The 50,008-nt window shown below is 61.0% G+C and carries 47 protein-coding genes (1 of these 47 cut by a window edge); 23 read left to right on the forward strand and 24 right to left on the reverse strand.

What is annotated here, in order from left to right:
* Positions 1–124, reverse strand: the 5' portion of a protein-coding gene (gene hydA / locus AC559A_RS13110; RefSeq protein WP_498818251.1) for a dihydropyrimidinase. It extends 1,286 nt beyond the left edge of the window; 124 of the gene's 1,410 nt are visible here — the first part of the coding sequence; it begins with the start codon at positions 122–124; its stop codon lies beyond the left edge, outside the window.
* Positions 125–189: 65 nt separating this feature from the next.
* Between hydA and AC559A_RS13115 the strand changes: the two genes are divergently transcribed.
* Positions 190–855: a nucleotidyltransferase family protein gene (locus AC559A_RS13115; RefSeq protein ID WP_498818252.1), complete on the forward strand. Its 666-nt coding sequence runs from the start codon at positions 190–192 to the stop codon at positions 853–855.
* On the opposite strand, the gene yqeC is transcribed toward AC559A_RS13115, so the two are convergent.
* From yqeC to AC559A_RS13175, 12 genes are all read right to left on the reverse strand, one after another.
* Complete coding sequence (yqeC, locus tag AC559A_RS13120) at positions 814–1,593, reverse strand: selenium cofactor biosynthesis protein YqeC (protein ID WP_498818253.1); 780 nt, start codon at positions 1,591–1,593, stop codon at positions 814–816. The two genes, AC559A_RS13115 and yqeC, sit on opposite strands and share 42 nt — an antisense overlap.
* Positions 1,590–2,105 (reverse strand): xanthine dehydrogenase iron sulfur-binding subunit XdhC, encoded by a 516-nt coding sequence (gene xdhC, locus AC559A_RS13125; RefSeq protein ID WP_051434806.1) that lies wholly within the window; start codon positions 2,103–2,105, stop codon positions 1,590–1,592. Before xdhC ends, yqeC begins: the two co-directional genes overlap by 4 nt.
* Positions 2,099–3,016: a xanthine dehydrogenase subunit XdhB gene (gene xdhB / locus AC559A_RS13130; protein ID WP_498818254.1), complete on the reverse strand. Its 918-nt coding sequence runs from the start codon at positions 3,014–3,016 to the stop codon at positions 2,099–2,101. The genes xdhC and xdhB overlap by 7 nt, the downstream gene beginning before the upstream one ends.
* 12 nt (positions 3,017–3,028) lie before the next feature.
* On the reverse strand, positions 3,029–5,329 hold the full coding sequence (gene xdhA, locus AC559A_RS13135; RefSeq protein ID WP_498818255.1) for a xanthine dehydrogenase subunit XdhA: 2,301 nt from the start codon (positions 5,327–5,329) through the stop codon (positions 3,029–3,031).
* A complete protein-coding gene (gene yqeB / locus AC559A_RS13140; protein WP_498818256.1) occupies positions 5,326–6,273 on the reverse strand; it encodes a selenium-dependent molybdenum cofactor biosynthesis protein YqeB in 948 nt (315 codons plus the stop codon). The genes xdhA and yqeB overlap by 4 nt, the downstream gene beginning before the upstream one ends.
* Positions 6,274–6,310: 37 nt before the next feature.
* Positions 6,311–6,559: a DUF2442 domain-containing protein gene (locus tag AC559A_RS13145; protein WP_498818257.1), complete on the reverse strand. Its 249-nt coding sequence runs from the start codon at positions 6,557–6,559 to the stop codon at positions 6,311–6,313.
* Complete coding sequence (locus AC559A_RS13150; RefSeq protein ID WP_498818258.1) at positions 6,552–9,287, reverse strand: hypothetical protein; 2,736 nt, start codon at positions 9,285–9,287, stop codon at positions 6,552–6,554. Before AC559A_RS13150 ends, AC559A_RS13145 begins: the two co-directional genes overlap by 8 nt.
* A 3-nt stretch (positions 9,288–9,290) precedes the next feature.
* Positions 9,291–10,568: an amidohydrolase family protein gene (locus tag AC559A_RS13155; protein ID WP_498818259.1), complete on the reverse strand. Its 1,278-nt coding sequence runs from the start codon at positions 10,566–10,568 to the stop codon at positions 9,291–9,293.
* Positions 10,553–13,180: a selenium-dependent xanthine dehydrogenase gene (gene xdh / locus AC559A_RS13160; RefSeq protein WP_498818260.1), complete on the reverse strand. Its 2,628-nt coding sequence runs from the start codon at positions 13,178–13,180 to the stop codon at positions 10,553–10,555. The genes AC559A_RS13155 and xdh overlap by 16 nt, the downstream gene beginning before the upstream one ends.
* A 224-nt stretch (positions 13,181–13,404) precedes the next feature.
* Positions 13,405–13,749, reverse strand: a complete 345-nt coding sequence (locus AC559A_RS13165; RefSeq protein WP_498818261.1) for a DUF2442 domain-containing protein — start codon at positions 13,747–13,749, stop codon at positions 13,405–13,407.
* Entirely contained in the window at positions 13,709–13,948 is a 240-nt protein-coding gene (locus AC559A_RS13170; RefSeq protein ID WP_498818262.1) for a DUF4160 domain-containing protein, read from the reverse strand. The genes AC559A_RS13165 and AC559A_RS13170 overlap by 41 nt, the downstream gene beginning before the upstream one ends.
* Positions 13,949–13,983: 35 nt before the next feature.
* Positions 13,984–15,465: a pyridoxal-phosphate dependent enzyme gene (locus tag AC559A_RS13175; RefSeq protein ID WP_498818263.1), complete on the reverse strand. Its 1,482-nt coding sequence runs from the start codon at positions 15,463–15,465 to the stop codon at positions 13,984–13,986.
* A gap of 393 nt (positions 15,466–15,858) precedes the next feature.
* Here AC559A_RS13175 and AC559A_RS13180 point away from each other — a divergent pair, with 393 nt between their 5' ends.
* The gene (locus tag AC559A_RS13180) at positions 15,859–16,860 is read left to right on the forward strand and encodes a Fic family protein (protein WP_498818264.1); all 1,002 of its coding nucleotides are present in this window, start codon (positions 15,859–15,861) and stop codon (positions 16,858–16,860) included.
* Positions 16,861–16,887: 27 nt separating this feature from the next.
* Here AC559A_RS13180 and AC559A_RS13185 read toward each other — a convergent pair whose 3' ends face one another.
* The 6 genes from AC559A_RS13185 to AC559A_RS13210 all read right to left on the reverse strand — a co-directional run bounded on the left by AC559A_RS13185 (position 16,888) and on the right by AC559A_RS13210 (position 23,420).
* A complete protein-coding gene (locus AC559A_RS13185; protein WP_498818265.1) occupies positions 16,888–17,181 on the reverse strand; it encodes a helix-hairpin-helix domain-containing protein in 294 nt (97 codons plus the stop codon).
* 268 nt (positions 17,182–17,449) lie between these two features.
* The gene (locus tag AC559A_RS13190) at positions 17,450–19,264 is read right to left on the reverse strand and encodes a hypothetical protein (RefSeq protein ID WP_498818266.1); all 1,815 of its coding nucleotides are present in this window, start codon (positions 19,262–19,264) and stop codon (positions 17,450–17,452) included.
* Positions 19,265–19,424: 160 nt separating this feature from the next.
* On the reverse strand, positions 19,425–20,732 hold the full coding sequence (thrC, locus tag AC559A_RS13195) for a threonine synthase (protein WP_498818267.1): 1,308 nt from the start codon (positions 20,730–20,732) through the stop codon (positions 19,425–19,427).
* Between the two features lie 23 nt (positions 20,733–20,755).
* Positions 20,756–21,517 carry an ABC transporter permease gene (locus AC559A_RS13200; RefSeq protein WP_028573441.1) on the reverse strand — a complete coding sequence of 254 codons (762 nt, stop codon included), beginning with the start codon at positions 21,515–21,517 and terminating at the stop codon, positions 20,756–20,758.
* Positions 21,501–22,367, reverse strand: a complete 867-nt coding sequence (locus tag AC559A_RS13205; protein ID WP_051434810.1) for an ABC transporter ATP-binding protein — start codon at positions 22,365–22,367, stop codon at positions 21,501–21,503. Before AC559A_RS13205 ends, AC559A_RS13200 begins: the two co-directional genes overlap by 17 nt.
* 18 nt (positions 22,368–22,385) lie before the next feature.
* Positions 22,386–23,420, reverse strand: coding sequence for an ABC transporter substrate-binding protein (locus tag AC559A_RS13210; RefSeq protein WP_498818268.1), 1,035 nt, complete (start codon positions 23,418–23,420; stop codon positions 22,386–22,388).
* 578 nt (positions 23,421–23,998) lie between these two features.
* On the opposite strand from AC559A_RS13210, the gene ffh reads away from it, so the two are divergent.
* The 19 genes from ffh to AC559A_RS13305 all read left to right on the forward strand — a co-directional run bounded on the left by ffh (position 23,999) and on the right by AC559A_RS13305 (position 42,498).
* Positions 23,999–25,468, forward strand: a complete 1,470-nt coding sequence (gene ffh / locus AC559A_RS13215; RefSeq protein ID WP_028573443.1) for a signal recognition particle protein — start codon at positions 23,999–24,001, stop codon at positions 25,466–25,468.
* A 71-nt stretch (positions 25,469–25,539) separates the two neighbouring features.
* The gene (gene rpsP / locus AC559A_RS13220; RefSeq protein ID WP_028573444.1) at positions 25,540–25,794 is read left to right on the forward strand and encodes a 30S ribosomal protein S16; all 255 of its coding nucleotides are present in this window, start codon (positions 25,540–25,542) and stop codon (positions 25,792–25,794) included.
* Positions 25,795–25,899: 105 nt separating this feature from the next.
* Entirely contained in the window at positions 25,900–26,130 is a 231-nt protein-coding gene (locus tag AC559A_RS13225; protein ID WP_028573445.1) for a KH domain-containing protein, read from the forward strand.
* A gap of 11 nt (positions 26,131–26,141) precedes the next feature.
* Positions 26,142–26,702, forward strand: coding sequence for a ribosome maturation factor RimM (gene rimM, locus AC559A_RS13230; RefSeq protein WP_498818269.1), 561 nt, complete (start codon positions 26,142–26,144; stop codon positions 26,700–26,702).
* Between the two features lie 176 nt (positions 26,703–26,878).
* The gene (gene trmD, locus AC559A_RS13235; protein WP_498818270.1) at positions 26,879–28,174 is read left to right on the forward strand and encodes a tRNA (guanosine(37)-N1)-methyltransferase TrmD; all 1,296 of its coding nucleotides are present in this window, start codon (positions 26,879–26,881) and stop codon (positions 28,172–28,174) included.
* A gap of 249 nt (positions 28,175–28,423) precedes the next feature.
* Positions 28,424–28,777: a 50S ribosomal protein L19 gene (rplS, locus tag AC559A_RS13240; protein ID WP_028573449.1), complete on the forward strand. Its 354-nt coding sequence runs from the start codon at positions 28,424–28,426 to the stop codon at positions 28,775–28,777.
* A gap of 9 nt (positions 28,778–28,786) precedes the next feature.
* Entirely contained in the window at positions 28,787–29,476 is a 690-nt protein-coding gene (rnhB, locus tag AC559A_RS13245) for a ribonuclease HII (RefSeq protein ID WP_498818271.1), read from the forward strand.
* The gene (locus tag AC559A_RS13250) at positions 29,458–29,862 is read left to right on the forward strand and encodes a YraN family protein (protein ID WP_498818272.1); all 405 of its coding nucleotides are present in this window, start codon (positions 29,458–29,460) and stop codon (positions 29,860–29,862) included. Before rnhB ends, AC559A_RS13250 begins: the two co-directional genes overlap by 19 nt.
* A complete protein-coding gene (rsmI, locus tag AC559A_RS13255) occupies positions 29,804–30,664 on the forward strand; it encodes a 16S rRNA (cytidine(1402)-2'-O)-methyltransferase (RefSeq protein ID WP_498818273.1) in 861 nt (286 codons plus the stop codon). Before AC559A_RS13250 ends, rsmI begins: the two co-directional genes overlap by 59 nt.
* Positions 30,661–31,476 carry a PTS system mannose/fructose/sorbose family transporter subunit IID gene (locus tag AC559A_RS13260; RefSeq protein ID WP_498818274.1) on the forward strand — a complete coding sequence of 272 codons (816 nt, stop codon included), beginning with the start codon at positions 30,661–30,663 and terminating at the stop codon, positions 31,474–31,476. Before rsmI ends, AC559A_RS13260 begins: the two co-directional genes overlap by 4 nt.
* 128 nt (positions 31,477–31,604) lie before the next feature.
* Complete coding sequence (locus tag AC559A_RS13265; protein WP_028573453.1) at positions 31,605–31,889, forward strand: HPr family phosphocarrier protein; 285 nt, start codon at positions 31,605–31,607, stop codon at positions 31,887–31,889.
* Positions 31,889–33,667 (forward strand): phosphoenolpyruvate--protein phosphotransferase, encoded by a 1,779-nt coding sequence (gene ptsP / locus AC559A_RS13270; protein WP_498818275.1) that lies wholly within the window; start codon positions 31,889–31,891, stop codon positions 33,665–33,667. The genes AC559A_RS13265 and ptsP overlap by 1 nt, the downstream gene beginning before the upstream one ends.
* Positions 33,667–34,122: an SsrA-binding protein SmpB gene (smpB, locus tag AC559A_RS13275; RefSeq protein WP_028573455.1), complete on the forward strand. Its 456-nt coding sequence runs from the start codon at positions 33,667–33,669 to the stop codon at positions 34,120–34,122. Before ptsP ends, smpB begins: the two co-directional genes overlap by 1 nt.
* Positions 34,123–34,332: 210 nt before the next feature.
* A complete protein-coding gene (locus AC559A_RS13280; RefSeq protein ID WP_498818276.1) occupies positions 34,333–35,706 on the forward strand; it encodes an FAD-binding oxidoreductase in 1,374 nt (457 codons plus the stop codon).
* Positions 35,707–35,920: 214 nt separating this feature from the next.
* Positions 35,921–37,051, forward strand: a complete 1,131-nt coding sequence (locus AC559A_RS13285) for a (Fe-S)-binding protein (protein WP_498818277.1) — start codon at positions 35,921–35,923, stop codon at positions 37,049–37,051.
* A 177-nt stretch (positions 37,052–37,228) separates the two neighbouring features.
* Positions 37,229–39,739: a preprotein translocase subunit SecA gene (gene secA / locus AC559A_RS13290; RefSeq protein ID WP_028573457.1), complete on the forward strand. Its 2,511-nt coding sequence runs from the start codon at positions 37,229–37,231 to the stop codon at positions 39,737–39,739.
* A 46-nt stretch (positions 39,740–39,785) separates the two neighbouring features.
* Positions 39,786–40,277 (forward strand): YajQ family cyclic di-GMP-binding protein, encoded by a 492-nt coding sequence (locus AC559A_RS13295; protein WP_498818278.1) that lies wholly within the window; start codon positions 39,786–39,788, stop codon positions 40,275–40,277.
* A 17-nt stretch (positions 40,278–40,294) separates the two neighbouring features.
* Positions 40,295–40,870 (forward strand): CDP-alcohol phosphatidyltransferase family protein, encoded by a 576-nt coding sequence (locus AC559A_RS13300; protein WP_028573459.1) that lies wholly within the window; start codon positions 40,295–40,297, stop codon positions 40,868–40,870.
* A 239-nt stretch (positions 40,871–41,109) separates the two neighbouring features.
* Positions 41,110–42,498 (forward strand): outer membrane homotrimeric porin, encoded by a 1,389-nt coding sequence (locus AC559A_RS13305; protein WP_498818279.1) that lies wholly within the window; start codon positions 41,110–41,112, stop codon positions 42,496–42,498.
* 121 nt (positions 42,499–42,619) lie between these two features.
* Here AC559A_RS13305 and AC559A_RS13310 read toward each other — a convergent pair whose 3' ends face one another.
* From AC559A_RS13310 to AC559A_RS13330, 5 genes are all read right to left on the reverse strand, one after another.
* Positions 42,620–43,219, reverse strand: a complete 600-nt coding sequence (locus AC559A_RS13310) for a Maf family protein (RefSeq protein ID WP_498818280.1) — start codon at positions 43,217–43,219, stop codon at positions 42,620–42,622.
* Between the two features lie 3 nt (positions 43,220–43,222).
* Positions 43,223–43,648: a type II toxin-antitoxin system VapC family toxin gene (locus AC559A_RS13315; RefSeq protein WP_498818281.1), complete on the reverse strand. Its 426-nt coding sequence runs from the start codon at positions 43,646–43,648 to the stop codon at positions 43,223–43,225.
* The gene (locus AC559A_RS13320) at positions 43,645–43,899 is read right to left on the reverse strand and encodes an AbrB/MazE/SpoVT family DNA-binding domain-containing protein (RefSeq protein ID WP_498818282.1); all 255 of its coding nucleotides are present in this window, start codon (positions 43,897–43,899) and stop codon (positions 43,645–43,647) included. The genes AC559A_RS13315 and AC559A_RS13320 overlap by 4 nt, the downstream gene beginning before the upstream one ends.
* An 84-nt stretch (positions 43,900–43,983) precedes the next feature.
* A complete protein-coding gene (locus AC559A_RS13325) occupies positions 43,984–45,345 on the reverse strand; it encodes a dihydrolipoyl dehydrogenase family protein (RefSeq protein ID WP_498818283.1) in 1,362 nt (453 codons plus the stop codon).
* Between the two features lie 218 nt (positions 45,346–45,563).
* The gene (locus AC559A_RS13330; RefSeq protein ID WP_498818284.1) at positions 45,564–46,616 is read right to left on the reverse strand and encodes an NAD-dependent epimerase; all 1,053 of its coding nucleotides are present in this window, start codon (positions 46,614–46,616) and stop codon (positions 45,564–45,566) included.
* A 211-nt stretch (positions 46,617–46,827) separates the two neighbouring features.
* Between AC559A_RS13330 and topA the strand changes: the two genes are divergently transcribed.
* Both topA and AC559A_RS13340 read left to right on the forward strand, forming a co-directional pair.
* Positions 46,828–49,284: a type I DNA topoisomerase gene (gene topA / locus AC559A_RS13335; protein ID WP_498818285.1), complete on the forward strand. Its 2,457-nt coding sequence runs from the start codon at positions 46,828–46,830 to the stop codon at positions 49,282–49,284.
* Positions 49,285–49,339: 55 nt separating this feature from the next.
* Positions 49,340–49,798, forward strand: a complete 459-nt coding sequence (locus tag AC559A_RS13340) for a DUF4351 domain-containing protein (protein ID WP_498818286.1) — start codon at positions 49,340–49,342, stop codon at positions 49,796–49,798.
* The last annotated feature ends 210 nt before the right edge of the window (positions 49,799–50,008 follow it).

The raw sequence follows: 50,008 nt of genomic DNA on the forward strand, positions 1-50,008 counted from the left end.
GTGTTCCGGATGGAATGTCCAAATCACGGTCCACGGCGCGTATCTTTCCGTCGGAAACGAGGATGTCCGCCTTGACGGAGTGGTCGGCGTTGACCACGGTTGCTCCTCGGATCATGAGCTGCATGCTGCCTCCGTGCAAAAAGGTGAGAGGTGTGAAATGAAATACGGTTGGGTTGGCAAGGATCACGAATGAACAAATTAGCCGGCTTGATCCTGGCGGCCGGGGCCGGTCGGCGGATGGGCGGTGGGTTCGGGGGCAAGCTGTTGCTGCCGTACCGCGGCGAGCCGCTGGTGGTTCATGTGCTCCGCAAAGCCCTGGCGGTCTGCGATCCGGTGGTGGCTGTGACCGGCTGTAACGCCGCCGAGGTGGGCTGTGCCCTGAAGGCCGTGGATAGCACCTTGCGGATCATCCAGGCAACCGACTGGAACCGCGGCCAAGTCCGGAGCCTGCGTGCTGGGCTGGCCGCACTTAACGACGTGGAAAGGAAAGAGGGTGGGGACGTGTTCGGAGCGTTGGTCTTGCTGGGCGATCAACCCTTGGTGCGCCTGGAGACGCTGGAGGCGCTGACCGCGGTTTTTCGCGATCACCCACGAGATTTCGTCGCCCCGCGACATCGGGGCAAACGGGGCAACCCGGTGTGCATTCCCCGAGCGTGGTTCGCTCGGGTCATGAGGCTGGAGGGAGATGTTGGAGCGCGTTCGCTCCTGGATCATCCGGAAGCGCGTCTGCGCTTGGTGGACGTGGCGGATTCCGGAGTGCATCGGGACGTGGACACGTTGGAAGATTACCACGCACTTTTGCGGAGCCGGGAATCAGTCCCCATCCACGGACCGCAGCCATCCCTCGTTGACTGATCCGGCATACCACTGGGCCATGGGCGACGATTCGTCCGGATGTGACGTTACGACGATCCCCCGTGCCTGGGCCAGCATTTCCAAGCCGATTTCACCGACCAGCTCCATTTTGTTCGCAAAGATGATGCGGTGACACTGTGGGGGGGCGTTCTTGAACAGGCCTTTGGGGTGCGCTGTCAGGCAGGCCAGAATATGTTCGTCTATATGCTGGCCGAGTTTTCCCCGGCAGATTTCTGCCAGCCGTTCGGGACGGAAAACATGCGCATCATCCAGAGAAGCGGCCAGGGCGTCCGCGCCCACAATCCCGATCACTAGGTCCGTGAAGTGGGGTATCACGGGTTCATGGTCTGCCGGGGCCTTGATCGATTTGCCGCGTGCGCCGTCGGCTTCCACGAAAATCCGGTCCGCCAGCCCGGAAGCGGCCAGCAGGTCCACGGCCTCGGGCGCAAGGCCGAGGAGTTTGCCTGTGGAGGGGGCCCGGTCCCGGGCCAAGGTCAGAGATCGGCTTCGGAAGATGCGGGACTGGAGCCGGGAGAGGGACGACTTCCGGCCGTCCCAGAAAACAGGGCCCGCCATATTGGCGGCCAGTTTCGTCGTGGTGGTGAGGACAACGGTCTCGCCCGCGGCCACGGCATGGGCGGCCATGGCAACCATCAGGCTGGTCTTGCCGCCCGCGCCCACCAGAGCAACGACCGTTGCGTCCGGCAGGTAGAATTCGGCCGGTACGTTTGGGATCAAGGTGGCGTGGATTCTGTGTGGTCGTGGGGCGTAGCGGGCTGGTCGAGAGATTGGCGCACGGCCTGGACAATAGTGTCGTAGCCCGTGCAACGGCAGAGGTTGCCGGCATGGGCTCGGCGGATGTCGTCCTGGGTGATGTCTTCGGGATCGCGGCCTTGGTCGCGGCAGGATTCCACAAAAGCGGTGGTGGTCATGATCAGCCCGGGGGTGCAGAATCCGCACTGCACGGCTCCGGCATCCACGTAGGCCTGCTGGACCGGGGAAAGATGGCCGTTTTTTACCTCTCCCTCCACGGTGCGGATGCGTTTGCCGTGAACCCAGGTCGCCAGATAGAGGCAGGCGTTCACGGCCACGTCGTCCACCAGTACGGTGCAGGCTCCGCACTCGCCCACGCCGCAACCCTGCTTGACGCTGGTCAGGCCCTGGTCCCGAAGCAGGTCCAGGAGCGAGGAGCGGGGATCGATGGTCAGCTCGTAGGGGCGATCATTGATGGCGCAGGAGATGGTCAGCATGTCCGGACCTCGCGGTGTTCGGCAACGTGGGTGATGAAGCGCTCCGCGGCGGTGCGGATCATTCGCCCGGCCAGGGTGCGGATGATGTGCATCCGGAAATCTCCCGCGGCCCGCCAGGAGGTCCGGGGGGAGACGTCCTGGTCCAGGGCCTCGGCCACGGCTTTGACGGCCTGGTCCAGGGGCAGGCCCTGGGCCGCGGCTTCGGCGGCCGGGCAGCGTACCGGAGTGGGCGCGGCCACGGTGAAGGCCAGGCGCAGTTCGTCCACGACTTTTTCGCTCCCTTCCGACTGTGCGCCTCGCAAGCGGACTCCCGCGCCGCAGCCGATGGTGGCGATGTCCATGGCCTGGCGCATGGAATACTTGACGTAGGCCGTGCCCAGGTTTTGATTCGGTTCAGGCTTGATCCGCACCGAGCGCAGAATTTCCCCCTGCCGCAGCTCCACCCGGCCCGGGCCGAGATGAAACCCGCGCAGGGGGATCAGCCGTTCGCCTTCCGGGCCGATGAGGTCCAGGTGGGCGTTGAGGATCAAAAGCGGGGCCGCGGAATCCGCGCAGGCTGAGCCGTTGCAGATATTCCCGCCGATGGTGGCCGTGTTGCGGATCTGCGGTCCGGCCACCCAGCCCGCGGCCTCGATGAGCACAGGGGCTAGGCGGGCCACCAGTGGTGAGGCCATCATCGTGGCGAAGGTCGTGCCCGAACCGATGCGCAGTTCGCCGTGTTCCTCGGTGATGCTGTCGAGTTCCGGCAGGCCGTGGATGTCCACGATGTCGGCGTAGTCCTTGTGCCCCTCCCGCAACCGGACCAGGATGTCCGTCCCCCCGGCCATGGGGCGGGCAAAAGGGTTCGCGGCCAGCAGTTCCACGGCCTCGGTCAGGCTTTGGGCGCGATGGTAGGATTCGAAGGCGTACATGGCGGATAGTCCTCAGCGCGGTCCCAGCAGCCCGGCGTCTCGGAACAGCGGGAACAGGGCCTTGGGGGTGAGGGGGATGAAGTCGGCCTTGACGCCGGTGGCGTCCCAGACCGCGTTGCGGATGGCCGGGCCGGGGGAGAGCAGGGGCGGTTCGCCCAGGGACTTGTTGCCGAAGCCCCCGGAGGGCTCGGCGGTCTGGACAAAGGCCACGTCCAGCTCGGGCAGGTCCGGGAAGGTGGGCATTTTATAGTCCAGGAGGTTGTTGTTGCGCACCCGGCCGGTGCGCGGGTCCACCAGCAATTCCTCGTACAGGGCCCAGCCGATGGCCATGGCCATGCCGCCCTGGGCCTGGCCCCTGGCCGTGACGGGGTTGATAACCACGCCGCAGTCGTGGACGTTGAGCATGTCCGTGACCCGGACCCGGCAGAGCGGGATATCCACCTCCACTTCCACGAAGGTGCAGCCGAAGGAAGGCGCGTTGCTCCGGGTTTTGACCGAGCGCTCCGCGGTGAGTTGGCCGCCCCGTTCCTTGTGGTAGTAGGCGTCCAGGGCCAACTCGTTCAGGCTCATGAAGACCCGCGAGGGCTGGCGGGCCGCGACCACGAAGCCAGCCTCCAGGGCCAGGGCCGGAGCAGGATACCCGGTCATCAGCGCGGCATGGTCCAGGATTTTTGCGCGCAGTTCCAGGGCCGCAGCCTTGACCGCCGGACCGACGACGTAGGTCTGGCGGGAGGCGAAAGCCCCCGGGTCAAAAGGAGTCACGTCCGTGTCCTGGGTGGAGACCACGCGCACGGAAGTCATGGGCAAGTCCAGGACCGATGCAGCCATTTGGGCAAAAACCGTGTCCGCGCCCTGGCCGATTTCCGTGGCCCCGGCCTGGAGCGTCACGCAGCCGTCCTGGGCCAAGGTCAGGCGGACCCCGGAAATCTCCACGCCCACGGGATAGACCCCGGAATTGAAACTGAAGCAGGCCACGCCCACGCCGCGTGGTTTTTCGGGATCAGCTTGCTTGGTCCGAGAGGCCTGGGCTGCGGCCCGGCGCTCGTCCCAGTTGAATCGCTCCCGACCCAGGCGCAGGCAATCGGCCAGACCGTGGGTTTCGATGGGTTTGCCGGAGCGGGGATTGACGTCCCCGGGGCGTCCGGCATTGATCAGGCGCAGGTCCAGTGGGTCCATGTCCAGAACCCTGGCCGCTTCCTCCAGCAGGCATTCGCAGGCAAAGATGATCTGGGGCGAGCCGTAGCCGCGCATGGCTCCGGCAATGGGCAGGTTGGTGTAGACCGTGGCCGCCTGGAAGCGGACTCCGGCGTGGGGATACATGCTGCACAGCTTGCCCCCGCCCGCGGAGACCACGGAATGGCCGTGGGAGGCATAGCCCCCGGTGTTGGACACGGCGTCCATGTCCATGGCCAGTAGGCGCCCATCCCGGGAAAAGCCCGCCCTGGCCCGGATGCACATGGCATGGCGGGTGCGGGTGATCATGCTTTCCTCACGGGTCAGGGCCATGCGTACCGGTCGGCCCAGCTTCCAGGCCAGGAAGGCGACCATGGGCTCCAGGAGCACATCCTGCTTGGCCCCGAATCCCCCGCCCACATAGGGCTTGACGATCCGCACCCGGCTCCAGTCCAGGCCCAGGGCCTGGCCCACCACCCGGCGGCAGATGTGCGGGATCTGGGTGGAGGTGACCACGGTGATCCGCTCCATGTCCTCCATGTAGGCGTGGGCCACCACGGGTTCCATGTGGCAGTGCTGGGTCACCGGGGTCTGGTATTCGCCCTCCACCACCACGTCGGCCTGGGCCAGGAGCGCGTCCACGTCCCCGCCCACGCTGAACCCGTCCTGCTTGACGATATTGCCGCCGGGATGGATGGCCGGAGCCCCGTGGGCCATAGCCTCCCGGGGATCGGTGAGCACCGGGAATTCTTCGTAGGACACCGCGACCAGGCTCGCGGCGCGTTGGGCCGTAAGCTCGTCCCGGGCCACCACCACGGCGATCTCGTCACCGTGAAAGCGGACATGCTCGGTGAGCAGCAGGCGGTCGGCCACGTCGGCATGGGCCGGATCAAGGGAGAAGGGATGGCCAGCCGGGGCGTAGGGCAGTCCGGGCACGTCGGCGAACGTGAACACGGCCTCCACGCCGGGCAGGGCCAGGGCCGCGGAAACGTCCATGGTCAGAACACGGCCATGGGCCACGGTGCTCCGGATATACACGGCCGAGAGTATGCCCGCGGGGAGCATATCCTCGGTGTACCGGGCCCGGCCCGTGACCTTGGCCTCGGCGTCCAGACGCTTGACGGGTTGTCCGATGCTCATCCGGTTCTCCCGAGATGGATGGGTAGGGGTGATGGTTCAGGATGGGACTTCGGCGGGGTCTGGCCCAAATCAGGCTCAAGGCGAGGCTCAAGCTCGGGAACGGTCCCGGCCCGGAGGCCGTCCAGATGGGCGCGAACAGCCCGCAACACGCCTCGGCCCACGGCCCGCGCCTTGTCCGAGACGCGGCGGCAACGCCATGTTTCGCCCCTGGGGTCCACGTCCCCCAGTTTAAGGCCTTTTTCGACCACGACGCCGGAGCGCAACAGTCCGCGAATCACCCCGGAAGTCAGAGCCGTCACCGGGGCGACGGTCCCGTGCGCTTCCACCTGGCCCACGGTCTCCCCTTCTTGGACCATGTCGCCGATAGTCCGGCAAGCTGTAAAGACGCCGTCCATGGGCGCACGCAAAAGCCGCTCCAGAGACTTGCCCAGCACTGGACCCGGAATGCCGGTGTTCGGAAAGGCCGAGCCGGTGGAGCGGATTTCCCCGAGACCGTGGCCGCGATGGGTTTCCACCACGCAATGCACATCCTCCCCAGCGGTGAAACCCGGCCCCACCCCGATGACCAGAGGAGCCATGTCTCGATCGACCCCGGTATTGCGCTTGGCTATCAGGGCGTCCACCAGGATATGGGGGAGAACCTGGGGCTGAAAATCCTTCAGGCAGGACATACGCGGGTCAACAAGGACCGGAATCTCGTCCCTGGCCCAGGCTGCTTCCGCGTGCTCCAAGGTATCGATCCGCACGGCCCCAACACCTTCCACGTCAATCCGTCCTTCATGAACCGCCTCGGAAAACGCCACCAACCGCCGCACGGCCAACGGCTGCTCCCGTTCCAGTAACAGCAGACGCTTCAGACCGGCCTCGTACAGTTCCAAGGCGACGCCCGTGGCTAAGTCGCCAGCGCCGCGGATGAGGATGAATGGGGAGATACGATTGGCCATGATTCAGAAATAATCTCAACACCCTACTTGAAACTTATCAAACCGCGATGACTTCATGACACGTTTCATGCAGTTTGGCCGGAGACAATTCCAACCCATTGGGCCAACTCAACGCACCCGCCTCGATGAAGAGTCTGCGAAAAAAGGATTCATCGTGCAGAGGTTCCAGCAAAGGACCTTTTCGTTCCAATAGTTGGCGTCCATCAAACACGCCGGATTTACCATCGGAAAAGGTCAGTTCCACCTTGAAGTTGTCCAAGTAGTGGGCTTTTGCGATTCTAATCATTGTAGCTCAACGGCGACGTCATAAACATTGTGAACAGCAAGCCCGCCTCCATGGCTGGTCCAATGTCGGCCTGATCCGTGTGCGGGGGCAGGTCGGCACCGATGGGGCTCAGGGTATCCGGGTTGAGGGTGAGGGTCAAAGCTTTGCTCTTGTAGCGCAGGCCTTCGGCGGTGCGGGTCAGGCTGGCCGGGGTGCCGTGATGCAGGATTTCCATGTGGTCCGGGGTGGCCGGGAAATAGCCGTTCTGCTCGTCCTCGAAGCCGGCCCTGGTCAGGTGAATGCGCGGCTTGTCGCTGAAGGGCGCTCCGGAAGAGGGGCAGAAGGTGGCGCAGTTGCCGCAGGTGTTGCAGACGTCGGCCAGGATCACGATCTGGGTGCAGTCGGCCAGGGGGCGGTTTTCCGTGATGCGGAGGGCGGGCTTGCCGTCCGGGTCGCGGTAAACCTCCCCTCTGGCAATGGGGCCGGGGAAGGACGGCAGGGCCACGATGGCCCGGTTTGGGCAGACCGTGACGCAGATTTCGCACAGGCTGTCGCAGCGCAGGCAGCGGGCGGCCTCCAGGGGCATGGCTTCGTCGTCGGTGACTTTACGAGACCCGGAGTCAGGGTCGGCATAAGGGCCGAAATCGCGGATGTGACGGGCCGAGCGCAACGCCGAAATGTCGGCCTCGGGGCGAGATGGCCTGTCCGCGGGTTGTGGAGGCAAGTCTTGGGATCGCAGATAGGCTTTTGCGGCCTCGCGGCCCAATGCTACGGCCCTGGGCAGGCTGCCGGGGCCGGTGGGCAGGGGATTGTCAAAGGTGAAGATGTGGTCAAATTTCTGAGCGTTCCGGGTTGTCCCTTGAATGACGACCAGGGTTCCGTATCGTATCTCGTCACGAGGAGTGTTTGATTGGCTCAAGGCAGTCAGATCGGCGATGTCCGTAAGCAGGGCTCGCTTGGCCGGAGAGGATGCCTTGTTCGGTTGGAGGGCATTCTCCGGTACGATCAGGGTCACGTCCACCCCGGCCTGGATCAGGGTCCCGGCGCAGCTTACACTCCGGGCATCCAGGCCATGCACGACCACGGAGGCGGTGTTTTCGGCGTTGCTCGTTGCTCGTGGTTGGTCAGGCGAACTGGAGTCAGGCCCTCCCAGACGGGCCGCCGCGGCCTTGGCCTCCCGGATGCGCAAGGGCGTATCCAGGTTGCCCCGTGTGCAGCGCTTGCGGCACAGGGCGTCGCAGGCCAAGCCCAGGTGGTGGGCCGGAGGATTGGTAGCCCGGATGGTGGCCAGCGCGGCCGTGGGTTTGTTTTGCGCCAGATGGCCCAGGTAAGCCGGAATGTCCTGGCCAGCGGCGCAGGCCGCCCTGCAAGGCGCGGTGAAGCAGTCCTGGCGGGGCAGGGGCCGGGGGATTTTTACGTCCGTGTGGGTAGTCGCCGTTTTGGCGTAGCGCCGGGCCGTGGCCGTGGTTTTGGCGTAGGCGGCCAGGCCTTGGCCGTGGGCCTGCCATTGGTCCAGATTTTCGGCTCGGGAAGCGGCCATCCGTTCCTTGAGGACGTCCAGGTATTGGCGCAGACGAGCGTAACCGCCGGGTTTGAGCAGGTCGCTGCACGTAGTTACCGGACCCAGTCCGGCGGCCAACAGATCCGGGGTGTTGAAGGCGTCGGCTCCGGCGCAGAAGGACATGGGTGGACAGCCTTCGGACTGCTCTGGCCCGGAGTCCTGTTGTCCCAAGTGTTCACGCAGCAGCAGGGCGACGTGTACGGCCAGGGGATGCAGGGGGCGGCCGCTGCAATAGACCTGCTGTTCCGCCTCGGGCAGGGCTGAGCGGTTCACGCAGGGCAGGGTGTTGGTCAGCTTCAGGTTGAACTCCACGCCCCGCTTGCGGGCCGCGGCGGACAGGGTGCGGATGATGGGCAGGGCCTGATCCAGGGACAGGTCATTGGCGAAAACCGCATCCGGCACGTCCAGATCCCAGCCCAGGCCCTGGAGCAGGGCGCGGACCCGTTCCGGTCCGAGCAGGGTGGGGTTGAGCTTCAAGGTGGTGTGCAGCCCCCGGTCTTTGATGAAATGCAGGGCAATGCGTTGGATCTCGTCCGGGGGGCAGCCGTGCATGGTGGAGATGGTCAGGCTGGTGCTGACCCCGTCGGGCAGGTCCACCCCGGCCAGTTCGGGGCAGACGCGGGACAAGCGCGTCGCGGCCTCGGCCATGTCCTCCGGACAGTGGGTCATGCGGTCCAAAAAACGGGTCATGGCCGGACTGGTGATCCCGGCCAGGTCGTACCCGGCGCTCATGTTCAGGATGAATCCCGGGTCGCGTCCGTCCCCGCCGGCGGGAAAATTCATTGTACGGCGCAGGGCCAGGATCAGCAGCAGGCCGTTCAGGTATTCATCAAAGGACTGCTCCAGCTTGAGTTCTTGCGACCATTCGCAGTTGTAGCCCTCGTCGCGCATGTCGATGCACGGTCTGGCCAGAGTCAGCTCGTCCAGGATCTGGACGGTCTTCAGCTCCAGATACCGCCCCCCGCAAAGCCAGGCTGCCACCAGGTTGCGGGCCAACTGGGTATGCGGTCCGGCTGCCGCGCCGATGGGCGTTTCCAGGCGCTGGCCGTAGCGGGTCGTGGTGAAGGGGTCATCCGGGCCTGGCTGGAAAAAACAGGCCTTGGGTATGCCCAGGATCTGCCCGTGTTCGAGTTCGTCGAGCAGGGAAGCCAGAAGTTTGTCGTGAGGGATGGGGTGAAAGCGGTCCATGTGTTAAGCCCTCCTCAATCGTTCCCACAACCGTTGGGCCTGTTCCCGTGCATAGCCCAGAATTTCAGACTCGTCATGGCTGACCAGGCGGCGGTTTTCGACCACGATTCGGCCCTGGGCGATGACCGTGTGGACGTGGACGGCTTCCAGGCCGAAGAGGAAATGGCCGAGCATGTTGTCCGGGGTCATTGGGGTGGGCGTGTCGTAGTCCAGGATGACCAGGTTGTTGGGGCCGTCGCCCGGCGCGTTGACGCGGCGGATCAGTTCGTGGGTGCGGCGCAGGCGGTCGTAGGCTTCGCGGAAGCCCAGGCTTTCGGTGCTTTGCCCGGCGATGAAGGCGGCCTTCAGGGCCCGGAGCATGTCCACGTGCATCCCGTCCGTGCCCAGGATCACCCGGGGGCCGAGGTCGTCGTAGCGTCCCAGGCCGACGTTGTTGTTCAGGTTGGACTCGCTGGCCTGGGCCACGAGGACCGGGGAGCGGCGCAGCAGTTCCCGTTCGGCGGCGTCCAGATGCACGCAGTGGGCCAGCAGGGTTCGCGGTGAGGCCAGGGCCTCGGCGTCGGCCAGGCGTTGGACCACCCGCTTCCCGTATTGCTCCAGGCAATGATTCTGGTCCGCCGGATCCTCGGCCACGTGCAGGTGCAGTCCGGTCTGATATTTTCCGGCCAGGTCCACGGCCCGGGCGAGCAGATCGTCGTCCACGGTGAAGGATGCGTGCAGCCCGACCTGTCCGATTCGCCCGGAAGCAAGGTAGGCCTCGGTTTCGGCCAACCCGGCCTCCTTGACCGCCTCGCCGTCGCGGCAGGACATTTCATAGCATAGCAGGTGCCCCAACCCCACGGCGTCAAAGGCCTTGGCAATGGTTTCCAGGCTGCCCTCCAGGGCAAAGGGGGAGGCGTGGTGGTCCACGACAAAGGTCACCCCGCGCTTGGCGCAGAGCAGGGCCGTGGCCAGGGCGCTGGCCTTGATCATCGGCAGATCCAGGCGCTTGTCCAGCCGCCACCAGACCAGGTCGAGAATCTCCGGAAAATTGGTGGGCGTGCGGGGCGGAGCGGGCATGCCCCGGGCAAAGGTGGAGTACAGATGGTGATGGCCCAGGGCAAAGGAGCGGGTTACCAGCTTCCCGGCGCAGTCCAACTCTTGCTGGTTGTCAGAGAATTGCGGGCGATGGTCCAGGATTTCCAGGCTGCCGTCCGGTCCCGGCGTAACCCGCAGGCAGGCGTCCCGCAGGGTCAGATCGTCCGGGTCCAGCCAGCGGGCATTGGTCAGTAGCAGCTCCATGCGGTGTCTCCTTCGCTATTTTGCGTCAGTGCTCCGACAGGTTCTCCCAGAGGCTCCAGGGGCAGGGTTCGGCGAGGAATACCGTCGTAGCGGTAATAGGCCGCGGCGATGGCCGGGGCCGTGGGAATGGAGCCGATCTCGCCCACGCCCTTGGCCCCGCGAGGTCCTTCCGGGTCGGCGTTGTCCACGGCGATGACCGTGATCCTGGGCATGGCGTCGGCCCTGGGTAGGCCCACGTCCCGGAACTTGTCCGAGGCCAGATGGCCTTTGTCCAGGCGGAGCCGCTCGGACAGGGCCGCGCCCATGCCCATGAGCACCCCGCCTTCGATCTGGCCCTCCAGCATTTGGCGGTTGACCACGGTTCCGGCGTCGTGGGCCGCCACCACTTCCTGGACCTTGCCGTCGGAGGACAGGAGCACCAGGTGGGCCGCGAAGCTGTAGGCCACGTGGCTGCGGAACGTGCCCGGCTCGCCGCCCGGGGCGGTGTCCGTGCACAGATAACGGCCTTCGTAGGTCCGTCCGGCCAGGGCTTCCAGCCCGCCCGCAGCGTTCATATCGGCCTTGATGTGTTCCGCGGCGTCCAACACGGCCCGACCAAGCTGGAAAGTGCCCCGGCTGGCCGTGGTCGCCCCGGCCACGGCTCCGTAGCGGGTGTCTGAGTCCACCATGATTTTTGACAGATCATCGATGCCCAGAACCTCGGCCAGGAACTGGGCGGCCACGGTGTGGATGCCCTGGCCCATCTCGGACCAGCCGTGGTGCAGGACCAGTCGGCCGCCCGGCAGGATTTCCACCCTGGCCAGACATTCTTCCCGCAGCCCGTTGCCGATGCCGCAGTTCTTGATTCCGCAGGACAGCCCGGCCCGGCCGGACTTCCTGACCCGCTTCCAGGGTTCGCGCAGGGCTTCCAGGCAGGCCTTCAGTCCGATGCCCGGTCCCAGAACCTGGCCCGTGGCCACCATCCTGCCCTGGTCCAGGGCGTTGTCGTAGCGGAACTGCCAGGGATCGAATCCGCCGGCCCTGCACAGCCGCTCGACCATGGCCTCCATGGCGAACACGGCCTGGTTCACGCCAAAGCCGCGCATGGCCCCGTTGGGAATGTTGTTAGTAAATACGGCCCGGGATTCGATGTCCACCAACGGGATGTGATAAGCACCGGTTGCATGGGTGGCGGCCCGGGCCATGACCGCCGCGCCAACCGAGGCGTAGGCCCCGGTATCCCCCAGGATGCGCGCCTTAAGGGCCGTGAGTCGGCCTTGGGCGTTGCAACCCGCGGCATAGCTGAGGCGCATGGGATGACGCTTGGGGTGCATGCGCAAGGACTCGGGCCGGGAGAGCTTGACCTTGACCGGGGCCTGGAGCACCCAGGCTGCCAGGGCCGCGTGGTGCTGCACGGTCAGATCCTCTTTGCCGCCAAAGGCTCCGCCGCAATCCACCATGGTCGCCCGGACTTTCTCCTTGGGCAGGTTCAGGACCCGGGCCACGTCGTCCCGGTCGTGATAGATGCCCTGGCCCTGGGTGTAAAAGTGAATCCCTCCGGTGTCCGGGTCCGGCAAGGCCACGGCGCATTCCGGCTCCAGGAAGCCGTGTTCGATGGGCGCGGTGTGGAAGGTCTCCGTGACCACGAAGGCGGAGCCGCGCAGAGCCTCGTCCACGTCGCCGCCCCGGCGCACGGTCTTCACGGCCAACAGATTTCCGGCCTCATGGATATGGATCGGGCTTTGCTCGGCCTGCTCTATGTCGGTCAGCGGCTCCAGGACTTCGTATTCCACCTGGATCAGCGCGGCCGCGGCCCGAGCTTGCTCCCTGGTCCGGGCCACCACGCAGGCCAGCACGTCGGCCACGGTGCGGGTGGTTTCGCCCGTGGCCACATACATGGGCCAGTCTGGAATGATCATGCCCACGGAGCGCTCCCCGGGCACGTCCGCCGCGGTAAGCACGCGGACCACGCCCGGCGCGGCCAGAGCCTGGGTGGTGTCGATGGCCACGACCCGGGCTCGGGGATGGGCGCTGAAATGCAACGCCCCGTGATGCATGCCCGGAAAACGGAGGTCGTCGGTGAACCGCTGCGTGCCCACGGCCCGTTCGAACGCGCCGTAACGGACGACGCTGGAGCCGAGCGCGGGTGGGCCGGGATCGCGCTTGGCGGGTTCCTTCCCGCGCAGAATACTGGCAGCCTCCAGAATTGCGTCAACAATCTTCACGTACCCGGTGCAGCGGCACAGATGCGGACGTACGGCCTTGATCACTTCTTGGGTGGTGGGTTCGGTATTCTGCTCCAACAAGAGTTTGGTCCGGGTCAGAAAACCCGGTGTGCAGAACCCGCACTGCACCGCGCCTTTTTCGGCAAAGGCCCGGCCCAGGACGCGGCGTAAATCTTCCGGAAAGCCTTCCAGGGTCAGGACGCGCTTTCCGGCTACCTTGCGCATGGGCGTGGCGCAGGCAAAAACGGCCCGCCCGTCCACCTCTACCAGGCAGGCCCCGCAGGCCGCCTGACCGGAACAGCCGTCCTTGGCCGCGGTCAGACCCCGGTCCTCCCGCAGCCAGGTGAGCAGGGAGCGTTCCGGGTCGTCGTCGTAGGTCGTTGGGGAGTTGTTCAGGGTGAAATCCATGGTGACGTCCAAGGTTGTTTTGGGGGCTGTTTTTTTTTGAGTTGATGTTCAAGGGGAGGACCGGAGATCCTGGGACTCAACCTCCAGACACAGCTCGATAGCTTCCATGATTCGCGTCATCAGTGTGTTCGGCGATTTCGCTTGGGTATGGCATCCGCGGATGCTCGGCACCGAGGCGACATAATAACCGTCTTCATCCAGCTCAATCAGCACACTGAACACCCTCAGCATTGCAAATCCTCGCTGCATACGGTTGTTTGATCTTTAAGGGGGCGATCTTCGGAACCTTGTTCTCCATAGACTCCAGAGGGGTCGTAAACCAACGGGTATGCTCCGGGACGTTTGATCGAATCCAGGGATAAATCAATATCGAGTTCAGGCCATCTCAAATGCCCCGACCCCTCTTCAATGACGCGAAACACCTTTTGAATGGGAGCTGTCAAGAACCAGGGATATTCATCGTAACCCAGAAAGTATTCCTTCCCGGCATACATGATCCAGAGGCCGAATGGGGAGATGTCGGTCACCTCAGGCTTTGAAATGCTCGTCCCAATGTTTGCGGATTTCACTTTTTTTATCCTCCACAACCATTTCCAGTTCTCTCAACTCTTTCTGGGAGAGGCCATGGCTGATCGCCAATTCGATTTCGGGCTCAAGCCAGAATTTCGCTTCTCCGTCCGGGCTTCGGACATGCACGTGTCGCCGAAATTCTTCGCGTGAGAAAAAGAAGAATCGGTACTGTCTGAAGTGAAAAACGGTTGGGCTCATATGCTGGACCCTTCGCTCGTTCCTCGTCGTCCGCCCTATCCAAGCCCCGCCAACAACCCCACCCGCTCGTTAAACGCCTCAATCAGCCGGTCGATCTCCTCCAGTTGGCGGGGGATGCCGGTCCAGTAGTCCTCGTCGTGCCATTGGGCCTGGATTTCCTCGTAGGTTTTGCCCTGCTGCTCGACCCAGGTGAAGTATTTCAGGTTGTGGACCCGTTTGCGATCCCAGTGGTTCAGTTCCAGGAGGTTGTCCAGACCCTGGCCCAGCAGGTGGCGTTCGAAGGCCACGGCGGCGTCCACGGCGGTGAAGGGGCCGCGCTCGGCGGACAGTTCTTCCAGGCGGCTGCCGTACATTTCCATGGAGTCCGTGGCCACGGTGGCCACCACGTCTTCCGGCCCGAGTTCGAACCATTTGGCGAACTTGGCCGCGGAAATGATGTTCGACCATCCGGAGATGCCGATCAGGTCCAACTGCTCCACCAGGGTCGGAGCCACGCCACGGGAGGTTAGGTACTCGCGTCCGGCCTCTTCGTTGGCCAGACGGATGAGCTGCATGGGGGCCTCGTCGTCAGTGGCCAGGATCATGTCAGTGTTCTTGACGTTGTGTACCCAGGGCACGTGCTTGTCGCCGATGCCCTCGATGCGGTGGTCGCCGAAGCCGTTGAAGAGCAAGGTGGGGCACTGGCTTGCTTCGCAGGCCGCGATTTTCAGGGCCGGAAAGCGGGCTTTGAGGTAGTCCCCGGCGGCCAGGGTTCCGCCGGAGCCGGTGGCCAGGATCAGGCCGCGAATCCGGGAGGGCTTGTCCGTCAGCCCGGTCATGACCTCTTCCAGGGCCGGGCCGGTGATCTCGTGGTGCCAGAGGTAGTTTCCGAACTCGTCGAACTGGTTGAAGATGACCACGTCGTCGCCGGAAGCCCGCAGCTCATGGCATTTGTCGAAAATTGCCTTGACGTTGGATTCCGATCCCGGCGTCTTGATGATCTCTCCGGCCACCTTGGTCAACCACTCGAAGCGCTCCCGGCTCATGCCCTCGGGCAGGATGGCGATGGAGGAGCAGCCCAGCAAGGCCGAATCATAGGCCCCGCCTCGGCAGTAGTTGCCCGTGGAGGGCCAGACCGCCTTCTGGGTGGTGGGGTCGAACTGGCCGGTGACCAGCCGGGGCACTAGGCAGCCGAAGGCCGCGCCGACCTTGTGCGCGCCCGTGGGGAACCACTTGCCGGTGAGGACCACGATTCGGCAGGGCGCGCCGGTCAGCTCCGGCGGCAGAACCAGATGATTGACCCCGCCGAACCCGCCGCCCGAGGCCGTGGGTTCGTTGCGCCAGGTGATCCGGAACAGGTTGGCCGGGTCCAGGTCCCAAAGGCTGAGGCCGGACAGCTTCTCGCGCATGGCCGCGGGGATGGTTTGCGGGTCGCGCATCTGGGAAAAGGTGGGAATGATGATGCCGCGCTCCCGGGCCCGCTCAACGGCCCGGTCCAGCCCGGCTTGATTGATGGTCAGATCGATGGCCGCGGACATGATGAAATCCTTTTTTCGGTAAAGATGTTGGTGAGATTGGTGTTGATGCGTCCGCCCCTTGCGAGGCGGAGCCGGCCCGAGAGTCGGTGAGGATGGATTTTCAGGCAGGCTGTCTCGGGTAGTTACCAGCAGAAGGAGCGTGCTTCAAGCCTCAATGGCTTGGGGAGGGTGGGCCGGAGTTCCTCAGCGTCGTTGAAGGCGAGGCGAACGTCTGTTGAGAAATTCATGCAGGGCGGGTAGGAGTCTCAAGCATGGACAGCACGGCAGCCGTCATTATTTCGGCCAGGAACCGCGCATTGGGGAGATTCGCATCGGTTCCAGGCCTGCTTCCATTTCCCCAGTTCCCGGCATGAGTCAACGGAGCCGGTTATTTCAAACAGTCAGGATGGCAACATGAAATACCAGCCGCCCTTCACAATCACCCCGGAAATTCTGAACCGGGTCGCCGCAATCAGCGAGGCCGTCGGGCGGCTGACCGTACTCACGGACCAAGCCAGGGCGCTCCGATTGAGGCGCATCAATCGCGTCCGCACCATTCATGGTTCGCTGGCCATCGAGGGCAACACCCTGAGCGAGGCGCAGATCAGCGCTATCTTGGAGGGCAAGCGGGTCATCGCCCCACCACGTGAGGTGCAAGAGGTGAAGAATGCGTTGGCCGCCTATGAACATTTCGATACCTGGAAGCCTCGGGTGGAAAAGGACCTGCTGGAGGCGCATCGAATTTTGATGTCCGGCCTTATTGACGAAGCGGGAAGCTACCGACGCGGTGGCGTGGGAGTGATGTCAGGTCAAGAGGTGATACACATGGCGCCACCCGCCGCTCGGGTACCACGGCTGATGGCCGATCTGTTCGCCTGGTTGAGTACTACCGAAGCCCATCCGCTCATTTCCAGCTCCGTCTTTCACTACGAATTCGAATTCATTCATCCCTTTGCCGACGGCAACGGCCGGATGGGGCGGCTGTGGCAGAGTCTGATTCTGACCCGCTGGAATTCCCTATTCGCCGATATCCCGGTGGAAAGCCTGATCTTCGAGCACCAGGAAGAGTATTATCATGTCTTGCGCGAGAGCACCCGCCAGACCGATTCCGCGCCGTTCATCGCCTTTATGTTGCGGATGATTCTGGAGACCTTGACCACCTTCGCCCCCCAAGTCGCCCCCCAAGTCACCCCCCAAGTTGGTGATTTGCTGGCGTTGATTCAGGGCGAGGTGGGCCGAGAAGCGTTGCAACTGGCCCTGGGCCTATCGGACCGAAAATCGTTCCGCGAGCGCTACCTCAAACCGGCCCTGGCCGATGGCCTGATTGAGATGACAATCCCCGGCAAACCCAACAGCCGCCTTCAGAAATACCGCCTGACCGACAAGGGACATCAGGCCGTGATGAACCGATCATGATATCCGTTGGCGCTCTTCGCCGGGATTTCAGCCTATAGATTCCAGCATTTGCTTCCGCTTCAGCGTATATTCCCACCAGCACCGGGGCGCTTCACCGTTCATGAACCGGGTCACGGAGAGAAATACATCTAGTACGCAGGGATCTTGTCGTTTGCCGGTGACGGCCTGAAGACGTTCATACATTTCCAGCGGGTCCAGGCCCTTGAGCTGTTCGGGCCGGTGAACGCCCAAAAGTCGAAGATCCTCAGCCATGGCCCGCCCGATGTTGGGCAGGTCAGTCAGATCGTGGAGACGGTCGCGGTGGACTTTGGCGGGGTGCAAGGGGGGCTCATTATCTGGGTAGGGTTCGGGATTGCGAATAACTTGGCTAGCTATGGCGGAGAATGACGTTGAGCGTGGAAGATGCGGTGGTGGTTCAGCGAGATGTCGAAGCGAGGTCAAAGCAATGTTGGCTTTGGGAAGGATGTTGTAAATGGGCTGAAGTCATGCAACTTGTGAGTGAAAGTAACTAATCCGTGTGTGATTGTGAATTCATTTGAAATGCATTATTGAATAGTTTTTTACTTCCATGTTGTTAAAAATAAAAATATTAATTTATTGTGAAAGGATTCATGGGGTTTTGTCTGCCAAAAAGGAGTTCTTTATAATTTCCTATTTGGCAATATATTTTTTTTTCTCCTTCGAGTTCGTCAAGATATAATTTTTCGTTAATTTCAAGAACCTTTAATGATGTATGAATGTTCATTTTTGTTTTTGAATTTGTCCCTACCTTCATCACAGAGTCTAGAAGTATGTCAAAGTAAGAGTGTAGATTTTCTATCAATGCGTCTATATACGGTAAATTCTGTGCAGAGTGTACTATTTGGTTTCTTGTTATATATATTCTTTGGATGTGCCAAGTTAGTCTTTCTCGGTGGCTTGTGACTGCTTTTCTTATCGACTTATTTGATTTAAAGTTTTCATGACACCAGTGACATCTATATCTTAGTAGTGGATGGTTGGTTAATGATTTGTATAGGCATACTCTTAATTCTTCAAGTTCTTTTGATGTAAGCAATATCAATGTGTTTTTAAAAAAATCATTGCTGTTGTCGAAATCATTGATAAAGTCTTTGATGTTATTTCCAGCATGAAGTAAGCAAACTGAGGTGTATCTAAAAATTTTTTCAACATATGACAAGGATAATGCTGGAAGTATAGAGTTTAGTAGTTGATTAATTCTTGATAAACCTTCATCTTCCTTTGGTGGTGGAAGAAATCCTTCAAGTGCAGCCCAAAGACTGACCAATTGGTTTTCAGATGCTACTGTTTCAGAAGCGGAACGGTGATAATCAAAAGCCTTTTTGAACAGGAAAATAGAGTGTCTATCGAAATAGTGGCCTTTCATAATGTCTATAGTCCTTGAAATATTTTCTTTTGACATTATTCTCGGGGCCATACCTCTAATTATAGGAGCTGGTGGCGGCTTTACTTGAATAAAATTAATATCAGTTATTTTTCGTGCCAAACAAAATGATTGCCACGATAAGTCTGTGTCGTGATTATGAAATTTGCAAATATCGCTAAAGGATTCAATTTTTTGATTACACGATTTTCTAGCCTGAAATCGATCTTTAGCTTTGATTTTATCGAATACTAAAAAAAGAGGGAATTGATCGTTTTGGTCAAAATAGTTTGTATTGTGGTGTCCACACTCAAAATCACGAGATAGTTTGTCAAGCACTTCAAATTTATAAAATTGAGCTTGATCTTTGAATAAATTAAAAGATGAACACCCTCGAAAAATTACAAACCAATCGAAAGAATCACCATCGAAAATTGCTAAAAAATCTTGTATACAATTCGCGTGATCAATACGTTTCGGAGGTGTGTTTCCATTAAAGAAAAAGTTAAATGCCATGAAATATAAAAAATGTTTATCAAATCCATGCAATTCAATCTCTGTTGCGAAGATAGAAGCTAATGATATAATTTTTTTCTTTTCATGTGAGATTTGAATTGAATCAACAATTTTTCTTTTCAAATCATTCCAGTAATTATTGTCGATTTCTGAAAGTAAAGCATCAGCGGTTGAATAAAACTCTTCTGGATCCTTTTTAGATGTATTGAGTTTTGAGTGGTATCCAAGGAATAATTGCTTTCTATCTTCAATTACCGGATCATTTTTTATTCTATTTTCGAGCTCATCTAAAATTGGGATAAGTGCTCCTGGTTTGACTTTTCTATTTAAAACTTCAAATGCTAAAAAGCGTAATTCTAAAATATTAAGGTGTGTATTAAGTGCAGGGGCTTTAAAAGAGTCTAATGTATGGTGGAATAACAACTCTTCTATGGCTTGTGCAAAAACCAATAAGCCCTCAGTATTATTGTTTAAATTCCATTTATATAGGCGAGGTTTACGCATTTTTTCTGATTGTAATTAAATATTTTGAATTGAATCTCGGTCAACTGCGAGCACGATAAGAAAAAAAGTATTTATCCATGTGTCTGCCTGTTTCACCTGCATTATTTTCCATTAACGTAAAGCTCGGAATCCATTCCAAGACGTCTCCTTTCATAGCGAACTAACCTTCGGGCAATGCCTCCAAGACCTGATCCAGACCTCCAATAGGAACCGCCGTCGGCGTAAGGTTTTGGTCTGAGCAAGCCTGGATGGCCGAGGCCACGTCCTTCAAGCCGGAGCCGGTGATCAGCAGGCAGATGGTTTCCTCGGGGGAGAGGTTGCCGGTCTGGGCCGCGGCAAGGGCTCCGGCCAGGGCCGCGGCGCCTGCCGGTTCGGCGAAGACGCCGGTGTTGCGGGCCAGGGTGGGGATGGCTTGGAGGATGGTTGGGTCGTCGACTTTGATGAACGCGCCGTGGGTTTCCCGGACCGCGGCCAGGGCCTTGAGGCGGTCGCGGGGCAGGCCGGCGGAGATGGAGTCGGCTACGGTGTGGGCCGGGATGGCGGGTTTGGTCAGGGGGTCTTCGTTGTTGTGCCAAGCCTGGTGGAGGTAGTCGCTGCCCGCGGCCTGGACGCCCATCAGCCGGGGCAGGCGGGTGGTCAGGCCCAGGGCCTTGAGGTCGGCGAAGCCTTTGTGCAGGCCGCCGATGATGCAGCCGTCGCCCACACCCACGAAGACCCGGTCCGGCACTTCCCAGCCGGATTGTTCGGCGATTTCGAAGGCTGCGGTCTTTTTGCCCTCGGTCATGAAGGGGTTGTAGGCGGTGTTGCGGTTGTACCAGGGGCGGACCCGGCAGGCGGCCATGCACAGATCGAAGGCGTCGTCGTAGCTGCCCTGCACGGTGAAGACCCGGGCTCCGAAGGCCAGCAACTGGGCCACCTTGGCCTGGGGGGCCGAGGCCGGGACGAAGATCACGCAGTTCAGGTTCATGGACGCGGCCATGCCGGCCAGGGCCGCGGCGGCGTTGCCCGTGCTGGCGCAGGCCACGGTGGTCAGGCCCATGGCCCGAGCCTGGGCCGCGGCCAGGGCGCTGGCCCGGTCCTTGAGCGAGGCCGTGGGCTGGCGGGTTTCGTCCTTGATCAGAACACGGGCCACGCCAAGCAGCCTAGCCAGGCGCGGGGACTCGTACAGGGGCGTCCAGCCCGTGACCAGGGGCGGGGTTTCGGCGTCCAGGGGCAGGGGCAGGAGGGAGCGGTAGCGCCACAGGGTTTGGGGGCCCCGGGCCAGGGCTTCCGGGGTGAACGCGGAGCGGGCCGCCTGATAGTCGTAGCGCAGGTCCAGGATGCCCTCGTTTTCGAGTTCTCCGGCGTGGTCGGGGCAGACGTAGCCCATGTCTCGAGGGGCGACGGTCTTGCCGCAGATTCGGCAGACGGCGTGGGTGACGAAAGGGCCTTGGGGAAACGGCGCAGTGGCAGGGTGGTCGGCGGTCATGGAAGCGTCCTTTGCGAGCGCGGTCAACTCCGGAAGGCCCAGCCCGTGGTCCGCTTTTCCAGGGCCGCGAAGATGGCGTACATCCCGATGCCCATGGCCGCGATGACGATCAGCCCGGCAAAGACCAGGGGCACGTTGAACCGGGCGCTGGCGGACATCATCAGGTAGCCGATGCCCTCGTTGGAGGCCACGGTTTCGGAGATCACCGAACCGACGAAGGCCAGGGTCACGGCGATCTTCAACGAGGCGAAGAAGTAGGGCATGGAATTGGGGATGCCCACCTTGAGCAGGATGGTCAGCTTGGACGCCCCCAGGACCCGGAGCACGTCTTCCAGCTCCGGCTCGATGGTGGCCAGGCCGGTGGCCACGTTGACCACCACGGGAAAGAAGGAGATCAGAAAGGCGGTGATGATCGCCGGGACCGTGCCGATGCCGAACCAGATCACCAGCAGGGGCACCAGGGCCACCTTGGGCACGGAGTTGAAGCCGATCAGGATCGGGTAAAAGGCCCGGTAGAGCAGTTTGGACGACCCGATGATCACGCCCACGAGCATGCCGAAAACCACGGCCAGGCCGAACCCGGCCAGGGTGGTGTAGAGGGTCTGCAAGGCGTGCTTGCTGATGGGGCCGGCGAACTCGTATCCGGCCATCACGGCCTCGCTGGGCGGAGGCAGGATGTAGCTGGGGATTTTGGCCAGCCGGGAGACGGCTTCCCAGGCCACGAACATGGCCACGGTGACGATCACCGGGGAAAAACGTTCCAGGTTTTTACGCAGTGGGGACATCGGCGATTCCTTGGGGGCCGTCGCAGCGCACGCGTTCGATGTGGCCGCGCAGCTCGTGGACGATGTCCACGAAGGCCGGTTCGTAGCAGGTTTCCAGGGTGCGTGGTCCGGGCAGGTCCACGCGGCGGCTGTGGACGATGCGTCCGGGACGGCTGCTCATCACGTGGACCGTGTCCGCCAGAAACACGGCTTCGCGCAGGTCGTGGGTCACCAGGACCACGGTGAGCTGCTTGGCGCGGCGCAGATCGGCCAGCACGCACCACAATTCCTCACGGGTGAAGGCGTCCAGGGCCCCGAAGGGCTCGTCCAGCATCAGCAGCCGGGGATCGTGGATCAGGGCGCGGCAGAGATTGGCCCGCTGGCGCATGCCGCCGGAGAGTTCCCAGGGTTGCTTGGATTCGTAGGGCGCCAGGCCCACGGTCCGCAGCAGGTTGCGGGCCCGTTCCAGATAGGCGGGCTTCTCCTTGCGGAGTCGGCTCCGGTGGGGCTCAACGATCTCCAGGGGGAGCATGATGTTGCGCAGGGTGTCGCGCCAGGGCAGGAGGGTGGGGTTCTGGAAGGCCATGCCCACGAAGGACAGCGTGCCGCCGACCCGGTCGCCGTCCACGAAGACCGCGCCCCGTGTCGGGGGCATCAGGCCGGTGACCAGCTTGAGCAGGGTGGATTTGCCGCACCCGGACGGGCCGACCACGGCCACGAAGTCCCCTTCGCGGATATCCAGGTTCAGCCCCTGGACGGCCAGGCTCTCGGCGTCCTCGCCATAGGCCAGGTCAACGTCTTTTATTTCAACGAACAGGCCCGCACGGCCGGTTTGGCCGTGCGGGTCCGCGTGATCTGCTTGCGATGTCATGGATTGAAGAATCGCCCTTTAGAAGATGGACCGGGTTTCTTGATCGGGCAGAAAGGATCGGTCGAAAACAGCCTCAGGAGCGGGCGTTGTGGAAAGACCAAAGGCGTTGACCACTTCGGCGATGGCCTTGACCAGGCGCTCGTCGTCCACGTCGCCCATGCCGTTGGCCGCGGCGTAGTCCGTGGCCACGCTGGTTTCGATGGCCAGCTTCAGGCGCCGGGTTTCCAGGTCCACGTCGATCAGCCCGTCCCGTTCGCGGACATAGGCGATGGCTGCGGCGGGGTCTTCCAGGGTTTCGGCCCAGCCTCGAACCACGGCGCGCAGGAAACCTTTGACCGCTTCGGACTGGGCGGCCAGTTGCGGGGAGACGATGATGGCGTTGCCGTACAGATTGACGCCGTAGTCCGGATACAGAAAGACCGTCAGTTCGTCGGCGGGAATGCCCAGGTTGTCCAGGTTGAGCAGGCTGGTGAAGTAGAAGCCGGAGATGGCGTCCACCTGGCCGCGCAGCAGCATGGGTTCGCGCAGGGGCGGGTCCATGGAGGTCCAGTTCACGGCATCGGCATCCAGGCCGGTGGCCGCGGCAAAGGCGGAAAAGGTCTTGCGCGGGGAGTCGAAGACCGGCGCGCCCAGGGTCTTGCCGGCCAGGTCCGCCGGGGTCTGGATGCCGCTTTCCTTTTTCGTGAAAATGGCGAAGGGCGGGTGGTCGTAGATCATGAACACGGCCTTCAGGGCCTGGTCCGGGTTGTTCACGTTGAACTCGATCATGGCGTTGATGTCCGCGAAGCCGACATCATAGGCCCCGGATGCGACCCGGTTCACGGCTCCGGCCGAGCCGGTTCCGGAGTCGATGGTCACGTTCAGCCCTTCCTCGGCGAAGTAGCCGCGGGCATGGGCCAGGAGGTAGGGCGCGATGGGCCCCTCGAACTTCCAGTCCAGGGTGAAGCGGATGGGGGTCTGGGCCGAGGCGGATGCGGCCAGAAAAAAGAACAGGCACAGCGCGGACAAACACAGGGTGATGCGGGAAGACAGCGAAGACAGGGTCTTGAGCATGGGTTCCTCCAGACGGAAGCTTTTTGGGGTGAGGGCCTGGGCGACGAACGCGGTCGCCGGGTCTGACTGCCGGGTTGCCGTGCGCGGAATCCGGCGACGAAAAGCACCACAAGCAACGGCTGTGCCATGGTTGGAATCCAGCGGTTTTCATAGATGTTCTTGGTTTCGCCGGGTTCCGCGTCGAACTCTTGCGCGTTGGGAATCTTTCAAAAAACGTGCATTTTTGCAAGGTCGGATTACAAAAACGGCAGGACGAATCCGTCTAAATTAATGAATGCTTCAGGTTTTTTTGTTCTCTGTAAAAAATTATAATTCCAGAATAGTAGGTTGTAGTGTGTCCACGGGGATTCCCAGTGTGGGCCTGCGATCATCGAAATCGAAATCGCTATCGAAATCGGAAAGTTGCCAGGAATCGATTTCGATCACGGCTTCGATTTCGATACCGATCAAGAGCACCTGTGGCTCAAGAACAAATCTGCCCCTGATAGATGCTTCATGGGCGGTTGACTCCGGTCCGGCTCTCGGATAGTGGCATACGTTTTCGTTTTGTTTCTTGAAGCCTCAAGTCCGGATACCCCATGTTCGACAGTTTAGCGGATCGTCTGCAATCCGTCTTCAAAAAAATCCGCGGTCACGGCCGATTGGATGAGAAGAGCGTCCAGGAAGGCTTGCGCGAGGTGCGTCTGGCCTTGCTGGAAGCGGACGTCAATTTCAAGGTCGTCAAGGACTTCGTGGAACGGGTCCGGGAACGGGCCATGGGCCAGGACGTCCTGGGCAGCCTGACGCCCGGTCAGCAGGTAGTCAAGATCGTCCACGATGAAATGGTCGACTTGCTGGGCGGCGAGCATCTGGGATTGCAACTCCAGGGCAAGCCGCCGGTGGTCATCATGCTGGTCGGTTTGCAGGGCTCGGGAAAGACGACCACCGCGGCCAAGCTGGCCCTGCACCTGCGCCGTCTGAAGCGTTCTCCCTTCCTGGTCCCCGCGGACGTCTACCGCCCCGCCGCCATTGATCAGCTCCACAAGCTGGCCTCCCAACTGGACGTTCCGGCTTTTGCCTCCACCGCCCAGATGCGGCCCGTGGACATCTGCCTCCAGGCTCGGGACGAGGCGGCCCTCAAGGGCTTGGACGTTCTCCTGGTGGACACGGCCGGGCGGTTGCACATCGATGCGCCGCTGATGGATGAGCTGGTGGCCGTGAAGCAGGCCTTGAGTCCTCAGGAAATTCTCTTCGTGGCCGATGCCATGACCGGTCAGGACGCAGTCAACGTGGCGGTCAAATTCGATGAGCTTCTGGATTTGTCCGGCATCGTGCTGACCAAGATGGAAGGCGACGCCCGTGGCGGCGCGGCCCTGTCCATCAAGTCCGTGACCGGCAAGCCGATCAAGTTCGTGGGCATGGGCGAAAAGGTCAGCGACTTGGAGGCTTTTCATCCGGACCGCGTGGCTTCGCGCATCCTGGGCATGGGCGACATCCTCTCGCTGATTGAAAAGGCCCAGGGCTCCATAGATCAGGATGAAGCCGAAGCCCTGCAGAAAAAGATGCAGAAGGCCGAGTTCAACCTGGAGGATTTTCGCGTCCAGATGCGCCGGTTGCGCAAGCTCGGTTCCCTGGAGGGGATGCTCAAGCTGATTCCGGGCATGGGCGACCTGCGCAAGCAGCTTGGCGAGATGAAGATGCCGGAAAAAGAGATGGGCCGCATGGAGGCGATCATCAACTCCATGACCCCGGGGGAGCGCAAGAACCCCAAGGTGATGAACGCGAACCGCAAGCTCCGGGTGGCCAAAGGCAGCGGCGTAAAAGTCCAGGATGTGAACGCGCTGTTGAAAAATTTCGAACAGATGCAGAAGATGATGAAGAAAATGACCAGCGGGGGAGGTCTTGGAGGCATGAAGATGCCCTCCGGCCCCGGAGGGCTGAGCTTGCCCGGCGGTCTGGGCGGGCCGGGCGGACCGAGTGGCCTGGGGCTTCCCGCTGGCATGCCGAAAACCGGGACCAAGTCCGCGACCAAGAAGAAAAAGGAACGGCGCAAGAAAAAACGCCGCTGAGATCACCGGCGCAATCCACGCCCCCATTTCACGACACCATTTCAGATCAACTTGAAGAGAGGAACGCAGCAATGGCAATGAGAATCAGACTGACCCGGATGGGCTCCAAGAAGAAGCCGTTTTACCGCATCGTGGCCCTGAACAGCGAAACCCGCCGCGACGGCCGCGCTTTGGATTTTCTCGGCTACTACAACCCGATGAAAGAGCCCAACGAATTGAAGATCGACACCGACAAGGTCCGCGAATGGATGGCCAAGGGCGCCAAGCCCACGGACACGGTTCGTTCGCTGTTGGCCAGGGTGGGCTTCAATCAAGCCCAGGCCTAACAGTTCGTTGATAAACGCCCGCCGGCCGCGTGTTTCAAGCGTCGCGGGCCTTTGCGTTTTTTTGAGCTGTTCCACGGCGATGAGCTTTTACGGAGTGAAGACGGCATGAAGGAACTCATCGAGTACATTGCCACGTCCTTGGTGGATCAGCCCGAGGCCGTGCAGGTTTCCCTGGTGGAGGGCGAGCAGTCTTCCGTGGTGGAGCTGCGCGTGGCCAAGGAAGATCTGGGCAAGGTGATCGGCAAGCAGGGTCGGACGGCCAAGGCCCTGCGTACGATTCTCGCCGCCGCCTCGGCCAAGGCCGACAAGCGGGTGGTGCTGGAAATCATCGAGTAGGCGGGTTCACGATGTCCGGGCAAGCGTTGGTCCTGGTCGGAAAAGTGATCAAGCCGCACGGTTTGGCAGGGGAGTTCAGTGTCAAAGTGCACGTGGACTCCCCTGATTTTTTTGCCCATGTCCCACGCCTGTACCTGCGCGGTGCCCCCGGAGAACGTCCGCGTCCCGTGGCCGTGACCTCCTGGAGAATGCACAACGCACGGCTTCTGCTGCGCCTGGACCAGATCCAGGGGCGTGATGAAGTGGAGCAGGTGCGCGGGGCGGAGTTGCTGGCGCGCCGCGAGGATCTGCCCGATCGTTCGGATGAGGACATTTTCATTCAGGAACTGATCGGCATGCGGGTGCTGCTGCCTTCCGGCGAGGTGTTGGGCCGGATCGAGAACGTCAACTTCGGTGCCGGTGCCGGTACCGGAGTCGGCCAGGAGATCTGGAGCATCCGGACCGGGTCGCGCCGGGAAGTACTCTTTCCGGCGCACCAGGATTTCGTCCTGGACGTGGACCTGGCCGCGGCCACGGTGCGCATCGATCCGCCGCCTGGGCTGTTGGAATTGTATCTGGGGGAAGAAGGGTAGGGTTAGGGTTCAGAATTCAGAATTCAGGATTCAGGATTCAGGATTCTGAATTCGGAGGGACTTGGAAGCGATTCCTTGTTCCTGAGTCGTAATCCTTAACGTGCACGTGAAGGTTCACGTACACGGATATCCCGAGTTTTGTGATTCGTTGGGATACTCTTTCCCAGGATGGCGGCATGCGGTTCAACATTGTCACGCTTTTTCCGGAGTTTTTCGCTTCGGCCCTGCACTGTGGCCTGCTGGGCAAGGCCCTGGAGCAGGAGACGGTCACGGTTCGGTTGATCAATCCCCGAGATTTCGCCGTGGACCGGCATCGCAGTGTGGACGACCGGCCCTATGGTGGCGGGCCGGGCATGGTCATGACCTTGCCGCCGTTGGTTGCTGCCCTGCGGTCCCTGGAAGTACCTGGGGAAGCGCCCGGCAGGATGGTCCTGCTGTGCCCCAAGGGCCGCCCACTGGATCACGCCCTGGCCGCTTCCCTGGCCGAAGAACCGGTCGTGACCCTGATCTGTGGACGGTACGAGGGCATCGACCACCGTTTGGAGTCCCTGTTTCCCCTGGAAAAGGTCAGCGTGGGCGGCGTGGTCCTCAATGGCGGGGAGACGCCCGCCCTGCACGTCCTGGAAGCGGTCTCCCGGCTCTTGCCCGGATTCATGGGGCATGAGGAGTCTCCCGCGGACGAAAGTTTCGTGCGCGGCCTGCTGGAGTATCCGCACTATTCCAGGCCGGAGGTTTTTGAAGATTTGCGGGTGCCGGAGATTTTGCTGTCCGGGGACCATGCCAAGGTCGCGGCCTGGCGGCGGGATGAGGCCCTGCGGACCACCCTGGAGTCGCGCCCGGACCTGCTGCCCAGGGCCGCGCTGGAGGCCGGAGACGTCCGGACCTTGCGGGAGCTGGTCAAGGAACGGCGACGGGCGGCCAGAAACTGTTTCCTGGCCCTGGTCCATGCTCCGGTCCTGAACAAGTTCGGGCAGAGCGGGGCGGTTTCTTTGACAAATCTGGACATCCACGATATTGCCCGCTGTTCTCGTACGTACGGCTTGGGGGGGTATTTCATCTGCACCCCCTTGCGGGACCAACAGCAGTTGGCCGATCGTCTGCTGGACCACTGGCTGAGCGGGCCGGGGGCCGCGGCAAACCCGGATCGGGGAGAGGCGCTGCGCTTGGTGCGCGTCGTGGACGGCCTGGAACAGGCCGTGGACGCGGTGGCCGAACGCTGTGGCAAGCGGCCGGTGCTGGTGGCCACTTCGGCCCGGGGCGCGGGGAGCATGACCTATCCTCAAGCCCGCGACCTGCTGGAGGACCAGCCGGTCTTGTTGGTCCTGGGCACGGGGTACGGGCTGGCCCCGGAGGTGTTGGAACACTGCGTCGGAACACTGCGCCCGGTGCGCTGTTTCAGCGACTACAACCATCTTTCGGTACGCGCCGCCGCGGCCATTATGCTGGACCGGATTCTGGGCGACGACGGCTGATGTCCGGTCCGGTTTATTTCTCTTTGCTTTCGAAGATGGAGTATTGGTTCAACTTGGTATTGTCGTCAGGATCGAAATCGAAATCGAAATCGGTATCGAAAGAGTTTCATGGTTTCATTGTTTGTTCGATTGCGATTGCGATTGCGATTTCGACCCCGATCATGCACTGGCTCTTTGTGATACATTGAGCGCAAGTGAGAGTTTGTTCGGACGCAAATACATTTACTTGATTCATAAGGAGACGTGGTCATGGATTTGATGAAAAAGATCGAATATTCCCAGATGCGCATGGACATCCCGCAGTTCAAGGCCGGAGACACGGTCAAGGTGCATGTCCGGATCATCGAAGGGGACAAGGAACGGATTCAGATGTTCGAGGGCGTGGTGCTCTGTCGGCATCGCGGCACCACCAACGCCACCTTCACCGTGCGCAAAATGTCCGATGGGATCGGCGTGGAGCGTATTTTCCCCCTGCATTCCCCCTTCATCGAGCGCGTGGAAGTTCTCAGCGAGGGCCGGGTCCGTCGCAGCCGGATTTTCTACCTGCGCAAGCTCCGGGGCAAGGCCAGTCGGATCAAGTCCAAGAACGCCTGGGACAACTAGGTTTGTTTCATGCCCGGGCCAACGAATCGGCCCGCGGACGGGCGACTGTCTGGGAGCTTTTCCGGCCTCCTGGCCGGTGAAGAAACGGTGCGCTGCCTCGGTTTGACCGCCGGGTTGGACGAGGCCGGGCGGGGATGCCTGGCCGGCCCGGTGGTGGCCGCGGCGGTGATTCTTCCTGAGTCGTACGATCTGCCCGGCCTGACCGATTCCAAGAAACTCCGAGCCGAGGCGCGGGAGTGTCTGGCCCGTGCCGTTCGTGATCAGGCCGCGGCCTGGTCCCTGGGACTGGCTTGGCCGCGGGAAATCGAGCGGGTGAACATCCTGCGGGCTTCCCTGCTGGCCATGACCCGGGCGGTGCGCACCCTGAAGGTGCACCCGGAAGCGTTGATCGTGGACGGGCCGCATCGGGTTCCCCTGGACATGCCCCAGCAGGCGGTGGTCAGGGCGGACGCCACGGTTCCGGCTGTTTCCGCCGCCTCCATCCTGGCCAAGACCTTTCGCGACAAACTCCTGACCTTTCTGGACCGCCGCCATCCGGGCTACGACCTGGCGATCCACAAAGGCTACCCCACGGCCCGACACCTGGAGGCCCTGCGGCGTCTCGGACCGGCTCCGGTGCACCGGCTGACCTTCAAGGGCGTTTTGGCCGCCACCGGCCGGGATGCTCGGCGGGAACAGCTATGGTTGCCGGGCATCTGAGACAGGGACAGGCCGGCGAGGATGCCGCTGTTCAGTTGCTGAAAGAGAAGGGGTTTCAGATTCTGGAACGCAACTGGCGCTGTCAATCCGGCGAAGTGGACGTTATCTGTCAGGACCGGGACACCGTGGTGTTCGTCGAAGTCCGAACCCGAGGGGCTTGCCCCCGCACCTCTCCGGCCCAGAGCGTGAACCGCTCCAAAATCACCAAGCTGACCCGGGCCGCCAGCTACTATCTCAGCCGGCGCGACTGGTGGGAGCGGCCATGCCGATTCGACGTGGTCGCGGTGATCCACACCGCCCAGGGACACCGACTGGAGCACATTCCTGATGCCTTTTCCTTCCCCCAGACTCTGGGTCGTGGCCGGAACCCTTGGCAACCCTGGTGACTTTTCACCCCGGGCCAAAGAGGTCCTGGAAGGCGCGGATCTGATTCTGGCCGAGGACACCCGCCGGGCCGGGTTGTTCTTTCAGCGCCACGGCGTGACCCCCAAGGGAACCCTGCGCAGTTTTTTCGAGCACAATGAACAGGACCGGATTCCCTCGGTCCTGAGCGTTTTGGAGCAGGGGCGCGACGTGGCCCTTATTTCCGACGCCGGAACACCGCTGATCGGCGACCCGGGATACCGTCTGGTCCGAGCCTGTCGCGACGCCGGGATCCCGGTCTCTCCGGTCCCCGGTCCCTGCGCCCCGGTGGCCGCTTTGTGCGCTTCCGGCCTTCCTCCCTCTCCGTTCACCTTCCTGGGTTTTTTGCCTCGCCAGGCCGGGGATCAAAAACGGTTGTTTCTCTCGTGGGCCGAAGCGGCCACCACCCTGATTTTTTTCGAGCGCAACTCCCGGCTGCGCGACACCCTGGAAACGGTCCTGGAATGCCTGGGACCACGGGAGCTTTGCCTGGCCCGCGAATTGACCAAGGAGCATGAGCAGATTATTCTGGGACGTTTGGAAAGCCATCAGGACATGGAGTGGGATCCTCGCGGCGAGGTGACCGTGCTCGTCGGCCCGCCGGAAGCTCCGGAGAAGACCTTAGACGTGGATGTGGACCAGATGCTGTCGGAAGAGATGCTGACCGGCCCGCCAAAGCAGATAGCCGCTCGGGTCGCTGCCAGGGCTCATGGATGGTCTTCCAAGGAGGTCTACGCCAGGTTGATGGCCCTGGCCCGGGCCGCTCCCACCTCGAGGACCTCATGACACCCCCCATGGTCACCCCCAATAGCACACCCAGGACCACGCCTGGCACGCTTCCCTCCTCCCTCAGCTTCCGGGTCATGCTGCGCACGTTCCTGCGCACCTACCTCGTGGGTGCCAACTACAACACCCGAGGAATGCAGAACGTCGGCCTGGCGCTGGCCTTGGAGCCCGGTCTGACCGTCATTCACCGCAATTCCCAGGAGTTGCGCAAAGCCCGGCGTCGGTCTCTGCAACACTACAATACCCATCCCTTTTGGACGCCGCTTCTGGCGGGCATTTTCTTGTCTCTGGAACGGGACATCGCCCGGGGAGTGTTGCCGCCGCCCATGTTGCAACGGGTCAAGAACACCACGACCTACACCCTGTCAGCCCTGGGCGACTCTTTTTTCAGCGGCGCGGCCCTGGTTTTTTGCGTCCTGGTTCTGACGCTGCTGCTTGTCCTCGGATGGACGGGATTGGCGTGGACGTGGCTGGTCTGCTGTTTTCTGGGCGTGCAGGTGTTCAAGCTCGCGACCTTTGTCGGTGGATTTCGGGAGGGCATCGCGTTTTTGAGTCGGCTGAAACGCTGGAACCTGATCAACTGGGGACAGCGCATCAAGCTGATCAACGCCGGACTGTTGCTTCTGCTTTGGTGGCGGCTCTGGGCCGAGATGCGCGTCGAGGGCGGCCCGGAATGGGTGTGGATTTTCTGGACCGTGGCGGTGCTGTGCTGTGCTTTTGGTTATTTCCGGTTGCGCGTGTCCAGGGTCTGGTTCGTGTTGGCCTTTCTCGCAGTCTGGATCGGGCTTTGGACCGCCTGGAGCGGGCTGTGAGGCAGGGTTTAGGATTCAGAATTCAGGATTCAGAATTCAGGAGTTAGAAGTTGGGAGACGGGGGCGTTGATGCTGAAAGTCTGGAGAAGCTTCCCGTAAAAAAACCTCCAAATCAGGTTGACGTTGGTATGGAAACACTTGATGTGGTGAGTCGGAAGGTCTTCGTGGCCAATGAGCTGGGACTGCATGCCCGTCCGGCGGCTCGTCTGGCCCGGGAGGCCCAAAAATATTCTTCGCGGATCACCCTGCTTTCTCAGGAGCAGGAGGTGGACGCCAAGAGCATTCTCGATCTGTTGACCCTGGCTTTGGGGCCGGGGTGCGCCGTGGAATTGAAGGCCCAGGGAGAGGACGCCCAATCCGCCTTGGAGCAGCTCGAACAGTTGTTTTTGAATCGTTTTGAAGAGGAGCGGTAGTGGCTCTCCAGATACTTCAAGGAATTCCCGTCTCCACCGGCATCGCCTTGGGACGGGCGTATTTCCTGAATCGCGGCAGGGCCCGCAACGTCCCGCGCCAGAACATTCCGGACGGCGAGGTGCAGGCCGAGCTGTCCCGCGTGGAGCAGGCCTTTTCGCAGGCTTTGGCCGAACTCGAGGACATTCAGGGCCGCGTGCCCGCGGAACTGTTGGAACACGCGCGGATCATCGACTCGCACATCATGATGCTCCAAGACCCCAAGCTGCTGGAGTCGGCCAAGACCTACATCCGGAACATGCAGTTGAATGCTGAGTGGGCCCTGGAAAAGGCCGTGGCAGACATTGAAACGGTTTTTCGCAGTATTGAGGACGCCTACATCCGGGAGCGAATCCAGGACGTGCGCCTGGTGGCGGGCCGGGTCCAGCAGCATCTGTTGGGCGAGTCCGGGAACAGCCTGCGGTCCATCAACACCCGGATCATTCTTCTGGCCCACGACCTCAGTCCGGCGGACACGGTGGAGCTGGAAGTGGGCAAGATCATGGCCTTTGCCACGGTCACCGGCGGCAAGACCTCGCACACCGGGATACTGGCCAGAGCCATGCAGATTCCAGCCATCGTCGGCACGGCCGATCTTGAGGAGTCCATCCAGGACGGGCAGTTGATCATCATCGACGGCCTGCAAGGGCGGATCATCATTGAGCCGGACGAGGAGGAGCTGGCCGGCTTCACGGACCTGAAATACCAGTTCGAGGAGTACCAGGCCGGAATCAACCGTTCCAGCCATCTGCCCGCGGAAACCATCGACGGATACCGGGTCAAGGTTTTCGCAAACATCGAGTTGCTGGAAGAGGTCTCCTCGGTGCTGGGCAACGGAGGCGAGGGGGTCGGCCTGTACCGCACTGAATATTCCTATCTGAACCGGCTCACGCTGCCGGACGAGGAACAGTTGCTGGAGGAATACCAGGACCTGGCCTCGATCATGTTTCCCGGCAAGGTGGTGCTTCGCACCCTGGATGTGGGCGCGGACAAGTTCATGAACCACTTCGGCGGCCTGGACGAGGCCAATCCGGCCCTGGGTCTGCGGGCGGTGCGATTCTGCCTGCACCATATGGATCTGTTTCGGGTCCAGTTGCGCGCGATATTGCGGGCCAGCGTCCACGAGAACATTTCATTGATGTTTCCCATGGTGTCCGGACTGGGCGAACTGCGCCAGGTCAAGTCCGTGCTGAACAGCGTGCGGATGGAGTTGAAGAAGGAAGGGTTGAAGTACAATCCGGAAATGCCCGTGGGGATCATGATTGAGCTGCCTTCAGCCATGATCACGGCGGATATTCTGGCCACGGAAGTGGACTTCTTCAGCATCGGGACCAACGACCTGATCCAATACAGCCTGGGCATCGACCGGACCAACTCCTTCGTCTCCTATCTGTACCAACCGCTGCATCCGGCCCTGGTCCGGATGATCAAGTACGTGGTGGACGCCGGGCATCGGGCCGGCATAGAGGTGAGCATCTGCGGGGAAATGGCCGCGGACCCCTACTGCATCCCGGTGCTCATGGGCATGCATGTGGACTGCCTGAGCATGAACCCCCAGGCCGTGCCGGTGATCAAGCACATCATTCGCCAGGCGACCATGGAGGAGTGCAAGGCCCTGCTCAAGGACGTCCTGGCCAGCAAAACCGTGGGACGGAACAACAAGCTGGTCAAGGACAGCATCTTCCGCCGCCACCCCAGTGAACTGATGTTCTATTCTTCCCTGCTGGACGAGGGGTACTGATGAAACCGAAAAGCGACGGGACCCGGCTGATCGCCCAGAACAAGAAAGCCCGCCACGAATACGAAATCCTGGAAACCCTGGAGGCCGGTCTGGCCCTGATGGGCTCGGAGGTGAAATCTCTGCGCGACGGCAAGGTCAGCTTCAAGGACGGGTACGTTCGGTTCACGGGCGGCGACCCGGTGCTGGTGGGCGTGCATATCGCCCCGTACGCCCACGCCGTGCATACCGGACACGAACCGGAGCGTCCGCGCAAACTGCTCCTGCACCGCCACCAGATCGACGCCTGGAGCGCCAAGACCGCCCAAAAGGGCCTGACCGTGGTGCCTCTGAAAATGTACTGGAAGGCCGGTCGGGCCAAAGTTGAGATCGGCTTGGCCCGGGGCAAAAAATACCACGACCAGCGCGAGGACCTCAAACGCCGGGCCATGGATCGAGATCTGGCCCGGGAGATGTGAGGGGGGAGTAGTATTCAGGAGTCAGAATTCAGAATTCAGAATTCAGAATGCTGGAATGCTGGAATGCTGGAATGCTGGGATGCTGGTAATTATACGCTTGACAAGGTTATTGCTCCGGACGATTTTTTCCTGACTCCTGACTCCTGACTCCTGACTCCTGACTCCTGACTCCTGACTCCTGACTCCTGACTCCTGACTCCTGACTTCCCTATGCCCTTGACATCCAGCCAACGCACCTTTCTTCGCGGTCAGTTTCCCGGTGATGACTATTTAGAGCAGCCGGAAGCGACCTGCGTGTACGGGACGGACGCCAGTCGGCGGTTTGCTTTGCCGTGGGCCGTGGTGCGTCCCCGGACGGCGGAGCAGGTCAAGGAGCTTTTGACCTGGGCGCACCGGGAAGAGATTCCGCTGTTTCCCCGGGCCAGGGGGACCAACGTGGTGGCCGGGTGCGTGCCCCAGGGCGGAGGGGTGGTGGTGTCCTGTCTGGCCATGGACCGGGTGGACATCCAGGAAGACGATTTCACGGCCGAGGTCCAGCCGGGGGTGGTCACCGGGGCTTTCCAGGCCCAGGTTCAGGACCGGGGGCTGTATTATCCTCCGGACCCGGCCAGCGTGCGCTTCTCCACCCTGGGCGGCAACGCGGCCACCTGTGCCGGAGGAATGCGGGCCGTGAAGTACGGCGTGACCCGGGACTACGTCCTGGGCATTGAGGCCGTGCTGCCAGGCGGAGAGTTGATCCACACCGGGGCCCGGACCCACAAGAACGTGGTCGGCCTGGATCTGACCCGCCTGCTGGTGGGCTCCGCCGGAACTCTGGCCTTTTTTACCAAACTGACTCTGAAGCTGCTGCCCCTGCCCCCGGCTCAGGCCTCGCTGATGGTCGGCTACCGGTCCCTGGACGACGCCCTGGCCGCGTCCCGGGCCGTGTTCCGGGCCGGGATTCTGCCCGTGGCCATGGAATTGATGCCTGAGGAGGTCCTGGACTGCGTGGCCCGGATTGCCGCGCCGCCCTGGAACGCGGCCACCAAGGCGGTCCTGCTGCTCAAATGCGACGGTCGCCCGGAAGGATTACGGGAAGAGTTGGCCCTGATCCGGAGCGCCCTGGAGGGACATGCTCCGGTCTTCGTGGAGGAGGGCCGGGACCCCGTGGCCGAGGAACGGCTCTGGGAGGCGCGACGCTTGATCAATCCGGCTTCCTTCCGCCTGGCCCCGGACAAGATCAGCGAAGACGTCTCTCTCCCCCGGGGCAAGGTGGCGGAGGGGATTCTTGGCATTCGGGGCATTGGTCGCGCCCTCGATTTGCCGATCCTGACCTTCGGTCACCTGGGCGACGGCAACATCCACGTGAACATCATGCACGACGCCTCGGATGAGAACCAGCAAGAGCATGCGTTCCAGGCCCGGGAAGCCGTGCTGGAACTGGTGCTCCGCCTGGGCGGCGTTCTTTCCGGAGAGCACGGCCTGGGCCTGACCAAGCGCGGCTGGCTGCATCGGCAGGTCGGCCCGGTGGAGCGCGGCCTGTTCTCCCTGATCAAACGCGCCTTCGATCCCAAGGGCATCATGAACCCGGGCAAGGCGTATTGAGTCTCCCGTTGTCCACACTCCTTCATAATTGCGCCAAGGCAGGTTTTTCCCGAGCCGCCGACGCTCTGGATCGAAATCGCAATCGAAATCGTGATCGTGATCGAAATCGATTTCTGGCGACTTTGCGATTTCGATTGCGATTTCGATTACGATGAGAGAAAAAAAACGTCACGCCAATACCGCGACACCATGCCCCACGGAGCCGGGGGCTTCGATGCGGCCGTGCATCCTTTGCGGCAAGTGTCTGGACGTGTGTCCGTTGTTCGCGGCCACGGGGCGAGAGGAGTTAAGCCCTCGGGGCAAGTCCTTTTTGATCCGCCAGGCATTGGAGGAGGGCAATCTCCATGATCCGGCCGCGGCCGGCAAGCTGCTGGGGCTGTGTCTGGGATGCGGTCGGTGCGCGGATGGTTGTCCCCAAGGCCGAAACCTGCCGGAACTGCTGCGGGAGGTGAAGGCCGGTCATCCGGGATGGCGGGCCTGGGTCTGGAAAACCTGGATCACCCAGGCTAGGCGTCTGTGGCCGCTGGCAGGCCGCTGGGCGGGGCTGTTTCCGGAACAACTCGGTGCCGGGATGATGGATGCGCCGCGGGCCATGGTGCGTCGGCCTTCTCGGGAGCGGACGTCCGGTGGCTTTGGGCGGGTTGCCGACGAAGCTGTTTTGCCCGGGAACACCGTGCTGTTCCCCGGATGCACGGCGCGATTCGCCAGACCCTGGTGGGTGGCGAACGCGGCGGGGATGCTGGGGATGGCGGGTGATGGATTGGACGGCTTTCCGGATTGGCAATGTTGCGGTTTTACCGTGGCTCAGGCAGGATTACCCGGTTTGAACGCCGAAATGCGGGCCCGGAACGTGCCCTTGTGGCGGGAACTGGGACGACCCAGGCTGCTCACCATCTGCGCCACCTGCACCACGGCCCTGCGCGGGTACGCGAAGGCGGCGGACCTGTTTCTCGACGATCGGGAACGGCTGTCTTGGGAAGCGGCCGTCCAGCCGTTGAGCGGCCTGCTCGTCTCGGAGAATTTTCGGTCCGTGGGAGGCGGAGAGGTTTTCTATCATCGCCCTTGTCACGCCCCGATCCCGGATCCGGATGAGGCTTTTTTGCGCGGCGTATTCGCGACACGATTGATTGCCGAGGCCGAAAACGCCTGCTGCGGGATGGGCGGCGTGATGCGACTCAGCGCGCCGGACCTGTCCTCCCAGGTCGCGGCCCGGTGCTGGAGCAAGTTGCCAGAGCAAAGTGAACTCACCGTGGCCACCGGATGCAGCGGGTGCGTGGTTCAACTTGCGGCCACGGCACCCCAAGGCATCGAGGTCGCGCACTGGTTGGAGCTGTTTGAAAGGTGATAGCGGTTACGGCCAGGAATCATCGAAATCGAAATCGTGATCGAAATCGATTTCTGGTAACTTTCCGATTGCGATCACTATCACGATTTCGATTTCGATACCGATCCAGAGTGCCCTTGCTTCGAGAACACAAATGCCCTGCGTCCAGGGCTTTCGAGGAATACTAAGGAGAAATGCATGTTCAATTTTATCGTCAAGAAAGTAATCGGCTCTAAAAATGAGCGATACCTGAAAAAGCTCAAGCCGATGGTGCAGACTATTAACGGCCACGAAGAACAGATGCGCGGCCTTGGGGACGACGACTTCCCGATCAAGGTTCGGGAGTGGAAGGAGCAGGTTCAGAACGGGCGCACCCTGGACGATCTGTTGCCCGAGACCTTCGCCTTGGTGCGCGAGGCTTCCTGGCGAGCCTTGAAGATGCGCCATTTTGACGCCCAGTTGATCGGCGGGATGGTGCTGCACCACGGGAAGATCGCCGAAATGAAGACCGGTGAGGGCAAGACCCTGGCCGCGACTCTGCCGGTGGTGCTCAACGCCCTGGCCGGAAAGGGCGTGCATGTGGTTACGGTCAACGATTATCTGGCCCGCCGCGATGCGGAGTGGATGGGGCAGATTTATCGTTTCCTGGGCCTGGAGGTCGGGGTGATTCTCCACGGATTGACCGACCCCGAGCGGCAAACGTCCTACAACGCCGACGTGACCTACGGCACGAATAACGAGTTCGGGTTCGATTATCTGCGGGACAACATGAAGTTCCGGATGGAGCACCTGGTTCAGCGGGACCTGTTTTTCGGGATCGTGGACGAGGTGGACTCCATCCTGATCGACGAGGCCCGGACACCGCTGATCATTTCCGGTCCGGCTGAGGATTCCACAGGGTTGTATATGCAGATCAACGCCCTGATTCCCAAGTTGAAGAAGGAAGAGCACTTCACGGTGGACGAGAAGCTGCGCGCCATTCTGCTCACGGACGAGGGGGTGATGCGCTGCGAGGAACTGCTCGGCCTGGAAAACCTCTATGATACGAAAAACATCCGCTTCCAGCACCACATCCTGCAGGCCCTCAAGGCCCATTATCTCTTCAAGCGGGACGTGGACTACATCGTGGGCGACGGGCAGGTGGTCATCGTGGACGAATTCACCGGCCGAACCATGCCCGGTCGCCGCTACAGCGACGGGCTGCACCAGGCCCTGGAAGCCAAGGAATACGTCAAGATTCAGGCCGAGAACCAGACCCTGGCCTCCATCACCTTCCAGAACTACTTCCGGATGTACGACAAGCTGGCCGGGATGACCGGGACCGCGGACACCGAGGCCGTGGAGTTCAAGGAAATCTACAATCTGGACGTGGCGTCCGTCCCCACCCATCGACCCATGGTCCGAGAAGATCACCCGGACATGATCTATAAGACCCAGGACGACAAGTACAAAGCCATCGCCCAGGAGATCAGCGACCTGCACCATAAGGGGCAGCCCGTCCTGGTGGGCACGGTGTCCATCGAAAAGTCCGAAATCGTGGCCAAGCTGCTCAAGCGCCACGGGGTTCCGCACAGCGTGCTCAATGCCAAGAACCACGAAAAAGAGGCCGAGATCGTGGCCCTGGCCGGTCATAGCGGGCAGGTGACCATTGCCACGAACATGGCCGGTCGCGGGACGGACATCGTTCTCGGCGAAGGCGTGGTGGACCTGGGAGGTTTGCACATCATCGGCACGGAGCGCCATGAAAGCCGACGTATCGACAATCAGTTGCGCGGACGGAGCGGACGTCAGGGCGATCCGGGCAGCTCTCGGTTCTACTTGGCCCTGGACGACGATCTGCTGCGGCTGTTCGGCTCGGACAAGATCGCGGGGTTGATGGGGCGGCTGGGATTGCAGGAAGGCGAGGCCATCGAGAACCGGATGGTCTCCCGGGCCATCGAAAACGCCCAGCGCAAAGTGGAAGCCCACAACTTCGAAATCCGCAAACAGTTGCTGGACTTCGACAACGTGATGAACCAGCAGCGGGAAGTCATCTACACCCAACGCCGGGAGATCATGGCCAGCAAGGACCTGGAAGAAATGGTCGAGTCCTTCGTGCAGGACCTGGTGGAGGACGTCTACACCCCGGTGCAGGACAAGGACGCTGACGACGAGGCCCGTCAGGAAGTCCGGACCCGGCTGGGCGAGATTTTCGGGCTGGGGCGGGTCCATCCCCTGCCTGATGACAAGCTGCCCAGTCAGGACGAAACCGTGGAGCTGATTCGGGGCGTGCTGGACAAGCTCAAGACCGACGCCCCGCAACACTACCTGGAGATTCTCCGCTATTTTCTGTTGGACAGCCTGGACCGGGACTGGAAAGAGCACCTGCTGAACATGGACGGCCTGCGCGACGGTATCGGCCTGCGCGGCTACGGCCAGAAAGACCCCAAGCAGGAGTACAAGCGCGAGGGCTTCGAGCTGTTCCAGACCATGCTGCACCTGATCAAGGAACATACCTTGCGCAATCTGTGTCACCTGCGCCTGAACGTTGTCCGGGAGGAACAGTTCCAGCACGAAGAGAAGCCCCAGAAACTGCAATACTCCGGCTCGGAGCAGCAAGCCCAGGCCAAACAACCCGTGCGCCGGGACCAGCCCAAGGTCGGCCGCAACGACCCCTGCCCCTGCGGCAGCGGCAAGAAACACAAGAAATGCTGCGGGGCCGCGGGGTAGCTGCAGCGCTCCGTCTTAACGATGAAAATGAGAAGAGAGGACATGAATGCCGTCGTTCGATATTGTGAGCAAAGTCGATCTCCAGGAAGTGGACAACGCCGTGAACAACGTTCGCAAGGAGCTGGACACACGGTTTGACTTCCGGAACGTGAAAACGGACCTGGATTTGAATCGCAAGGAAAAAGTTCTGCATGTGGTCACCGGGGATGAGATGAAAATGCGGGCCATCCAGGACCTGCTCAAGGTGCATTTCACCCGGCGCAAACTGGACCCCAGGAGCATGGAGTTTAAAGAGCTGGAAGCCACCAGTCAGGGCCGGGTAAAGATGGACATCCTGATCAAGGAAGGCATTTCCAAGGATACGGCCCAGAAGATCGTCAAACTGATCAAGGCGCAAAAGCTGAAGGTTCAGGCTGCGATCCAGGATGAGCAGGTTCGGGTCACCGGCAAGAAGATTGATGATTTGCAGGCCGTGATCAAGCTTATGGACGATCAGGAACTCGACGTACCCTTGCAGCACGTGAACATGAAAAGCTGAGAGATCGGAGCAGATCCATGCGCCCATCCAGCAACTGGACCATCCCCAATGTCATCACCATATTCCGGATCGTTCTCGTTCCGGTGTTCGTGATGATGTTCATTGATCAGCGGTTCGGCGCGGCGTTGCTGATTTTTCTGATCGCCGGAGTGAGCGACGGAGTGGACGGATTTTTGGCCCGGGTGCTCAAACAGCGGTCGCAACTCGGTGCCCTGCTGGACCCCATCGCGGACAAGCTGCTGCTGATCACGGCGTACTTCTGCCTCGGATTCGTGGGACTGCTGCCGAGCTGGTTGGCCGTGCTGGTCATCAGTCGGGACATGATGATCATCGGCGGCATGGCCCTGCTGCACTTCTGGGGCGTGGACGTCCGGTCGCGGATTCACCCGACGTGGTTGAGCAAGTTCAACACCTGCGGACAAATCGTGCTGATTGTCGCCGTTTTAACCAAGTACTCCTTTGCTCTGCCCTGGACGGGGTTGATTCAGCTTCTCGTGCTCACGGTCACCATGAGCACGGTGCTTTCCGGCGCGCACTATATTTATATAGGGTTAGGGCATTTTCCCGGGGAGGCGGAGAAGCGTGAAGAGTAGAGGCGCGGCGCACCGTGCCCCTACGGAGATGCGCTTCCTCTCTCGAGTTTTTTCTGAGTAGAGCGAGTTCAATTTTTTTGCGGGTAAAAAAAATTTTATTTTCCGTCAAAAAAATGATTTTTTTACTTGACAACTTTGTCCGGGCGGGCATAGAAGGTTTCCGACCTGACGAAGGTGGTCTTCGTTGCGGTATGGGTGGATACGATTTTTTTTCTTTGGGATCGCAAAAGGAGGAAGGTATGAAAAGATTAGTTTGTTTGGCCGTTTTGGTCGCGTTCATTCTCGGTACGGCGGGCATGGCTTCCGCCATCGAATTGAAGGCTAAAGGCTGGTGGCGGGTTCACTTCAATTACCTCGACAACTGGGATTTCGGCGCGATTCAGCAGAGTTCCGCCAATAAGGACCGCGCTGAGTATGATCGGTTTGATGCTCTGCAGCGGATGCGCACCCAGTTTGAATTCGTCGCCAATGAAAACCTCAAGGGCGTTTTGCAGATGGAAATCGGCAATGCCCGTTGGGGTGCCGATAATTTTGACCTTGGCGCAGGTGGACGAAGCAACAACATCAAGACCCGCTTCGCCTATCTTGACTTTAATTTCCCCGGTACCCCCGTCAATGTGAAGGCTGGACGTCAGCCTGTCGCTTTGCCGAGCACCATGGGATCTCACATCCTTGAATCCGAAGGCACCGGCGTCCTGGTCGGCGTTCCTTTTTCAGACATGGCTGGCCTGACGTTGGGCTGGGTCCGTGCTTTTAATCACGACACGGCCAACCCCGACGACATCACCAAGAAGTGGGATGATGAAGTTGATGCCTTCGTGGCCGTTGTGCCCGTGACCCTGGACGGCCTGAAGTTGAATCCCTTTGCCGCCTATACTCGCTGGGGCAAGGACTTCACCGGTACCGACAAGAATGCCAACATGATGCATTTTGGCTTGAATTTCGACGTGTCCATGCTCAATCCCATCGGCATCAAGGGTGATTTGAACTACGGGACCATGAAGTGGAACGACAAACCGAGCGTGAAGCAGTCTGGTTGGGTAGCCGTTCTGGCCGTGGATTATGCCATGGACATGATGACCCCCACTGTGTTCGGTTGGTACGAATCCGGTGAAGATAAAGACTTCGCCACCGGCGGCGACTCCAAGCGCATGCCCACGATTGAAACCTACGGCGGCGCTTTCGGCCCCGGCGTTGGCTTTGGTCAGCAGACAACCATGGCCGGTGACAGCTACTTCCGTTACATGCTGGCCGGGATGGAGTTCGCTGGAACGGGCAACTTGTGGGATGTTTGGCAGAACGCTGAGGGCGCGGTTGGTTCCGTGGCCTTGGGTGCCGGGCTGAAGAAAATTCAGTTCATTGACGGCGTCTCCCATGACCTGACTGCTTTCTTCATGAAGGGCACCAACCACAAAGACAACACCCATCTGTTCACCAAGGAAGACAACTACTGGGAAGTGACTTTCAACAACAGATGGCAGATGTATGAAAACTTGGCCCTGTTGGCTGAATTCGCCTACGCCAAGGTCAGCTTGGACGACCTGGGTACCCGTGGTGCCGACAGACGTAGCGATTGGTTCGACAAGGCTATGAAGCTCGGCAAGGTCGGCTTTATCTTCAACTTCTAGATCAGTATAGATCGTATTCACTCACCACCGCAAAAAAAAGCCGGGGCGTTCGCCCCGGCTTTTTTTTGGTGCGCCCTGCCGGGCGCAGCCATCACGCGACAATCCACATGGTGGAGACTTTTCAGGGATTTCTTGGAATGATAACCCCGTAACGACTTAGAACTTCAACAACTTCCGCCAGCGGCAGCCCGACCACGTTGGTGTAGGAGCCCTGGATGCGCTCCACCAGGCAGGCGGCCCGCTCCTGAATGCCGTAGGCCCCGGCCTTGTCCATGGGCTCTCCCGTGGCCACGTAGGCGGCCAGAACCTCCGGCCCGAAGTTTTGCATCCACACGGTGGTCCGCACGGCGAAGCTCTGTTCCTCGTCGTTTTTTGGGTACCGCAGACAACAGCCCGTAATCACCACATGCTCCCGCCCGGCCAGCCGTTCCAGCATGGCCAGGGCCTCCCGGGAATCCACCGGCTTGCCCAACACGTCCCCCCCCAGGACCACGATGGTGTCCGCGGCCAGCACCACGGCCCCCGGCTGAAACGCCGCAACTTCCCGCGCCTTGGCCTGGGCCGCGCCCAGAGCAAAGGCTTCTGGGTCGGTTCCGGGGATGAAGGCCGGTTCGGGAGCCAGGGCCGGGTGTACGGAAAAATCCAGTCCCAGGCCGACGAGGAGTTCTTTGCGTCGGGGCGAGCCGGAGGCCAGGACCAGGGGAGTCAGGGTGCGGAACATAGATTATTCTTGCTGCTCTTTGTGCCGTCCAGCCAGCAGGTCGATTGCGGGCTTGCCCTGGCTCGTCAACAAGGAGACCGCTTTTTTGTCGAAAGAAACAAATGTCTCGCCCCCCAGCCAGCTCCCCTCGTGGGCAATAACGCCGTCGGCGAAGTCGCCGCCGACTGCGAGCAAGGCTAACCCGGCTTCGACCGCCGGGCGGTTGAGTTCGGCATTTCTCGTATTGACCAAAGCTCGGATCGCGTCGGCAATATCGCCATCGGCGACGCCGTAGACCTTGCGCAACACCCAGACGAACTCACACAAAGTCGGAACGGGTATCGCGATCACGGCTGCGTCTTTCAGGATTTTTGTCGCAATCGCTGCTTGGTGTTTGTCGTCATGGACAACGCAGCGAACCAAGACGTTGGTGTCGGCGATGATCCTCATGGCCGTCCAGCCCAACCCTCGGTCGCTGCTTCACCGATTTCTTCTACCGTGGCCACCTTTTTGTTTGTTTTATTGGAGAGCAACCCGAGAAAAGCGTCTATGCCGTTGTTCGGTCGGGCGGCTCTGACCTCGATCCGTCCCCCCGGCAATTGATCGACTTCGATACTCTGGCCTGGCTCCACACCAAGGTGCTTGAGGATTCCTTTTCGAAGGATTACCTGTCCTTTCGTCGTTACAGTTAATGTTGTCATGCGTATTCCTCCGTATTTTTTACTTCTTTCGGCGATGCATTTCGGAGAGCGCTGATGATATGGGCGAGTTGCCTGTTGTCAGGTTTATTGTTGATTCGCCAGCAGGGCGTGGCGCAGCGTTTCATCCAGGGTGGGGTGGGCGAAGATCAGGTTTTCGGCCTGGGACCGACTCCAGCCTTGGCCGACCATGATCGTGGCTGCGGTGACCATGTGCAGCACGCCGTGACCCACGGCGCTGACGCTGATCACGGTGTCGTCGCGCCAGAGGACCTTGACCAGCCCGTGAGGCGCTGCCGCGGCCTGGGCCACGGGGTTGGCGGCGAGTTGGGCCTTGGATTCGGTGCAGGTCAAGCCCTTGGCCCGAGCCTCCTCCAGGGTGGGGCCGACCCGGAAAGCCTCCGGGTCGCCGTAGATGCAGAACGGGATGGGACCCGGCGCGTAGGGGCCGGATATTTTTCCGGCGGCATACCGGGCCGCGAACCGGCCCTGGTCCTCGGCGGCATGGGCCAGCAGGGGTCTGCCGTTGCAGTCGCCCACGGCAAAGATATGCTCGCTGAGCATCAGATTCTCGTCCACTTCCAAAGAGTTTTTTTTCATGGCCGGGAGCATCGCTTCCAGCCCCGGAAAGTGGGTGTTAGGCTTTCTGCCCACTGCCACCAGGACCTTGGATGCCGCTACGTCCTCTTCCGGGCCGAGACGGACGCGGACTCCTTCCGCCGTCCGTTCCAGGGCGGAGACGGTCGTGTTGGCCCGGACGGTCACGCCCTGGCGTTTGAGCATGGAGGCCAGTTGGGCGCTGATTTCCGGGTCTTCGGTGGGGGCGATGCGGTCGGCGGCTTCGATCAGCGTCACGGATGCGCCCATGCGCTGGAAAAACTGGGCCATTTCCAATCCGATGGCCCCGGCCCCGATCACGGCCAGGGACTCCGGGACCCTGCCCAGGTCCAAGGCGTGGTCCGAACTGAGCACGGCCTCGCCGTCCGGGGTCAGGATTTCCGGCCAGGCTGGAGACGAGCCCAGGGCCAGGATCAGGTGCTGAAAATCGATTCGGGTTTGGGCGGCGTCCTCGGACCGCACCAAGACCTGGGTCGGCCCGCAAAGTTCCGCTTCCCCGGAGATCAACCGTACTCCCGCCGTTTCCAGTGTTTTTGCCATGGCCTGGCGCATGGCCGCCAGCAGGGACGCCTTGCGTTTTTGCAGGGCCGCCATGTCCACGGTGAAGCTCCCCTGGCCCAGCCGCAGCCGTGACTGGGCCGCCATGGCCGGAATGGGGGCCGTGGCTCCGAGAAAGAGCTTGGTGGGAATGCAGCCCCGGTTCAGGCAGGTCCCGCCGAGCAGGTACCGTTCCACCAGCGCGGTGGACCTACCCAGGGCCGCGCTCTCCAGGGCCGCGGCATAGCCCGCCGGACCCCCGCCGATCACCAGGATGTCATATGCTTCCGACATGGATCACTCCCCGTACTCCTGACCTCAGGACAATCTGTTCTCACAATCCAAATCGCGATCGAAATCGGAATCGGAATCGGAATTGGAATTGAAAAAAGCGGCGCATCACCGCATGATTACGTCATCCTCTTGGACATGGCGCTCGATTTCGATCACGATTTCGATTTCAGACGGCCGCTGAGGATCGAGGCGAAATCTGCCTTGTACTCCTGACCGGATCAAACTTGAAAAAAATTCCGATACCAATCCACGAAGCGCTGAATGCCTACCCGCACCGGAGTGTTCGGGCGGTAGCCCAGGTCGCGCTCCAGGTCCGTGGTGTCGGCCCAGGTGGCCGGAACGTCGCCGGGCTGAAGCGGCAGGAGATTCATTTCGGCCTTTTTGCCCAGGGCCTCTTCCAGGGCCTCGATGAACTGGATCAGCTCCACCTGTTGGGAATTGCCGATGTTGTAGACCTTCCACGGGGCCGGAGACGAGGACGGGTCCGGTGCGGTTCCGTCCCAATCCGGGTTGCCCTGGGGCGCGCGATGGATCACCCGCAGCACGCCCTCGACGATGTCGTCCACGTAGGTGAAGTCGCGCTGCATTTGGCCGTGATTGAAGACGTCGATGGGGCGGCCTTCGAGAATGGCCTTGGTGAACAGGAACAGGGCCATGTCCGGACGGCCCCAGGGGCCGTACACGGTGAAGAAGCGCAGGCCCGTGGTGGGCAGTCCATACAGATAGCTGTAGGTGTGGGCCATCAGCTCGTTGGACTTCTTGCTGGCCGCGTAGAGGCTGATGGGGTGGTCCACGTTGTGGCTGGTGGAAAAGGGCATGGTCTGGTTCAGCCCGTAGACCGACGAACTGGAGGCGAAGGCGAAGTGCTCCACGGGATGATGACGGCAGGCTTCCAGCAGGTTCAGGAAGGCCAGGAAGTTGCTTTGCATGTAGGCGTGGGGATTGGTCAGGCTGTAGCGGACACCGGCCTGGGCCGCGTAGTGCATCACCCGGTCGAACTTCTCTTGCGCGAACAGGTTCACCAATCCCGATCCGTCCTCCAGGTTCATGCGCACGAAGCGGTAGCCCGGATGGACCGTGCTTTGGATCGTTCGGTTCAGGGCAATATCTGCCTCCGCGATGCCCGAGTGGGCCAGGCGGCCGAATTTGACCCGGATGTCGTAGTAGTCGTTGATATTGTCCAGGCCCACCACCTCGTGCCCCTGCTCCAGCAGGCGCAGGACGGTATGGAAGCCGATGAACCCGGCGGCGCCGGTGATCAGAACTTTCATGAACACGCTCCGTATTGGTGTTTTTGCCGGATACACATTCCGACTCGGATTCGGATGCGAACAGAGATGTAACAGAGATGCATCCCCGAGGTGCACCCCCGGCAAGGCACCTCGGTTTCTATCCTCTCGCCGTCCTCCTGTCATCTGGTTCTCCGACCTGTTATCCGAGACTTGCCATGGGGCCGAGGGATGAGTATTTGCCCTGCTCATTATGAGCAAAGATCTGATCATCGTTGAGTCACCGGCCAAGGTCAAAACCATCAAGAAGTTTCTTGGACCGGATTATGAGGTCAGCGCCTCGGTGGGACACGTTCGCGACCTGCCGAAGAAGGTGCTGGGGGTGGATGAAGCGGGCGATTTTGCCCCGGAATACGAGGTGATTCCCGGCAAGCAGAAGGTCGTCGGACAACTCAAGAAGCTGGCGGCCCAGGCGGACCAGATTTATCTCGCGCCGGACCCGGACCGGGAAGGCGAGGCCATCGCCTGGCATGTGGCCGAGCTGATCAAGGACGCCAATCCGCGGATCAAGCGGATCCAGTTCAATGAGATCACGGCCAGGGCCGTGCGCGAGGCCCTGGAGCACCCCAGGACCCTGAACCTGGATCTGTTCAACGCCCAGCAGGCCAGGCGGGTTCTGGACCGTTTGGTGGGATACAAGCTTTCGCCGCTGCTCTGGCAAAAGGTCAAGCGCGGCATCTCCGCGGGTCGGGTTCAGTCCGTGGCCTTGCGCCTGATCGTGGACCGGGAGCGGGAGCGTCAGGTTTTCGAGCCCAAGGAATACTGGGTCTTCAAGGTCAAACTGGCGGACCAGAGCGCCGCGGTGATCGAGGCTGATCTGTGGAAGGTGGGCGGCAAGAAGCCGGACATCGGCTCCGCGGACCAGGCCGGGGAGCTGGAGGCCGCAGTGTCCCAGGCGCCCTTTGTGGTGGAGTCCGTGGATGAAAAGGAACGGCAGCGTCAGTCCGGCCCGCCCTTCATCACCTCCACTCTGCAACAGGAAGCCAGCCGCCGCTTTTCCTATCCGGCCAAACGGACCATGTCCCTGGCCCAGCGCCTGTACGAGGGCGTGGAGTTGGGGGACCGGGGCATCCAGGCCCTGATCACCTATATGCGGACCGACTCGGTGCGCACCTCGCCGGATGCGATCAAGGACGTGCGCAAGCTGATCCTGGAATCCTACGGGCCGGACTCTTGCCCGGAAAAGGAACGCTATTTCAAGTCCCGTAAATCGGCCCAGGAAGCCCACGAAGCCATCCGGCCCGTGGACGTGACCCTGACCCCGGAAATGCTCCAGGCCTATCTGCCCCGGGACATGTACCAGCTCTACAAGTTGATCTGGACCCGCTTCGTGGCCTCGCAGATGAGCCCGGCCCGGTTCTGGGACACCACCATCACCGTGGCCGCGGCCCACACCCAGTGGCGGGCCAAGGGCGAGCGGCTGATTTTTCCCGGCTATCTCAAGGTCTATGGCGGAGGGGAGGCGGAGAAGAACCAGGAACTGCCCACGCTGACCCCGAAGCAGGAACTGCGGCTCCAGGAGCTGCTCAAGGAACAAAAGTTCACCCAGCCGTCGCCGCGCTATAGCGAGGCCTCGCTGATCCGGGAGCTGGAAGAAAAGGGCATCGGTCGGCCCTCCACCTACGCCCAGATCATCTCCACCCTGCTGGACCGGGAGTACGTCACCCAGGAAGAGCGCCACTTCGTGCCCCTGGAGCTGGGCTACGTGGTCACGGACCAACTGACCGCGCATTTCACCCGGCTGATGGACGTGGATTTCACGGCCCAGATGGAAGAATCCCTGGACCAGGTGGCCGAGGGCAGCCAGGACTGGGTGGAGCTGATGCGCGGCTTCACCGGGGAATTCTATCCCGTCCTGGACAAGGCCAAGAAGGACATGGCCGCCGTGAAAGGGGGGATCGACGCCGGAATGCCCTGCCCGGAGTGCGCCAAACCCCTGGTGATCAAGTTCGGCAAGGCCGGGGCCTTTCTGGCCTGCTCCGGGTACCCGGATTGTTCGTTCACCGGCAACTTCACCCGGGACGAGTCCGGAAAGATCAAGACCATCGAGAAGCTGCCCAGGGAAGAAGCGGTCAAGGTCGGCACCTGCCCGGACTGCGGCGGGGACGTGGTCCTGAAAAAGGCCCGCACCGGCAGCCGGTTCTATGCCTGCGCCTCCTACCCCAAGTGCAAGTACACCAAGTCCTACTCCACGGGAGTCGCCTGCCCCGCGGCAGGGTGTACCGGCGAACTGGTGGAGCGCAGTTCGCGCTTCGGCAAGATGTTCTTCTCGTGCAGCCGCTACCCGGACTGCACCACGGCCATGCCCGCCCCTCCGGTGCCTCAGCCCTGCCCCAAGTGCGACTTCCCGATCATGCTCCGCCGCCACACGGAAAAGCGCGGCAACTACCTGTCCTGCCCGGTCAAGGAGTGCCGCCACTTCATCCCGGTGGCCGAGGACTTCGAGGAAACCGAGGGCCCGCTCCCGGACTTTTTCGAACCCACGCCCAAGAAGGCCGCAACCAAGGCTGCCGACAAAGCCGCCTCAAAAGCTGCTACAAAAACTCCCTCGGATTCAACCAAACCGGCTCCGAAACGGACGACAGCCAAGAAAACCACGACTAAAAAGCCCGCGGCCAAGAAAACCACCCGGGCCAAGAAGACCGAGTAGATGGGGGTGATCTTCCTTTTTCAGTATAACATTGCCCAACCCGCCTTGATCCCTCATGCCCAAAATGCAATACCCGCCATCTGAACGGCTCGAAGTCTTGCGCCACGCCTATCTGGGCCTCTATCAACTGGCATCACGGATGCTGTTTGAAAAATATACAGAGTTTATTGACGTTTACGCCCAGGTACAGCCGGAAGAACAAGAGACCATCTGCGCCGACATCATGGAAAACGAGGAGACCGCCATGCTCGCACAATACATCAAGAATCTTGGCCGTGACGAAGGCCGCGTCGAAGGACGTGTCGAAGGCGAATTTGTAGGTGAGGTAAAAGGCCGCCAAGCCATTGTCCAACGCCTCTTCACCAAACGCTTCGGCAAAAGCATCACGGACATGGACGTTCAGGAACGCCTCCGCAAAGCCACGCCTGAACAACTTGACCTCTGGGCCGAACGAATCCTGGACGCCAAGAACGTTGACGAGGTGTTCAAGGACAATTGGTTCTTCGACGTTTAATGTGGAATTGACTGACCACAATCTGTTTAGGTAGCCCTCTCCGCAGGAGGGCTTGCCATGTTTGCTGAAGAAATTTTTGCCTTGGGCCTGGGCCTTACGCCGCCTTGGAAAGTTAGGTTCTTCGACGTTGGACGTGGAAATGCTATGGAACGAGTAGTTCCCTGATGGGTGCTCCGATCAGGTAGATCACAGTGATGAATGTCATCTCGT

Source organism: Desulfonatronum zhilinae (genome assembly GCF_900182865.1).
Lineage (GTDB): Bacteria > Desulfobacterota > Desulfovibrionia > Desulfovibrionales > Desulfonatronaceae > Desulfonatronum > Desulfonatronum lacustre.

Excerpts from the sequence above, each read along its gene's own strand:
- AC559A_RS13285 (WP_498818277.1), top strand. The coding sequence starts at position 35,921 with ATGCGGCCGTGCATCCTTTGCGGCAAGTGTCTGGACGTGTGTCCGTTG.
- yqeB (WP_498818256.1), bottom strand. The coding sequence starts at position 6,273 with ATGGCCAATCGTATCTCCCCATTCATCCTCATCCGCGGCGCTGGCGAC.
- secA (WP_028573457.1), top strand. The coding sequence starts at position 37,229 with ATGTTCAATTTTATCGTCAAGAAAGTAATCGGCTCTAAAAATGAGCGA.
- AC559A_RS13180 (WP_498818264.1), top strand. The coding sequence starts at position 15,859 with ATGAAATACCAGCCGCCCTTCACAATCACCCCGGAAATTCTGAACCGG.
- xdhC (WP_051434806.1), bottom strand. The coding sequence starts at position 2,105 with ATGCTGACCATCTCCTGCGCCATCAATGATCGCCCCTACGAGCTGACC.
- AC559A_RS13150 (WP_498818258.1), bottom strand. The coding sequence starts at position 9,287 with ATGGACCGCTTTCACCCCATCCCTCACGACAAACTTCTGGCTTCCCTG.
- rimM (WP_498818269.1), top strand. The coding sequence starts at position 26,142 with ATGTCCGGGCAAGCGTTGGTCCTGGTCGGAAAAGTGATCAAGCCGCAC.
- AC559A_RS13175 (WP_498818263.1), bottom strand. The coding sequence starts at position 15,465 with ATGTCCGCGGCCATCGATCTGACCATCAATCAAGCCGGGCTGGACCGG.
- xdhA (WP_498818255.1), bottom strand. The coding sequence starts at position 5,329 with ATGAGCATCGGACAACCCGTCAAGCGTCTGGACGCCGAGGCCAAGGTC.
- rsmI (WP_498818273.1), top strand. The coding sequence starts at position 29,804 with ATGCCTTTTCCTTCCCCCAGACTCTGGGTCGTGGCCGGAACCCTTGGC.
- AC559A_RS13280 (WP_498818276.1), top strand. The coding sequence starts at position 34,333 with ATGCCCTTGACATCCAGCCAACGCACCTTTCTTCGCGGTCAGTTTCCC.
- rpsP (WP_028573444.1), top strand. The coding sequence starts at position 25,540 with ATGGCAATGAGAATCAGACTGACCCGGATGGGCTCCAAGAAGAAGCCG.
- xdhB (WP_498818254.1), bottom strand. The coding sequence starts at position 3,016 with ATGTACGCCTTCGAATCCTACCATCGCGCCCAAAGCCTGACCGAGGCC.
- ffh (WP_028573443.1), top strand. The coding sequence starts at position 23,999 with ATGTTCGACAGTTTAGCGGATCGTCTGCAATCCGTCTTCAAAAAAATC.
- AC559A_RS13315 (WP_498818281.1), bottom strand. The coding sequence starts at position 43,648 with ATGAGGATCATCGCCGACACCAACGTCTTGGTTCGCTGCGTTGTCCAT.
- thrC (WP_498818267.1), bottom strand. The coding sequence starts at position 20,732 with ATGACCGCCGACCACCCTGCCACTGCGCCGTTTCCCCAAGGCCCTTTC.
- AC559A_RS13260 (WP_498818274.1), top strand. The coding sequence starts at position 30,661 with ATGACACCCCCCATGGTCACCCCCAATAGCACACCCAGGACCACGCCT.
- AC559A_RS13325 (WP_498818283.1), bottom strand. The coding sequence starts at position 45,345 with ATGTCGGAAGCATATGACATCCTGGTGATCGGCGGGGGTCCGGCGGGC.
- AC559A_RS13115 (WP_498818252.1), top strand. The coding sequence starts at position 190 with ATGAACAAATTAGCCGGCTTGATCCTGGCGGCCGGGGCCGGTCGGCGG.
- topA (WP_498818285.1), top strand. The coding sequence starts at position 46,828 with ATGAGCAAAGATCTGATCATCGTTGAGTCACCGGCCAAGGTCAAAACC.
- rplS (WP_028573449.1), top strand. The coding sequence starts at position 28,424 with ATGGATTTGATGAAAAAGATCGAATATTCCCAGATGCGCATGGACATC.
- trmD (WP_498818270.1), top strand. The coding sequence starts at position 26,879 with ATGCGGTTCAACATTGTCACGCTTTTTCCGGAGTTTTTCGCTTCGGCC.
- xdh (WP_498818260.1), bottom strand. The coding sequence starts at position 13,180 with ATGGATTTCACCCTGAACAACTCCCCAACGACCTACGACGACGACCCG.
- AC559A_RS13330 (WP_498818284.1), bottom strand. The coding sequence starts at position 46,616 with ATGAAAGTTCTGATCACCGGCGCCGCCGGGTTCATCGGCTTCCATACC.
- AC559A_RS13200 (WP_028573441.1), bottom strand. The coding sequence starts at position 21,517 with ATGTCCCCACTGCGTAAAAACCTGGAACGTTTTTCCCCGGTGATCGTC.
- AC559A_RS13155 (WP_498818259.1), bottom strand. The coding sequence starts at position 10,568 with ATGGAGCTGCTACTGACCAATGCCCGCTGGCTGGACCCGGACGATCTG.
- rnhB (WP_498818271.1), top strand. The coding sequence starts at position 28,787 with ATGCCCGGGCCAACGAATCGGCCCGCGGACGGGCGACTGTCTGGGAGC.
- AC559A_RS13305 (WP_498818279.1), top strand. The coding sequence starts at position 41,110 with ATGAAAAGATTAGTTTGTTTGGCCGTTTTGGTCGCGTTCATTCTCGGT.
- smpB (WP_028573455.1), top strand. The coding sequence starts at position 33,667 with ATGAAACCGAAAAGCGACGGGACCCGGCTGATCGCCCAGAACAAGAAA.
- AC559A_RS13320 (WP_498818282.1), bottom strand. The coding sequence starts at position 43,899 with ATGACAACATTAACTGTAACGACGAAAGGACAGGTAATCCTTCGAAAA.
- AC559A_RS13205 (WP_051434810.1), bottom strand. The coding sequence starts at position 22,367 with ATGACATCGCAAGCAGATCACGCGGACCCGCACGGCCAAACCGGCCGT.
- AC559A_RS13300 (WP_028573459.1), top strand. The coding sequence starts at position 40,295 with ATGCGCCCATCCAGCAACTGGACCATCCCCAATGTCATCACCATATTC.
- AC559A_RS13340 (WP_498818286.1), top strand. The coding sequence starts at position 49,340 with ATGCCCAAAATGCAATACCCGCCATCTGAACGGCTCGAAGTCTTGCGC.
- AC559A_RS13310 (WP_498818280.1), bottom strand. The coding sequence starts at position 43,219 with ATGTTCCGCACCCTGACTCCCCTGGTCCTGGCCTCCGGCTCGCCCCGA.
- AC559A_RS13170 (WP_498818262.1), bottom strand. The coding sequence starts at position 13,948 with ATGAGCCCAACCGTTTTTCACTTCAGACAGTACCGATTCTTCTTTTTC.
- AC559A_RS13295 (WP_498818278.1), top strand. The coding sequence starts at position 39,786 with ATGCCGTCGTTCGATATTGTGAGCAAAGTCGATCTCCAGGAAGTGGAC.
- AC559A_RS13145 (WP_498818257.1), bottom strand. The coding sequence starts at position 6,559 with ATGATTAGAATCGCAAAAGCCCACTACTTGGACAACTTCAAGGTGGAA.
- AC559A_RS13190 (WP_498818266.1), bottom strand. The coding sequence starts at position 19,264 with ATGCGTAAACCTCGCCTATATAAATGGAATTTAAACAATAATACTGAG.
- AC559A_RS13250 (WP_498818272.1), top strand. The coding sequence starts at position 29,458 with ATGGTTGCCGGGCATCTGAGACAGGGACAGGCCGGCGAGGATGCCGCT.
- AC559A_RS13225 (WP_028573445.1), top strand. The coding sequence starts at position 25,900 with ATGAAGGAACTCATCGAGTACATTGCCACGTCCTTGGTGGATCAGCCC.
- AC559A_RS13210 (WP_498818268.1), bottom strand. The coding sequence starts at position 23,420 with ATGCTCAAGACCCTGTCTTCGCTGTCTTCCCGCATCACCCTGTGTTTG.
- AC559A_RS13265 (WP_028573453.1), top strand. The coding sequence starts at position 31,605 with ATGGAAACACTTGATGTGGTGAGTCGGAAGGTCTTCGTGGCCAATGAG.